General features: G+C 65.2%; 39 protein-coding genes, 1 tRNA gene, 1 rRNA gene, 1 other RNA gene and 1 pseudogene. 30 read left to right on the top strand and 13 right to left on the bottom strand.

The genetic code is table 11. From position 1 onward, the window contains the following. A 5S ribosomal RNA gene (rrf, locus tag HDR50_RS08305) occupies positions 1–113 on the top strand; the annotation flags it as partial. A gap of 712 nt (positions 114–825) precedes the next feature. On the opposite strand, the gene HDR50_RS08300 is transcribed toward rrf, so the two are convergent. Next, entirely contained in the window at positions 826–2,553 is a 1,728-nt protein-coding gene (locus tag HDR50_RS08300; RefSeq protein WP_291357667.1) for an AIPR family protein, read from the bottom strand. A 357-nt stretch (positions 2,554–2,910) separates the two neighbouring features. Here HDR50_RS08300 and trmFO point away from each other — a divergent pair, with 357 nt between their 5' ends. The 3 genes from trmFO (at position 2,911) to HDR50_RS08285 (ending at position 5,717) form a co-directional block, all read left to right on the top strand. Next, the gene (gene trmFO, locus HDR50_RS08295) at positions 2,911–4,269 is read left to right on the top strand and encodes a methylenetetrahydrofolate--tRNA-(uracil(54)-C(5))-methyltransferase (FADH(2)-oxidizing) TrmFO (RefSeq protein WP_291357666.1); all 1,359 of its coding nucleotides are present in this window, start codon (positions 2,911–2,913) and stop codon (positions 4,267–4,269) included. Positions 4,270–4,287: 18 nt separating this feature from the next. Beyond that, a complete protein-coding gene (locus HDR50_RS08290; RefSeq protein ID WP_291357665.1) occupies positions 4,288–5,031 on the top strand; it encodes a class I SAM-dependent methyltransferase in 744 nt (247 codons plus the stop codon). 224 nt (positions 5,032–5,255) lie between these two features. Beyond that, positions 5,256–5,717 (top strand): DUF5655 domain-containing protein, encoded by a 462-nt coding sequence (locus HDR50_RS08285; protein ID WP_365817274.1) that lies wholly within the window; start codon positions 5,256–5,258, stop codon positions 5,715–5,717. Positions 5,718–5,805: 88 nt separating this feature from the next. Here HDR50_RS08285 and rpoC read toward each other — a convergent pair whose 3' ends face one another. From rpoC to HDR50_RS08270, 3 genes are all read right to left on the bottom strand, one after another. Continuing rightward, entirely contained in the window at positions 5,806–9,978 is a 4,173-nt protein-coding gene (rpoC, locus tag HDR50_RS08280; RefSeq protein ID WP_291357663.1) for a DNA-directed RNA polymerase subunit beta', read from the bottom strand. Positions 9,979–10,094: 116 nt separating this feature from the next. After that, positions 10,095–14,231 carry a DNA-directed RNA polymerase subunit beta gene (gene rpoB, locus HDR50_RS08275; RefSeq protein WP_291357662.1) on the bottom strand — a complete coding sequence of 1,379 codons (4,137 nt, stop codon included), beginning with the start codon at positions 14,229–14,231 and terminating at the stop codon, positions 10,095–10,097. Positions 14,232–14,701: 470 nt separating this feature from the next. Then, positions 14,702–16,171: a diguanylate cyclase gene (locus tag HDR50_RS08270; RefSeq protein ID WP_291357661.1), complete on the bottom strand. Its 1,470-nt coding sequence runs from the start codon at positions 16,169–16,171 to the stop codon at positions 14,702–14,704. Between the two features lie 206 nt (positions 16,172–16,377). Here HDR50_RS08270 and HDR50_RS08265 point away from each other — a divergent pair, with 206 nt between their 5' ends. Both HDR50_RS08265 and HDR50_RS08260 read left to right on the top strand, forming a co-directional pair. Continuing rightward, on the top strand, positions 16,378–17,271 hold the full coding sequence (locus tag HDR50_RS08265) for a radical SAM protein (protein ID WP_291357660.1): 894 nt from the start codon (positions 16,378–16,380) through the stop codon (positions 17,269–17,271). 12 nt (positions 17,272–17,283) lie between these two features. Then, positions 17,284–18,009, top strand: coding sequence for a flavodoxin family protein (locus HDR50_RS08260; protein ID WP_291357659.1), 726 nt, complete (start codon positions 17,284–17,286; stop codon positions 18,007–18,009). Positions 18,010–18,017: 8 nt separating this feature from the next. Here HDR50_RS08260 and HDR50_RS08255 read toward each other — a convergent pair whose 3' ends face one another. Both HDR50_RS08255 and HDR50_RS08250 read right to left on the bottom strand, forming a co-directional pair. Further along, positions 18,018–18,419 carry a secondary thiamine-phosphate synthase enzyme YjbQ gene (locus HDR50_RS08255; RefSeq protein ID WP_291357658.1) on the bottom strand — a complete coding sequence of 134 codons (402 nt, stop codon included), beginning with the start codon at positions 18,417–18,419 and terminating at the stop codon, positions 18,018–18,020. A 14-nt stretch (positions 18,420–18,433) separates the two neighbouring features. Continuing rightward, on the bottom strand, positions 18,434–19,486 hold the full coding sequence (locus HDR50_RS08250; RefSeq protein WP_291357657.1) for a GNAT family N-acetyltransferase: 1,053 nt from the start codon (positions 19,484–19,486) through the stop codon (positions 18,434–18,436). 171 nt (positions 19,487–19,657) lie between these two features. Here HDR50_RS08250 and HDR50_RS08245 point away from each other — a divergent pair, with 171 nt between their 5' ends. The 16 genes from HDR50_RS08245 (at position 19,658) to HDR50_RS08170 (ending at position 37,461) form a co-directional block, all read left to right on the top strand. Further along, on the top strand, positions 19,658–19,981 hold the full coding sequence (locus tag HDR50_RS08245) for an IscA/HesB family protein (RefSeq protein ID WP_291357656.1): 324 nt from the start codon (positions 19,658–19,660) through the stop codon (positions 19,979–19,981). Positions 19,982–20,146: 165 nt separating this feature from the next. Further along, positions 20,147–23,662, top strand: coding sequence for a transcription-repair coupling factor (gene mfd / locus HDR50_RS08240; RefSeq protein WP_291357655.1), 3,516 nt, complete (start codon positions 20,147–20,149; stop codon positions 23,660–23,662). Beyond that, complete coding sequence (locus HDR50_RS08235) at positions 23,659–24,852, top strand: peptidylprolyl isomerase (protein WP_291357654.1); 1,194 nt, start codon at positions 23,659–23,661, stop codon at positions 24,850–24,852. The genes mfd and HDR50_RS08235 overlap by 4 nt, the downstream gene beginning before the upstream one ends. A 147-nt stretch (positions 24,853–24,999) precedes the next feature. Further along, positions 25,000–25,953, top strand: coding sequence for a SurA N-terminal domain-containing protein (locus tag HDR50_RS08230; protein WP_291357669.1), 954 nt, complete (start codon positions 25,000–25,002; stop codon positions 25,951–25,953). 39 nt (positions 25,954–25,992) lie between these two features. Beyond that, positions 25,993–27,027 (top strand): RodZ domain-containing protein, encoded by a 1,035-nt coding sequence (locus HDR50_RS08225; protein ID WP_291357653.1) that lies wholly within the window; start codon positions 25,993–25,995, stop codon positions 27,025–27,027. After that, a complete protein-coding gene (recO, locus tag HDR50_RS08220) occupies positions 27,024–27,782 on the top strand; it encodes a DNA repair protein RecO (RefSeq protein WP_291357652.1) in 759 nt (252 codons plus the stop codon). The genes HDR50_RS08225 and recO overlap by 4 nt, the downstream gene beginning before the upstream one ends. 57 nt (positions 27,783–27,839) lie before the next feature. Further along, positions 27,840–28,721 (top strand): glycine--tRNA ligase subunit alpha, encoded by an 882-nt coding sequence (glyQ, locus tag HDR50_RS08215; protein WP_291357651.1) that lies wholly within the window; start codon positions 27,840–27,842, stop codon positions 28,719–28,721. A 1-nt stretch (position 28,722) separates the two neighbouring features. After that, positions 28,723–30,807, top strand: a complete 2,085-nt coding sequence (gene glyS, locus HDR50_RS08210) for a glycine--tRNA ligase subunit beta (RefSeq protein ID WP_291357650.1) — start codon at positions 28,723–28,725, stop codon at positions 30,805–30,807. Positions 30,808–30,965: 158 nt separating this feature from the next. Further along, positions 30,966–31,235 carry a 30S ribosomal protein S20 gene (gene rpsT, locus HDR50_RS08205; protein ID WP_291357649.1) on the top strand — a complete coding sequence of 90 codons (270 nt, stop codon included), beginning with the start codon at positions 30,966–30,968 and terminating at the stop codon, positions 31,233–31,235. Between the two features lie 60 nt (positions 31,236–31,295). After that, a tRNA-Arg gene (locus tag HDR50_RS08200) sits at positions 31,296–31,372 on the top strand. Between the two features lie 137 nt (positions 31,373–31,509). Further along, a complete protein-coding gene (locus tag HDR50_RS08195) occupies positions 31,510–32,322 on the top strand; it encodes a phosphoribosylformylglycinamidine synthase subunit PurQ (protein WP_291357648.1) in 813 nt (270 codons plus the stop codon). A 21-nt stretch (positions 32,323–32,343) separates the two neighbouring features. Further along, entirely contained in the window at positions 32,344–33,162 is an 819-nt protein-coding gene (locus tag HDR50_RS08190; protein ID WP_291357647.1) for a Nif3-like dinuclear metal center hexameric protein, read from the top strand. A 16-nt stretch (positions 33,163–33,178) separates the two neighbouring features. Then, on the top strand, positions 33,179–34,006 hold the full coding sequence (locus HDR50_RS08185) for a C4-type zinc ribbon domain-containing protein (protein ID WP_291357646.1): 828 nt from the start codon (positions 33,179–33,181) through the stop codon (positions 34,004–34,006). Positions 34,007–34,049: 43 nt separating this feature from the next. Then, an RNA gene (rnpB, locus tag HDR50_RS08180) (RNase P RNA component class A) lies at positions 34,050–34,428 on the top strand. A 69-nt stretch (positions 34,429–34,497) separates the two neighbouring features. Further along, on the top strand, positions 34,498–35,676 hold the full coding sequence (ispD, locus tag HDR50_RS08175; RefSeq protein ID WP_291357645.1) for a 2-C-methyl-D-erythritol 4-phosphate cytidylyltransferase: 1,179 nt from the start codon (positions 34,498–34,500) through the stop codon (positions 35,674–35,676). A gap of 3 nt (positions 35,677–35,679) precedes the next feature. Continuing rightward, positions 35,680–37,461, top strand: a complete 1,782-nt coding sequence (locus HDR50_RS08170) for a long-chain fatty acid--CoA ligase (RefSeq protein WP_291357644.1) — start codon at positions 35,680–35,682, stop codon at positions 37,459–37,461. Positions 37,462–37,620: 159 nt separating this feature from the next. On the opposite strand, the gene HDR50_RS08165 is transcribed toward HDR50_RS08170, so the two are convergent. The 3 genes and pseudogenes from HDR50_RS08165 to acpS all read right to left on the bottom strand — a co-directional run bounded on the left by HDR50_RS08165 (position 37,621) and on the right by acpS (position 41,414). Then, entirely contained in the window at positions 37,621–38,844 is a 1,224-nt protein-coding gene (locus HDR50_RS08165; protein ID WP_291357643.1) for an aspartate kinase, read from the bottom strand. Positions 38,845–38,907: 63 nt separating this feature from the next. Continuing rightward, positions 38,908–40,929 (bottom strand): annotated as a pseudogene (locus tag HDR50_RS08160) (NAD(P)H-hydrate dehydratase). A 110-nt stretch (positions 40,930–41,039) separates the two neighbouring features. Then, a complete protein-coding gene (gene acpS, locus HDR50_RS08155) occupies positions 41,040–41,414 on the bottom strand; it encodes a holo-ACP synthase (protein ID WP_291357668.1) in 375 nt (124 codons plus the stop codon). A gap of 164 nt (positions 41,415–41,578) precedes the next feature. Between acpS and HDR50_RS08150 the strand changes: the two genes are divergently transcribed. Continuing rightward, positions 41,579–42,916 carry a UDP-glucose/GDP-mannose dehydrogenase family protein gene (locus tag HDR50_RS08150; RefSeq protein ID WP_291357642.1) on the top strand — a complete coding sequence of 446 codons (1,338 nt, stop codon included), beginning with the start codon at positions 41,579–41,581 and terminating at the stop codon, positions 42,914–42,916. A gap of 6 nt (positions 42,917–42,922) precedes the next feature. Here the strand turns inward: HDR50_RS08150 and HDR50_RS08145 are convergent, their stop codons facing one another. Together HDR50_RS08145 and rpmB are read right to left on the bottom strand one after the other, a co-directional pair. Continuing rightward, positions 42,923–43,897 (bottom strand): rhomboid family intramembrane serine protease, encoded by a 975-nt coding sequence (locus HDR50_RS08145; RefSeq protein ID WP_291357641.1) that lies wholly within the window; start codon positions 43,895–43,897, stop codon positions 42,923–42,925. A gap of 68 nt (positions 43,898–43,965) precedes the next feature. Beyond that, positions 43,966–44,175, bottom strand: coding sequence for a 50S ribosomal protein L28 (rpmB, locus tag HDR50_RS08140; protein WP_165078983.1), 210 nt, complete (start codon positions 44,173–44,175; stop codon positions 43,966–43,968). A 325-nt stretch (positions 44,176–44,500) separates the two neighbouring features. Between rpmB and HDR50_RS08135 the strand changes: the two genes are divergently transcribed. From HDR50_RS08135 to HDR50_RS08125, 3 genes are all read left to right on the top strand, one after another. After that, positions 44,501–44,704, top strand: a complete 204-nt coding sequence (locus tag HDR50_RS08135; RefSeq protein WP_291357640.1) for a hypothetical protein — start codon at positions 44,501–44,503, stop codon at positions 44,702–44,704. Positions 44,705–44,899: 195 nt separating this feature from the next. Continuing rightward, positions 44,900–46,765 (top strand): 3-phosphoshikimate 1-carboxyvinyltransferase, encoded by a 1,866-nt coding sequence (locus HDR50_RS08130; protein ID WP_291357639.1) that lies wholly within the window; start codon positions 44,900–44,902, stop codon positions 46,763–46,765. Then, a complete protein-coding gene (locus tag HDR50_RS08125) occupies positions 46,759–47,655 on the top strand; it encodes a VIT1/CCC1 transporter family protein (protein WP_291357638.1) in 897 nt (298 codons plus the stop codon). Before HDR50_RS08130 ends, HDR50_RS08125 begins: the two co-directional genes overlap by 7 nt. A gap of 87 nt (positions 47,656–47,742) precedes the next feature. On the opposite strand, the gene HDR50_RS08120 is transcribed toward HDR50_RS08125, so the two are convergent. Both HDR50_RS08120 and HDR50_RS08115 read right to left on the bottom strand, forming a co-directional pair. Continuing rightward, complete coding sequence (locus tag HDR50_RS08120) at positions 47,743–49,317, bottom strand: ammonia-forming cytochrome c nitrite reductase subunit c552 (RefSeq protein WP_291357637.1); 1,575 nt, start codon at positions 49,315–49,317, stop codon at positions 47,743–47,745. Continuing rightward, positions 49,310–49,741 (bottom strand): NapC/NirT family cytochrome c, encoded by a 432-nt coding sequence (locus tag HDR50_RS08115; RefSeq protein WP_291357636.1) that lies wholly within the window; start codon positions 49,739–49,741, stop codon positions 49,310–49,312. The genes HDR50_RS08120 and HDR50_RS08115 overlap by 8 nt, the downstream gene beginning before the upstream one ends. A 209-nt stretch (positions 49,742–49,950) precedes the next feature. Between HDR50_RS08115 and HDR50_RS08110 the strand changes: the two genes are divergently transcribed. The 4 genes from HDR50_RS08110 to fliS all read left to right on the top strand — a co-directional run. Next, positions 49,951–50,883, top strand: coding sequence for a DMT family transporter (locus HDR50_RS08110; RefSeq protein ID WP_291357635.1), 933 nt, complete (start codon positions 49,951–49,953; stop codon positions 50,881–50,883). Beyond that, positions 50,867–51,514 carry an RdgB/HAM1 family non-canonical purine NTP pyrophosphatase gene (gene rdgB / locus HDR50_RS08105; protein WP_291357634.1) on the top strand — a complete coding sequence of 216 codons (648 nt, stop codon included), beginning with the start codon at positions 50,867–50,869 and terminating at the stop codon, positions 51,512–51,514. The genes HDR50_RS08110 and rdgB overlap by 17 nt, the downstream gene beginning before the upstream one ends. A gap of 279 nt (positions 51,515–51,793) precedes the next feature. Further along, positions 51,794–54,985: a flagellar filament capping protein FliD gene (gene fliD / locus HDR50_RS08100; RefSeq protein WP_291357633.1), complete on the top strand. Its 3,192-nt coding sequence runs from the start codon at positions 51,794–51,796 to the stop codon at positions 54,983–54,985. A gap of 135 nt (positions 54,986–55,120) precedes the next feature. After that, positions 55,121–55,750 (top strand): flagellar export chaperone FliS (fliS, locus tag HDR50_RS08095; RefSeq protein WP_291357632.1); only part of this gene is annotated, 630 nt, incomplete at its 3' end.

Raw genomic sequence — 55,750 nt, 5'->3', positions numbered from 1 at the left:
TGGCAGCCACGGAGTAGAGGGTACACCCGATCCCATTCCGAACTCGGCAGTTAAGCTCTTCCTCGCCGATGATACTGCGCATCTTCGCGCGGGAAAGTAGGAAGCTGCCAAATTCTTCCGCCGCCCCCGAAAGGCACACTCCCTTCCGGGGGCGGGTGCGTTTAAGGGGCGTGGTGAGGGACGGAGCGAAGTTACGTTAGGGGCTTACAGCCCGGCCGGCCCGCGCGCCACTTCACCCGCATCGAACCTCAAAAATATACCCGAACTGCCTTATTCAGGCTCACTGAAATCATCTCACAAGAAAACCCGGAATGTACTGGGCTTTCGCATTAGGGGGCTGAGACAGTGATGGGCAGGCAAAGGTGACTTTCTCATCACCCGCTTTTGGAATAGCTTTTCCCCTGGTTCCCGTAGAGGAGAAGGAAATGCAGAAAAAGCTCTTCGTTGCGGCGATGCTTGCCCTGCTGTGCCTCGGCTGCGCCGCCGGGATCAGGATGGGCAGGGGAAGAAGATAGACCCCGGGCTTGGAGCGGTGGCGGGTGCCGGCACCCTTGTTGCCGTGGGTACGGAATACTTTGGTAAGCTAAAACACATGATTATCAACTCTGAACGTACCCCGGGCACTATGTCAAGAGTACTGAACTAACTCACCAAGGCAGGAGATATTGAAGTTGAAGGGCCGTGCAAACCCTCCTTGACGGGAAAAGGCTCTAGGATGAAGTGGTCGGACTGCAAAATTAATCGGATAGAGAGACCCCTCAAAACCGAGCTAACGGTCAAACTAAGTCTGCCCCACTACTTCTAACTACTCCCAACTACGCAAAATCATCTAAATTTTTGCATGATTTTATCCAGTAAACTTTCTGTTATTTGGCGAGTTCTCGCAATGTTCTTTTTCTCAACTCCAGATTTTTTGGCAACCTCCTCATATGCGGTTATTCCTTCAACACAAAGTTTTAAAAATTTTGGTCTATCATCTAAAATAGGTAGAAGTTCTTCAGTAATTCTTTTGGCTAGTTTGGGAGAATTTAATTGAGTCTTTTCGCCTTTAGTTAAAATTTTCCAAATATACATTAGTGCATAGTAACGAGCATAAGAATATTGTTTTGAACTAGCATTCATTCTAACTTCTTTGGTTATTTTCATATAGGCATAGGCAGCAAAGTAGTATGGTTCCATTCGGTGAGTAGATAAAAATAACTTTTCTTTATTTACTTTTAGTAGCTCTCCATAGTAGCGATGTGTACTGTGAGGTTCCTCTAAAAACATAGCAACACTACTTGCCAATAAATTGGATAAGGTTATTATTTCTATTGGTTTAATTGTTTCATCAGTTGCGTACTGTCTTGAACGTCTTTCATAATATATATTATCTTTAACATTTCTATTTTGAGCTTGGCAGAACAATTCAAACTTCCTATGGAATTCTGAGAGTGCTTCAAATGCTTCGATTTCAACTTTATTTTGACGATTTGTAGAACGTATTATGTCATTTATAATTTCTTGATTTTCTGTTGATATAATTTTTATAGGCAAAAACATGTCATCTTTAATATCATTTTTATTTCGATAGATGACATTACTTGTTTGACAGCCATTCACAATTTGGATATTTTCTATTAAGAGGTTGTTTTTAATTCGCTGAATTTTTTTGGCTACCGCTGTTACTCCATTGTTAAGAATAATAAAATAATCTTTTTTTCTAGAGTCTTTTATTGTATTTGAAATTTCTTCATTTACATTACTTGTTCCGAGGTAATCACGAATATTATCCGAAAAAATGTTTTGATCTATATTTCCTTCTTCATCGCATATAAGTTTTAGAAATTCCTTGCAGCTAATTCTACCTAAAAGGGCTTCTTCAATCCCTGCAGCTTGCGGAAGTACAATATAATGGTCCATCTGAATCGTTTTTTCAGAACCGCGGATTATATTTTGATACATCTTATATAATTTATTGACATCCACATACTCAACATTAATCTCTGATAAACATTGCATTGATGATAGACTTTCAATAATATCTTTTCTTGCAGCATTTAAATGGTCACTAATGTTTAAATATCCAGTTGTTACATAATATAATGAACATGACGGATTGTTAGGATAAAATTTTCGTGCATTTTTGTAAATTAAATCCTTCATAGCTCTATAATTTTGAATTTCAGGATTTGCAGGAAGCCGAGGGATTTCTCTAAAGAAATCCTTTACCCCCCGTCCAAAATTGGATATTTCGGTACAGTCAAATTTAGGAGAGGTCTTAGCTTGTACAAATACAAAGTGAACATCAATCTTATTATTTGCAGAAATAAAATCTTCAAGCTCTAATAAATCATGACAAATTTTGCCATTTATAAGAATCGCGATTGCATCAATCCCAGTATCATTGCCCCCATCAACTATAGATTTCTCTACATCGAACTTATCAGAAAAATTATGGCATACCACACAATATGATGAAAATAATCCAAACAAATCTTCATTTTTTTTACTCCTATAGCCAAAATCATCAGAAAATCCTGACAAGTACGAAGTAAGAATTGCGTTTTGCATAGCACCTCCAGATATATTGCTCTTCATTGTATTCAATTTACTTGTCAGGCGATTGTAATTTATAACTGCTTTTATTTCAGCAGTGTCGCCTAGGCAAAAGAAATTTCCACCACCGATGAATAGCGGGAGTTCCCTTTATGTATAACTCCAGACTTGAGAAGAAACTTCCACTTGTTTATATAAATATAGCGATATTCTTGATAAAAGTCAAGAATATATTTAATATAAGAATCCAAGGGTTTGCAGTCATTTGATAGGCATCCACATCTCGAAGCCGCTGATGTGTGAGAATGCCGTTGGCTTGCCATCCCGCGGCTTTTCCTCCATGCTGCGGGCACCCGAATAGCAGGAGTATCCATGCCTTCATCTTCCTTTGCCGTGGTGGGCGCAGGCGTTGCCGGCTGTGAGTGCGCCCTGCAACTGGCGCGCGCCGGCCATAGCGTGACGCTCTTTGAACAGAAGCCGCACTTCCGTTCGCCGGCCCATGTGAGCGACGATTTTGCGGAGCTCGTATGCTCCAATTCGTTGCGTTCGGGCGAGCGTACTTCCGGCGTGGGGCTGCTCAAGGCCGAGATGCGTGCCCTTGGCAGCGCTTTCATGGCAGCCGCTGATGCCTGCCGCGTTCCAGCCGGGAAGGCGCTGGCCGTGGACCGCGAGGCGTTCGCGCGCGCCATGACCGGGGCCGTGGCCGCGGAGCCTGGCATCACTGTGCGGCATGCGCGTATCGACTCCCTGGATGACGCGGAGCTGGCCGAGACAGGGAGTGCCGGCATCATCATCGCGGCCGGCCCGCTTGCTTCCGACGGCCTTTCCGCTTCCCTTGCCGACATCATCGGCGGGGAGCACTGCTATTTTTACGATGCCATCGCGCCCATCGTCTGGACGCATTCGCTGGACATGTCGGTGGTGTTCCGCGCCTCGCGCTACGGGGCAGAAAATGGTGAGCCGGAGGGGGAGGGGGATTACCTCAACTGCCCCATGAACCGGGAGGAGTATGAGACTTTTTTTGCCGCGCTCAGCGAGGGGCGCGTCATGGAGGCGCGGGACTTTGAGAAGGAAGTGCATTTTGAAGGCTGCATGCCGCTGGAGGCGTTGGCGCAGCGCGGCTCGCGCACACTGACCTTTGGGCCGCTCAAGCCCGTGGGCTTTGTGGACCCGCGCACCGGGCGCCGCCCCTGGGCGGTGCTCCAGCTCAGGGCCGAGAACGCCAATGCCGAGACCTGCAACCTTGTAGGTTGCCAGACCAAGCTGCTCCAGGGGGAGCAGGAGCGCATCTTCCGGCTCGTGCCCGGCATGGAGCGGGCCGAATTTGCGCGCTTCGGCAGCATGCACCGCAATACCTATGTCAACGCCCCGGTCGCGCTCACGCCGGATATGGAATTGAAAAACAGGCCCGGCGTCTATCTTGCCGGCCAGATCTCCGGCGTGGAGGGATATGTGGAGTCCGCGGCCAGCGGCCTGTGGCTCGGGCTTGCACTGGCGGCGCGCGCCCACGGGCGCGAGCTCGCGCCACCGCCGAGGGAAACGGCGCTCGGCGCCCTGCTCGGACATCTCCAGCGGCCGGAAAAGCGCTTCCAGCCGTCCAACGTGCATTTCGGCCTCATGCCGGAGCTGGACGAACGCGCGCGCAAAAAGGAGCGCAAGGCACTCTACGCCGCCCGCGCCGAAATGGCCTTTGCCGACTGGCTGGCGGCGAGCGGCCTTGGGGTACGATGAATCCGCCGGGAGAGGGTCATGGAATGGAACGCGAAGCTCTATGAGAACAGCCACGGCTTTGTGGCGGAATATGGCAAGGGGCTTCTGGAATTTGTCACGCCTGACCCGCAGCAGGCCATACTCGATCTCGGTTGCGGCACAGGCACGCTGACCGGCGAGCTCGCCCTGCGCGCCGGCCGCGTAATCGGCATCGACGCCTCGCCGGAAATGATCACCGCGGCAAGGCGGTCTTTCCCGCAGCTTGAATTTCTGGTGGCGGATGCGCTGGAGCTTCCCTTTGAGAATCAATTTGATGTGGTCTTTTCCAATGCGGTCTTCCACTGGCTGCCTGACCATGACCGCTTGCTGAAAAACATCCGTCGCGCCCTTACGCCGGGCGGCCGGCTTGTCTGCGAGTTTGGCGCCAGGGGCAATGTGGGCGCCATTGAAGACGCCTTTGCCCGCGCCTGCGAGGAACAGGGTCTGCGTTATGCAAGCCGGTTCACCTTCCCGGAGGCCGGGGCCTTTGCACAGTTGCTTGAGGCTAACGGGTTCACCCCCGAAGTCGTTATGGCCTATGACAGGCCCACGATTTTGAAAGAAGGGGAGCATGGCCTCGCCCACTGGATGCGCCAGTTTTTTGCCGGCCCCTTGGCGACCATGAGTGCAAGGGAGCAGGAAGCCGTCCTCAGCCGGACGGAAGAACTCGCGCGGTCGAAGCTCTGGGACGGGAGCGCCTGGGTGGCCGATTACCGGCGCTTGCGGGTAGTGGCGCATATCTGAGGCAGGAAAGGCCGCCGGTACATTCCTGCATTGCTCTTAACTTGCAGTATTGCTGCGCGACATCATAATGTGACCTTCAGAAAATGGAGGCCTCCTCATGAGCGACATCAAGCTGTTCCGCTTTTCCAAAAATGGTGCGCAGGAACTCCGTTTGACCTGCATGCTGTGGCGCAGATTGGCAGGAACATTGAACTCATCCGTTACCGTTTTTTTCTGATGACCTTATTCTTTTTGAGCTTCTGACGGCGCAGCCGACCCAACAGGAGGGGAGCAAGAAAGCCAAGAGCCCGCAGGCAGCTCCACCTGCCCCAGCACCGGCGAAAAAACTTCAAGCCAAGGGGACGCTCGCCTCGCAAATCAACACCATGGCGCCGGACATCGCCAAACTTTGGGAAGGAACTCTGGATTTTATCCGTGGTCTTGGCGAAGATGTGACTATCCGTTTTCTCCGCCATTATGTCGCGTGCGGACGTTTGAAAAATTTTGTCTGTCTGGCACCGCACAAGACGGACATTACTCTTTGGCTTAAACTGGCCCCGGCTTCCGTCACACTGGAAAAGGGTTTCACGCGTGACGTAAGCGACATCGGACACCATGGTACGGGAAATCTGGAAGTCCGTATCAGCAATGAGGCGACTCTCGCCAAGGCGCTGCCCCTCATTGAACGCGACTATGAGGAGAGCTGAAAACCCGGGGCCACCAAGTTCCAGTCATCCAAAACAGAAAGCCCGGCCATTGCTGGCCGGGCTTTTCTATCTTCCGCCCTGACGGGCATCAGTTCAGCGTCAGATCCACCATGATGGGATTTTCTTCCAGCTCCTCGAGGAACTTGTCCGGGCGTTCCTTCTGCTCGGGCACCTCGATCTCGCCGTTGACGTATTCGCGGTAGCCCGTGCCCGCCGGGATGAGCCGGCCGACAATGACGTTCTCCTTGAGGCCGCGCAGGTGATCCATCTTGCCCTTGAGCGACGCTTCGGTGAGCACCTTGGTGGTCTCCTGGAAGGAGGCCGCGGAGATGAAGGACGAGGTGGTGAGCGAGGCCTGGGTGATGCCGAGCACCAGCGGCTCGGCCGTGGCCGGGGCGCGGCCCTCGGCGATGGCCTTCTGGTTCTCCTGCTTGAACTCGGCCTTGTCCACCTGCTCGCCCACGAGGAAGCTCGTGCCGCCCGCGTCGAGGATGGTCACCTTCTTGAGCATCTGGCGCACGATGACCTCGATGTGCTTGTCATCGATGCCCACGCCCTGGAAGCGGTAGACCTCCTGGATCTCGTCCACGAGGTAGCGCGCGAGATACTTCTCGCCGCGGGTGCGCAGGATGTCGTGCAGCTCGGGATAGCCCTCGGTGAGCGCGTCGCCGGCTTCCACGAAGTCGCCGTCGGCCACGGTGATGTGCTTGCCCTTGGGCACGAGGTATTCCTTGGCCTCGCCGATCTCCGGCGTGACCACGAGCTTGCGCTTGCCCTTGGATTCGCCCTCATAGGTGACGGTGCCGGCGATTTCCGAGATCTCGGCCTTGTCCTTGGGCTTGCGCACCTCGAAGAGCTCGGCCACGCGCGGGAGGCCGCCGACGATATCCTTGGTCTTGGAGGTCTCGCGCGGTTTGCGGGCGAGGATGTCGCCGGCCTGGATGGCCTGGCCGTCCTTGACCATGATGATGGAGCCCACGGGCAGCGTGTAGACAGCGGGCGCGGAGCCGTGGGCGCGCTTCTTCACCGTGCCGTCCTCGTTGCAGATGGAGATGGCCGGCCGGAAGTTGGTGGTGCGGTATTCCATGATGGTCAGGGAGGCCTGGCGCGTCACGTCGTCCACCTTTTCCTGCACGGTCTTGCCGTCGATGATGTCGGCAAAGCGGACGATGCCNTCCTCCTCGGCNACGAAGGGCTCGTTGAAGGGGTCCCATTCGGCGAGCACNGCGCCCTTGGCCACTTCCTCGCCGTCNTNNACCATGAGGCGCGCGCCGTTGGGCAGGATGTACTTCTCGCGCTCGCGGCCCTGCGGGTCCACGATGGTGAGCTGGCCGCTCTTGCCGAGCACGAGCTGCGCGCCCTCGCGGTTGGTGACCGCGCGCACGCGGTTGAGGATGACGCGGCCCGCGTTCTGGGCCTCGAACTTGTTTTTCTCGATGGTGCTCGAGGCCGTGCCGCCGATGTGGAAGGTGCGCATGGTGAGCTGGGTGCCCGGCTCGCCGATGGACTGCGCCGCGATGATGCCCACGGTCTCGCCCGTGTTGACGAGGTGGCCGCGCGCNAGGTCGCGCCCGTAGCAGAGCGCGCAGATGCCGCGCTCCGACTGGCAGGTGAGCGGCGAGCGCACCGTCACCGAGGAGATGCCCTTCTTGTCGATGATCTTGGCCTCGGTCTCGGTGATGAGCGTGTTCTCGGGCAGCAGCACCTTGTCCGGGTCGTCCGGGTCCATGACCGGGTAGAGCAGCACGCGGCCCACCACGCGCTCGGAGAGCGGGGTCTTGATGTCGCCGCCTTCCTTCAGGTGGGTGAGCTCGATGCCGTCCACGGTGCCGCAGTCATGCTCGGAGACGATGACATCCTGCACCACGTCCACGAGGCGGCGGGTGAGGTAGCCGGAGTTGGCCGTCTTGAGGGCCGTGTCCGCGAGGCCCTTGCGCGCGCCGTGGGTGGAGGTGAAGTATTGCAGCACCGAGAGCCCCTCGCGGAAGGACGAGGTGATGGGCGTCTCGATGATCTCGCCCGAGGGCTTGGCCATGAGGCCGCGCATGCCGGCGAGCTGGCGCATCTGGTCCTGGTTGCCGCGCGCGCCCGAGTTGGACATCATGAAGATGGGGTTGAAGCTCTGGTTCTCCACGGTTTCGCCCGTCACCGGGTNGGTGACGAGCTCGTGGGAGATCTCCTTGGTCATCTCGGTGGAGACATCCTGGGTGGCCTTGGTCCAGACATCNACCACCTTGTTGTATTTCTCGGTGCGGGTGATGATGCCGTCGCGGTACTGGCGCTCGATGTCGTCCACCTCGGCCTGCGACTGGGCGAGGATGGCCTTCTTGCTCTCCGGGATGGTGAGGTCCTTGACGCCGATGGTCACGCCCGCGCGCGTGGCGAACTCATAGCCCAGGTCCTTCAGCCTGTCGCAGAGGATGACCGTGGACTTGATGCCGCAGGTGCGGTAGGCCGCGCCCACGAGCTTGGCGATGGCCTTCTTGGTGAGCACGGTGTTGACCGTCTCGAAGGGCAGCTCGGGCGGCAGGATGTCGCTCACGAGCACGCGGCCCGGCGTGGTGTCGTAGATCTTGCCGTCGGGCATGCGCACCTTGATGCGCGCGTGCAGCGAGACCTGCCCGGCGTCATAGGCGCTTTCCACCTCCCACGGGGCGCAGAAGGTCATGCCCTCGCCCTTCTCGAAGCTGCGCTCCACGGTCATGTAGTAGAGGCCGAGCACGATGTCCTGCGAGGGCACGATGACCGGGCCGCCNTTGGCCGGGGAGAGGATGTTGTTGGTGCTCATCATGAGCACGCGGCACTCGATCTGCGCCTCCACGGAGAGCGGGATGTGCACGGCCATCTGGTCGCCGTCGAAGTCCGCGTTGTAGGCGGTGCAGACGAGCGGGTGCAGCCGGATGGCCTTGCCCTCCACGAGCAGCGGCTCGAAGGCCTGGATGCCNAGGCGGTGCAGGGTGGGCGCGCGGTTGAGCAGGATGGGATACTCGCGCACGACCTCCGANAGGATGTCCCACACCACGAGNTCCTCGCGCTCCACCATCTTTTTCGCGCTCTTGATGGTGGAGGCGTAGCCGCGTTTCTCAAGCTCCGNGTAGATGAAGGGCTTGAAGAGCTCGAGGGCCATCTTCTTGGGCAGGCCGCACTGGTGCAGCTTGAGGTAGGGGCCCACGGTGATGACCGAGCGGCCGGAATAGTCCACGCGCTTGCCCAGAAGGTTCTGGCGGAAGCGGCCCTGCTTGCCCTTGATCATGTCGGAGAGCGACTTNANNGGGCGNCCGTTGGTGCCGGTGATGGCGCGGCCGCGNCGGCCGTTGTCNAAGAGCGCGTCCACGGCCTCCTGGAGCATNCGCTTTTCGTTGCGGATGATGATTTCCGGCGCGCCCAGCTCCATGAGGCGCTTGAGGCGGTTGTTGCGGTTGATGACGCGGCGGTAGAGGTCGTTCAGGTCCGACGTGGCGAAGCGGCCGCCGTCCAGCGGCACNAGGGGCCGNAGCTCCGGCGGGATGACCGGGATGACCTCCATGATCATCCATTCCGGCTTGTTCTGCGACTCGAGGAAGGCCTCCACGATCTTGAGGCGCTTGGTGATCTTCTTCTTGCGGGTCTGGCTCTTGGTGGCCTCGCCCTCCTCGCGCAGCTCCGCGCGCAGCTTCTCGAGGTCGAGCTCTTCCAGNAGGGTGCGCACGGCCTCGGCGCCCATGCCCACGGTGAGGGCGTCCTCGCCGTAGCGCTCGATGATCTGGAGGTACTGGTCCTCGGAGATGACCTGCTGCTTCTGGATGCCCGGCACCTGCCCGGGGTCGAGCACGATGTAGGAGTCGAAATAGAGCACCTTCTCGAGGTCGGCCATGGTCATGTCGAGCAGGGTGCCGATCTTGGAGGGCAGGGTCTTGAGGAACCAGATATGCGCCACCGGCGCGGCCAGCTCGATGTGGCCCATGCGCTCGCGGCGCACCTTGGAGGCGATGACCTCCACGCCGCACTTTTCGCACACGATGCCGCGGTGCTTCATGCGCTTGTACTTGCCGCAGTTGCACTCATAGTCCTTCACGGGGCCGAAGATCTTGGCGCAGAANAGGCCGTCGCGCTCCGGCTTGAAGGTGCGGTAGTTGATGGTCTCCGGCTTTTTCACCTCGCCGTAGGACCATTCGCGGATGGCCTCAGGCGACGCGATGGAAATCTGGATGGCCTTGAGGTTGCGGATATTGGCCGCATTGGTGGAGGAGCCGCGTGCGGTGAACAGATCGTCCAGACTCATATATCTCTACCCTGCCTTGTGAAAGGCCCGTTGAGGGTGGTTCGACCGTTGTATTCNTGTATTCCGGCGGCCGCGCGAAGGTGTNNCCCCCGCGCGGCCCGNAACTTGCGGANTATCTATTCGGCGTCGTTGCCGGCCTCGTGCATCCAGCCCACGCGCTTGGGCTTCTTGCCCTCTTCCTGGTGCAGGTTCACGTCAAGGCCGAGGCTCATGAGCTCTTTNACGAGCACGTTGAAGGATTCGGGCAGGCCCGCCTCGAGGAAGTTGTCGCCCTTGACGATCTTCTCGTACATCTTCACGCGCCCGGCCACGTCGTCGGACTTGACNGTGAGGAATTCCTGCAGCAGGTAGGCCGCGCCATAGGCCTCCAGCGCCCAGACTTCCATTTCGCCGAGCCGCTGGCCGCCGAACTGCGCCTTGCCGCCGAGGGGCTGCTGCGTGACGAGGGAGTAGGGGCCCGTGGAGCGGGCGTGGATCTTCTCGTCCACGAGGTGGTGGAGCTTGAGGATATACATNACGCCCGTGGTGACGCGGTTCTTGAAGGGCTCGCCGGTGCGGCCGTCGTAGAGCACGGTCTTGCCGTCGCTNGCGAGGCCCGCCTTTTCGAGCCAGCCCCAGATTTCGTCTTCCGTGGCGCTGTCNAAGACCGGGGTGCGCGTGACGATGCCGTTGCGCAGCTTCTTCACCGAGGCCACGAATTCCTCGTCGTCCATGCCGTCGATGAGGGCGTCGATCTCGGGCGACTTGAAGACCGCCTTGACCTCCTTGCGCACGGAATCGAGCATGGCGCCCGAATCCACGAGCTCCGCGAGCTGGCGGCCCAGCTCCTTGGCGCCCCAGCCGAGGTGCGTCTCCATGATCTGGCCGATGTTCATGCGCGAGGGCACGCCNAGCGGGTTGAGCACGATGTCCACCGGGCGGCCGTCGGCGAAGAAGGGCATGTCCTCCTCGGGCAGGATGCACGAGACCACGCCCTTGTTGCCGTGGCGGCCGGCCATCTTGTCGCCCACGGAGAGCTTGCGCTTGATGGCCACATAGACCTTGACCATCTTGATGACGCCGGGCGCGAGGTCGTCGCCCTCGGAGACCTTTTCGCGCTTGGAATCNTAGATGTGGTGGAGGTAGTCCACCTCGCGGTCATAGTCCTTGAGCAGGGCCGCGACCTCGTCGTTGACTTCCTTGCTCTTGAAGAGCCCGGCCAGCTTCTTGACCGGGAGCTCGGCGAGCTGCTCGGCCGTGAGGGCCGCGCCGGCCTCCACCAGGGTCTCGCCCTTCTTCTTGCCGGCCACGGAGGCCGCGGTCTGCTTGCCGATGACGATGGGCGCGAGCTTGGCGCGGGTGCGCTCGCCGAGGGCGCGCATGTGGTCGGCTTCCTTCTGGTCGAGCACGGCGGTGTCGTGCGCCTCGATGGCCAGGGTGCGCTCGTCCTTCTCGCCGGAGCGGCGGTTGAACACCTTGACGTCGATGATGGTGCCCTCCACTCCCGGCGGGACCTTGAGGGAGGTGTTCTTCACGTCGCGCGCCTTCTCGCCGAAGATGGCCCGGAGCAGCTTCTCTTCCGGGGTGAGCTGGGTCTCGCCCTTGGGCGTGATCTTGCCCACGAGGATGTCGTCCGGCTTCACGGGCGCGCCGATGCGGATGATGCCGCTCTCGTCGAGGTTGCGCAGCATGTCCTCGCTGACATTGGGGATGTCGCGGGTGATTTCCTCGGGCCCGAGCTTGGTGTCGCGCGCCACGACCTCGAATTCCTCGATGTGGATGGAGGTGAAGGTGTCGTCGCGCACCGTGCGCTCGGAAATGAGGATGGAGTCCTCATAGTTGTAGCCGCACCAGGGCATGAAGGCGACCACGAGGTTCTTGCCGAGCGCGAGCTGGCCCTCGTCGATGCCCGGGCCGTCCGCGAGGATCTGGCCCTTTTTCACGATGTCGCCGGGCTTGCAGGTGGGCTTTTGCCCGAAGCACGANTTCTGGTTGGACTTGTGGAACTTGAGCAGGTCATAGGCGCGCACGCCGCCCTGCTCCTTGTAGATGTCGCCCTCNTAGGCCACCACGATGCGGTCGGCGTCCGCGTATTCCACGCGGCCGTCGGCCGGGGCCACGATGCAGGCGCCGGAGTCGCGCGCGACGTCCGTCTCCATGCCCGTGCCCACGAGGGGCTTTTCGGAGCGCAGCAGCGGCACGGCCTGGCGCTGCATGTTGGAGCCCATGAGCGCGCGGTTGGCGTCGTCATGCTCGAGGAAGGGGATGAGCGCGGCCGAGATGGAGACCATCTGGCTCGGCGAGATGTCCATGAGCGTCACCTCGTCGCGGTGGCGCATTTCCACCTCGCCCTTGACGCGCACGGTGACGTATTCGTCCAGCAGGCGACCGTCNGCGTCCATGCGCGCGTCGGCCTGGGCCACCACCTCGTCGCCCTCGCGCGAGGCGTCAAGATGCACCACCTCGTCCGTGACCTGGGCATTGCGCACCACGCGGTAGGGCGTTTCGATGAAGCCGTAGTCGTTCACCTTGGCATAGGTGGTCAGCGACACGATGAGGCCGATGTTCGGGCCTTCGGGCGTCTCGATGGGGCAGATGCGGCCATAGTGCGAGGTGTGCACGTCGCGCACCTCGAAGCCCGCGCGCTCGCGCGTGAGGCCGCCGGGCCCGAGGGCCGAGAGGCGGCGCTTGTGCGTGACCTCGGAAAGCGAGTTGGTCTGGTCCATGAACTGCGAGAGCTGGGAGGTGCCGAAAAACTCCTTGAGCACCGCGGCCACGGGCTTGGGATTGATGAGGTCATGCGGCATGAGCGTGGAAATTTCCTGCAGGCTCATGCGCTCCTTGATGGCGCGCTCCATGCGCACAAGGCCGATGCGGTACTGGTTTTCCACGAGCTCGCCCACGAGGCGCACGCGGCGGTTGCCCAGGTGGTCGATGTCGTCGGCCGGGCCGTGGCTGTCCTTGAGCTGGACCAGCACCTTGATGGCCGTGAGGATGTCCTCGTCGCTCAAAACGCGCAGGTCCGCNGGCTCGTGCAGGCCGAGGCGCTGGTTGAGCTTGTAGCGGCCCACGGGCGAAAGGTCATAGTAGTCCGGGTTGCGGAACAGGTTGTCGAAGAAGCTGGCCGCGATTTCGGGCGTGGGCGGGGAGGACGGGCGAAGCCTGCGGTAGATTTCCTCCTGGGCCTTCTGCTTGTCCGGGATGCGGTCCTGCACGAGGGTGTCGCGGATGGAGGAGGAGGTGTCCGTGCCCTTGGTGTGCAGCACGGAGAGCCGGCGGATGTTCGCCTCGCGGCAGCGCTCGAGGAGGCCCGCCGTGATTTCGTCGGCGGCCTCGGCGAGCACCTCGTGCGTCTCGGGGTTGACCACGTCCTCGGCGAGGAACATGCCCTCGATGAAGTCCGGGCGCACCTCGATGGCCTTGATGCCGCCCTCGCAAATCTGCCGCCAGGCGCGCTTGGTGATGGGCTTGCCGGCCTTGACGAGCACCGTGCCGTCCTCGGCCGTGATGTCGGCGTAGGCCGTGTCCTTGCGGTAGAGGTCTTTCTCCACCTCCCACATCACCTTGCCGCCNGGCTCGAGCAGGTAGTGCTCGCGGGTGTAGAANTAGTCGAGNATCTGCTCCTTGCTCATGCCCATGGCCTTGAACAGGATGGTGGCGGGCATCTTGCGGCGGCGGTCGATGCGGACATAGAGGATGTCCTTGTGGTCGAAGTCGAAATCGAGCCACGAGCCGCGCATGGGGATGATGCGGCAGGAATAGAGCACCTTGCGGCTGGTGTGNGTCTTGCCGCCGTCNTGCTCGAAGATGATGCCGGGCGAGCGCTGGAGCTGGTTGACGATGACGCGCTCNGTGCCGTTGATGATGAAGGTGCCCTTCTCGGTCATGAGCGGNAGNGTGCCGAAATAGATGTCCTGCTCCTTGATGTCGCGGATGGTGCGGTTGCCCGAGGCCTCGTCCGCGTCATANACGACGAGGCGCACGCGGATGCGCACCGGNGCCTCGTAGGTCAGGCCCTTGGAGATGCACTCGGCCTGGTCGTACTTGGGCTCCTGGATCTCGTAGGAGACGAACTCGAGGCTCGCGGTCTTGTTGAAGTCCTCGATGGGAAAGACCGTGTGGAAGACGCCCTCAAGGCCTTCCTCGTGGCTGCGCTCGTTCTCGGGCACGCCTTCCTGGAGAAATTTCCGGTAGGAGTCTATCTGGAGGTTCAGCAGATGGGGGATGGGCAGGGAAGTCTTGATCTTGCCGAACTGTTTGCTGAGCTGGCTCATGGGTACCTCAAGAAGGTCTGGCAGTTGCGTTTGCAACGNAAAANNGGGCCCGCGCCATTGCNGCGCCAGNAAAGCGCACTNGGGGAAACAAAATTTNNGNTGCTGCCTGCCGCNCACGGCAAAGACGACAAAAACCCATCCCCTGCCGTCNCGCAGGGCCTGGGNCATTGCGCCGTGTTTTTAGAAAATAGTTTCNTTTACAGCAGGTTACAGAAAACAGCAATTAACCCTCCCTCTTANTTCGTGAACGCAATCAAATATCCANATTTCTTTCGTTTGGCAAGTGNCNAGGGCGCAAAAATTTTTTNNCGCNGCAAAGGCCCGGCGNGGGCGCNTTTGCNGGNAGANGNNGCANGNNGGAGGGGCGTGCGNTNTTTTGCNGGNAANNNTCCCGNACANCACGACTCCCGGCAGAGGNNCTGCCGGGAGNNNCANTCATGCAAAAATCAGCGGNNCNGANGCGNNNCGGCCTANGGCTCCCAGACCTTGGCCTGGGCCTTGCCGTTGCGCTTGGCCGCNTACATGGCCTGGTCGGCCTCNTGGATNAGCTGCTCCAGCGGNTATTCCGGGNCGCAGGCCGGNCGGATGCCGATGGANAGGCTCACGTCCGAGAGCTTGTCGAGCGAGCNGAACCANNNGGANAGNTTGGNCTGCACCTTGGCCGCCAGGGCCGCGAGCTCGTCGTCCTCAACATCCCGCGCAATGCAGACGAGGAATTCGTCGCCGCCGAGGCGCGCGAGAAAATCGTTGGGGAAGGTCTCGCGCATGACCGAGGCGATCTTGCGCAGGGCCATGTCGCCGGTCTCGTGGCCCCAGCGGTCGTTGACGGCCTTGAAGTTGTCAAGGTCGAGGTAGAGGAGGTGGAAGACCTCCTTGTCCATCTTCTGGAAATATTCGGTGAGCGCATGGCGGTTGGCGAGGCCGGTGAGGTGATCTTCGCTGGCGTTGCGCCGGATGGTGATCTCGAGGTTCTTTTCCGCCGTGATGTCGCTGAATACGGCGAGGCCCCCGAACACGTTGCCGAAGATGTCCCGAAGTTCCGTCTCGCGCACGCTCACGAACTTCTGCTCGCCGTCGTCCATGAAGCCGAGGCTCCCGGCCTCGTGGGTGAAGAACCAGCTCTTCCAGTCCCAGTAGTTGACGCCGATGATGTCGCTCTTGCGCTCGTGGAAGAAGTCGGCGAACTTCTGGTTCATGTGGGTGATGATGCCCTTCTCGTTGTGCATGATGATGGGGAAGGGCATGGCCTCGATGAAGATCTCGATCTCCATGCTCAGGTTGAGGATATTGGTGATGTCGTGCGCCACGCCCACGGTGCCGATGATCTTGCCGTGGCGGTCATGGATGGGCGTCTTGTAGGTGAGCAGGTGGCGCTTCTGGTCGCCGATCTTGAGCGTTTCGTTGAAGGTGCAGGTCTTGTTGGCCTTGATGACCTCGGCCTCGCTGTTGACGCAGGTCTCGTCGTGGTCGGCGCTTGTGGGGTCCACGTTCCAGATGAAGTAGTGGTCGCGCCCCTCGATCATCTTGCGCGTCTTGCCCGCGGCCTTGCAGAAGGCCTGATTGACCTTCATGTGCAGCCCGTCGAGGGACTTGAACCAGATCATGTCCGGCATGGAGTCGATGAGCGTCTCGAGCCAGGATTTTTCGATCTGCGCGGTGTTGAGCTCCGACACCCATTCCACGAGCTTGTCGAGGCGCGCCTGCCAGAGCGGGGGGATGACCGGCAAGAGCCAGATGTCATGATAGGCCGCGATCTCGGCCTTATCCATGTGCTTCACGGCATCCTGGTTGCGGCAGGCGATGACGTGGCCCTTGCACTCCGCCGGGGCCTTGCCCGGGGTGAGCAGGATCTCGGCCAGGGCCGGGGCGTCCGTCCATTCGGCGTTTTTGGGCAGTTTCGGCTGGAAATCGAGGTCAGGGTCTATGTAGATCTTGATCATGCAGGCGCTCCCATTTCCGCTTTTGTGCCCATACTACTAAAATAGCCAGCTTTGTAAATGCCGACGCCGGCCAACATTTCCGGCGCCCCGGGAGGCTCCCGCGCCTTGACACTTTTTTAGCGTGTATTAAAAATATGAATCTGGAGCGCATCCCCGTTCACGCGGCGCAACTTCCGGCACAACTCCAACCGGCTTTCGGGGGGATTATGAGAGCATTCACCGAACCGGCCATGCGGCCGCCGCAGGAGGCCCATTCGCTGCTCCTGCGGGCGACCCAGGGCTGCACCTATAATGACTGCCATTTCTGCTATGTTTCACGGGGCTACCCCTTCATGGCGGTGACGCCCGAGGAACTGGAGAAAGAAGTCCTGGCGCACAAGCCCTTTTTCCCTGAAAATACGGCTATCTACATGACAGGCTCCAATCCGCTGGCGCTGCCCGTGCGCAAGCTGAGGGAATATCTCGAGGTGCTGCGCAGGCATTTTCCGCGCTTTTCGCGCGTGAGCCTTCAGGGCCGCATCGACGACATCACGGCCAAGAGCGACGCCGAGCTTGCGGAACTGTGCGGCCTGGGCTTGAAGCATATCTATATCGGCACGGAAAACGGCCATGACGATGTGCTCAGGCTCATGAACAAGGGCCATGACTCCGCCGAGACGGTGGAACAACTGCTGCGCCTCGACGCTGCCGGCATGACCTATACCAACTTCTACATTCTCGGCATGGGCGGCAAGGGCATGGGCAAGGCCAGCGGCGAGGCCACGGCGCGCATGTTCAACAAGGTGCACCCCAGGCGCATCACCACCACGGGCATGACCCTCTTCGCGGGCACCCCGGTGGCGGAGATGGCAAGGCGCGGCGAGTTCAACGAGGCGTCGGAGCGGGAAAAGATCGAGGAATTGCGCACCTTTCTGCAAAATCTTGAGATCGACACCATTTATGACGGCGTCCACTACCTGAACCCGCTCAATTACCGCTTCGCCAACCGCGACGCCGCGGCCAAGGCCGAAGTGCTGGCCGACATCGACGAAACGCTGGCCTCCTGCTCCGACGAGGAGCTGGAGCGCATGGTGGACCGCCCGCGCATGCGGTCGCTTTAGGGGAGGGGAATGATGGCTGAAGAGAAACAGGCACCCGCCCGGGGCGGCGGGAAGTTCTCGCGCCGCAAGCTGTTCACCGTGGCCGGCGCGGCCACCGCGCTGGCCGTGGGCGGCGGCGCGCTCTACCGGCATTTTTCATCCACGTCGCCCATCCACGTGGAGTCGTTTACCACAGAGGGCTCGGGCGAAAAGAAGAACATCCTCGTGGTCACGGGCAGCTCCCGCGAGGGCGGCAACAGCCTGCTTCTGGCTGACGCCTTCATGAAGGGCGCCCGGGAGGCCGGGCATACGGTGGACGCGTTCCACTCCGGCCTTACGCCCGTGGGCGCCTGCCGGCATTGCGACGGCTGCTGGAGCACGGGCGAGCCCTGCGTGGTGGAGGACGGCTTCGCGGAGTTCTGGCCCAAGCTCGAGCAGGCCGACATGCTGGTCTTTTGCAGCCCGCTCTACTGGTACAATTTCAGCGGCCACATCAAGGCTGCCATGGACAGGATGTATCCGTATTCGCGCAAGCATCGCCCGAGGGACATGAAGGTGCGGGAGGCCATGCTGCTCATGTGCGGCGAGAGCCTGTTCCCGCGTTCCTTCGCCGGGCCGGCCGAGGCCTATAGGCAGATGCTGGGCCTCAAGCGCTGGAAGGACCGCGGGCGCCTCTTCGTCACCGGCGTGCATGAATTCGGCGCCATGCAGGGCCACAAGGCGCTGGCCGTGGCCGAGCAGATGGGCAGGGACGCCTGAGGGGCGGTTCAGTCTCTCGTCAGGAGCCTTTGCGCGAGCAAGGTGCGCGTCCTCGGGCCGTCGCCTTCATAGAGGTAGATGCTCTGCCAGCGGCCGAGGCAGAGCGCGCCCCCCGCGAGGGGCACGAGGAGCGACGCGCCGAGCAGGCTTGCGCGGATGTGGGCGTCCGTGTTGCCCTCGGCGTGGCTCCAGCCGTGGGTGTGCGGGGCGATCTCGGTGAAGAAGCGGATGAGGTCGCGCCTAACGTCCGGGTCGGCCCCCTCGTTGATGGTGAGCCCGCAGGTGGTGTGGGTGCAAAACAGCATGAGGGCGCCGTCGGCCCAGCCCTGCCGGCGCACGAGCTCCGCCACGGCCCCAGTGATGTTGAGCATTTCCTCGCGGCGCGTGGTGCGCACTTCCAGTTGTTGCATGCCCATCTCCGCGTTCAGGGTTTTTTGACCATGAGCCAGGTCTGGATCTCGTGGTTTTCTTCCGTCCAGTGGCGCTTGTATTCCATGCGCGGGCCCGTGACCGGCCCCATGTCGTAGCGGAACGCGCCCTCTTCGCACAGCCATTTCAGCGTCTCGAGCTGGAGCAGGTTGCCGAGCGAGAGCTTCTGCTCCTCGGCGGCATAGCTGAACTGCTGGCCGCGGTAGGTGGCGCCGCATATCCCGCCCCCGCACAGGCCCCCGAAGATGAAGCCGATGTCCCGGCCGTCGCGTTGCGCCATGATGGCGCGCAGCTTGCCCTCCTGGGCCAGTCGCTGCACGAGCAGCGCATAAAATTCGCGCGCCGGGGCCTCGCCCATGCCGCATTGCGCAAGGCCCTTCCAGCTGCGCGCCTCCACGGCCTGCATGCGCGCATACAAGGCTTCTGCCTCGCCGGGCGTGGCCGGGTGCTCGCGCGTAAAGCTGACGCCCGCGGCTTCTGCCTTGCGCGCGGCCTTTTTGAGCTTGGCGCGGTGGTTGGCGGAACGCCGCGAGAGGTAGCCGTCCAGCCCGCCGGCGAGCGAGGCGGCGCACTGGACGGAACTGCCGTGACGGAAAAAGGCGTACGCCTCGCCGAAGCGGTGCAGGAGCATGGCCGCGAGCGGTCCCCGCGGCCGGATGCCGCTTATGATGAGATGGGGCACCGCATGCGGGTAGGCCGCGTCAAATGCCGCAAGGGACGCGGCGAGCGCATCCCCGGCGGCCGGCCCGAGCAGCGGGCAGCCGAAGAGCCAGCCGTTTTCCGGCGGCGCCAGGAAGACGCGCTGCCCCTCCGCCAGGACTTCCGTAAACACGGCAAGGCCCCCCGGCTCCGTGTGGAAGAAGAGCTTTTTGCCTGGGGTGACGGTGTCGCGGAAGGTGAGCTGCCACGCCGGGGCGCAGCAGAAGGGGTCGGCCTGGCCGGTGGTGGCGGCAAGCTGCTCCCACAGGGGGAGCACGTCCGCCAGTGCCTGCGCCTCGGCCGTCCGGCCCGCACCAGAAGGGCCGTCCGTCAGCGGAAGAAAGGGCATGGAGCCTCCGGGGCGGGGAAAGGGCGGGCGCACATGGCGGAAAAGTCCCATGGATGGGCCGCCCGGTCAAGGGCAGGCGCCGGGGGAAGTTGGCGGCCCGCATTGACAGGGCGGCGCGCAGGTCTTAACTAAGGGATGTCCGCATTTTGCGGCCAAAACCTGGAGGACATGATGCTCGAACTCACCGAAAGCGCCCGCAACGAGCTTGAGGCGTATTTCAAGGATAAGGACAAGGAAACCATCCGCATCTACCTGGCGCCCGGCGGCTGCTCCGGCCCGCGCCTCGCCCTCGGGCTCGACCCGGCCGGCGATGACGATGTGAGCGAGGAGACCGGCGGCTTCACCTTCTGCATCAACAAGGAACTGCTCGACCAGATCAAGGGCGCCAAGATCGACCTGACGCCCATGGGCTTCCTGGTCGATCCCACCGTGCCCCTGCCCGAAAGCGCGGGCGGCGGTTGCGGCGGCTGCTGCGGCGGCTGCGGCTCGCACTAGCCATCAACCGTTTGCGGCTTCGGCCTTCGGGCCGGGGCCGCAGGCTTTTTTGATCAGGCCGGGGGCGTCTTGGCGCGCTCCCGGTCTTGTGCGCGTTTCCGCAGGGCGGCCAAGGCGCCGGCCGCGGCCTCCACTCCCTATTCGTTTCCTCCCTCGCAGGCTCCCATGCAGGATTTTGACGCCATCCTCGCCAGCGCCGAAAACAGGATCTACCTTGAGCGCAGCGGCATGGCGACGCGCTGCCGCCTGGCCGCCCAGGCGCTGGCTTCCGGGCGCACGGCCGTGCTGCTCGCCCGCGGCCGCGAAGAGCTGCACACGGCCTCGGCGCTGGCCCGCCTCTTCCTCCCCGAGCTTTCCGTGGGTGACGGCGACGTGGCCGCCGCGGTCTGGGAGCGCCCGCTGCTGGTCATGCCGCGCCTGCGCGACTGGGCCGACCGCGACGGCTGGAGCGGGCGCGTTGCCGCGCTCTATGCGCTCGCCCAGGGGAGGCCGCGCTGCGTGGTGGCCTCCGTGGCGAGCCTCATCCCGCGCTATATGCCCACGGACTTCTTCAGCGGCCGCAGCCTCGATCTTGCGCTGGGCATGGACTTCTCGCCGGAGCTCATCATCGAGCAGGCCGTGGAATGGGGCTACGAGCGCGTGAGCATGGTGACGCGCCCCGGCGAGCTCGCCCGCCGCGGCGACATCCTCGATATTTACGCCCCCGGCTATGGGCGCCCGGTGCGCCTGGAATTTTTCGGCGACTCCATCGAGGAGATGCGGCTTTTTGATGCCGAGAGCCAGCGTTCCCTGCGCAATGTGGAGGAGCTGACCCTGTTGCCAGCGAGCCCGCTGCCGCTGGACCCCAAGGGGCGTGACGCCGCCCGCGCGCGCTGTGAGACCCTGGTGCGCGAGGGCCGCATCAGCGAGAACGATGCCTACACCTACCGCAAGGCGCTGGAGGAGGGCGGCGCCGGCCTCTTGCCCGGCCTCCTGTGGGAAAAGGCGAGCCTGTTCGAGAACTGGCTCCCCCCCGAGAGCCTGTGGCTCCTCCCCGGCGAGGCCGACAGCGCCGAGGCCCTGCACGCCGTGCGCCAGAGCCTCAAGGAAGAGCTCGAGAAAGAGGACGCGGCCCTGCCGCAGCCCGCGAGCCTGGTGTTCCGCCGCTCCTCCCAGCCCGCGCCGTGGAACGGCTTTCAGTGCGTCTTCGACGAGCCGCTGGTGGTGGGCGTGGAGGCGCGGGGCGTCTCCCTGCAGGAGCGGCCGCTGCACCAGTTCGCCGAGCTCTTTCCCGCGCCCGGCGCGCAGGACAGGCCCTGGCAGCACCTGGCCGCCGGACTCAAGGCCTGGCAGCGCGAGCGGCGCCAGGTCATCCTCAGCTTTTCTTCCGAGCGCGGCCGCAACAAGTTCCTCAAGCTGGCGGAGCAGGACGGCATCGTCCCGGCCCTGCGCTACGCCCCGGGGCAGGCGGGTCTGTTCGCGCTCATCTCGCCCTTTCGCGGCGGCGCGGAACTCGTCTGGGACGATAGCCTCGTCCTCGGCGAGGACATCCTCTATCCGCGCGCCGAAAAAACGCACCGCGCGGCGACCCGCGCCTTCAAGGGGCTGGACAGCTTCGAGAGCCTGAAAGAGGGCGACCTGCTCGTCCACCGCGATTACGGCATCGGCCGCTTCGCCGGGCTGCACCACCTTGATGTCAATGCCGCGGCCAATGACTTTCTCCTGCTGGAATACGCGGGCCACGACAAGCTCTATGTGCCGGCCGACCGTCTCGGCCTTATCCAGCGCTTCAAGGGCGCCGAGGGCGCGGAGCCGCCCCTCGACAAGCTGGGCGGCCCCTCCTGGGCGGCCGGCAAGGAAAAGGCCCGCAAGGCCATCGAAAAGATCGCGGCCGACCTCGTGGAGATGTACGCCTACCGCAAGGTCGCCAAGGGCTTCCGCTATGACCCGCCGGGCGAGCTCTTCCGCGAGTTCGAGGCCACCTTCGGCTATGAGGAGACGCCCGACCAGGCCCGCGCCATCCAGGACGTGCTCGATGACATGGACGGCGAGCGCCCCATGGACCGCCTCGTCTGCGGCGACGTGGGCTTCGGCAAGACCGAGGTGGCCCTGCGCGCGGCCTTCCGCGCCGCCTCCGAGGGGCGGCAGGTGGCCTTGCTCTGCCCGACCACGGTGCTCGCCGAGCAGCATTACCAGACTTTCCGGGCGCGTCTCGCGGGCTTCCCCATCAATGTGGGGCTCCTCAGCCGTTTCGTGCCCCGCGCCAAGCAGAAAGAGACCCTCAAGGCCGCCGAGGCCGGGCAGATCGACATCCTCATCGGCACGCACCGCCTGCTCTCCAACGACGTGAAGCTCCCGAACCTCGCCCTGCTCATCCTCGACGAGGAGCAGCGCTTCGGCGTGCGCCACAAGGAAAAGCTCAAGGCCCTGAAAAAGAATGTGGACGTGCTCACGCTCACGGCCACGCCCATCCCGCGCACGCTCCAGCTCTCCATGTCCGGCATCCGCGAGCTCTCCATCATCGAGACCGCTCCGCAGGACCGCAAGCCCGTGGCCTCGGCGGTGCTCGGGCGCGACGACGCCACCCTGCGCAAGGTGCTCCAGCGCGAGCTCGACCGCGAGGGCCAGGTGTTCTGGGTGTACAACCGTGTGCAGGGGCTGGAGCGCGTGGCCGAATATGTGCACAAGCTCGCGCCCAACGCGCGCGTGGGCATGGCGCACGGCCAGATGGCCGAGGCCGAGCTCGAGGCCACCATGCGCAAGTTCTGGCACGGCGAGCTCGATGTGCTCGTCTGCACCTCCATCGTGGAGTCCGGGCTGGACTTTCCCCGCGCCAACACGCTCGTCGTGGACCAGGCGCAGATGTTCGGCCTTGGGCAGCTCTACCAGCTGCGGGGCCGCGTGGGCCGCAGCGACCGGCAGGCCTACGCCTTCTTCGTGGTGCCCGACGCCTCGCGCCTCACGGAAACGGCGGAGGAGCGCCTGCGCGTCATCCTCGACATGGACTATCTTGGCGCCGGCTTCCAGGTGGCCATGGAAGATTTGCGCCTGCGCGGCGCGGGCAACATCCTCGGTGAGGTGCAGTCCGGCCACATGACGCGCGTGGGCCTTGACCTGTACCTCGAAATGCTGGAGGAGGCGGTGGCGCGCCTTAAGGGCACGCCCGCGGCCCTCGCCGCCGAGACCGAGCTCAACCTCGGGCTCCCGGCGCACATTCCGGCCACATATATTGATGACGGCCGCGAGCGCCTGCGCTGCTACAAGTCCCTGACATCGGCCGTGGGGGGCGCGGCCCGCGAGGAAGTGGCCCTCGGCATCCGCGACCGCTTCGGCGCCTTCCCCGAGGAGTTCCGCAACTTCCTCGCCGTGCTGGACTTCAAGGAATTCCTCACCGAGCTTCAGGTGCAGAAGGCCGACATCCACCGCAACAGCGTGCGTCTCGTCTGGGCTCAGGGGCAGACCGCCGTTTCGCCCGAACGCATCGTAGAGCTCGCCGCCAGCGAGCCCGGGGTCAAGCTGCATCCGCCGGCCGGGCTCTCCCTCCCGGTCTCAGAGGATGTGCCCTTCAGCGAAGGTCTCGCCGCCGTGCGCGCCCTGCTCGAAAAGGTGCGCGCCCCGAGGCTGGCGCCCCCGGCCGTCTCTGAAGCCATCCCCGATGAGTCTTCGGAAGCTGCCGCGGCCGCCGCAGGAGGTGCCGCATGACGGGGCGTGCCTTCCGCGGCCTTGCGCTCGTCTGCGTGCTGGCGTGTGCGCTGGCGCTCGCCGGCTGCTTTGAAAGCCGGCTGCCCGACGGGGTGGTGGCGAGCATCAACGGCGAGCCCATCCGGCTTTCCGCCGTGCAGGCGCTCATGGACAGCCGCTCCTCCTCGCTGGGCATCCCGCACCGGCCTTCGCTCGAAGCCATGAAGAGCCGCTACGGCGGCGCCCTGGGCACCCTCATCGTCCATACCCTCGTGCGCCAGGATCTCGAGCGCCGGGGCATGGCCGTCACCGATGCGGCCCTCGAGCACGCGGTGGACCAGGTGCGCGAGGATTTCGGGCCCGGCGGCCTCGAGCAGTTCCTCACGGCCTCCTCCCTGCGCGAAGCCGACTGGAAGGCGCTCATGCGCGACCACCTCGCCATGGAGGTCTTCAGGAAGCGGGTGCTCCTGCCGGCCATCCAGGTCTCCATGGCCGAGGCGCGCGCGTATTATGAGGCGCACAAGGGGGACTTCGTGCTGCCCGGCTATCTGGATGTCTGCTTCGCCGCCGCCCCGGAGAAAGAAGCGCTCGCCGCCTATTGCCAGTCCTTCACGGCGCGCTTCCGCGAGCGGCCCGAGGCGGACGCCGAGGCCGATTTCGCGGTGCTTTCGGGCGCGGCGGCCAGCGATTCCGGCGCGCTCGCGCAATGCCTCGAGGTGCAGCCCGATGAAGTGCCCCCGGCCTGGCGCAAGGAGGCCGCATCGCTCAAGCCCGGCACCTGCGGGCAACCCCGCCAGCAGGACGGCGAATGGCGGGCCATCGCGCTCGCCGGGCGCCAGAAGGGCCACGCGCTGGAACTCACTGAGGCCTATCCCCTCATCGAGGCCATCCTGCTGGAGGAAAAAAAATCCGCGGCCTTCGGGGAGTGGCTGGAGGCGAACCTCGGCCGCTCCGAGATACTGGTCGCGCCGGAGCTTAAAGAATCGCTACTCACCCCGGGCCTGCCGGGATTCGTCACCGAGGAGCCGGAAGAGGGCGACGAGCTCGACCGTCCCGAGAGCCAGCAGGGCAGAGAGGATGATGCCGCCGCTACTGCCGACGAAGCCGCAGCCGCTGTGCAGGAAGACGTGCCGGACGGCAGGGACGGCGCGCACAGGGGCGCCCGGCACAGGGGGGCCGCCCGTCCGGCGCCCCGATCCGCCGGCCGCTAGCGGAGATTTTCCCGGTGATTGCCACCGGGCGCCTTTTGCAGTAGGCATGGAAGCCGACATCCCATTGCGCCCCGGTGGCGCCCGCCTGACCCGTTGCGCGCGAAGGGCCATTCCTTCGCGTGCGGAGCAAGGAGAGCTCTGGTGAAAATGCGTCTTCTCTTCCCGGCGTTCCTGATCGCCCTTCTCTGCATCCTTTGCTGCGGCGCCTTTGAGGGCGCTTCCGCGGCCCAGTTGAACAAGGTGGCGGCCGTGGTCAACGGCCAGGTCATCACCATGTTCGACCTCCAGAAAGAGGCCCTTCCCGAACTCGCCCGCGCGCGGCTCAACCCCAATGACCCGGCGCAGGCCAAGGCCGTGGACGCGGTCTTCCGCAAGGTGCTCGACCTCATGATCATGGACATCCTCATCGCGCAGGAGGCCAAGCGCCTCAAGGTCACGGTGAGCGAGGCCGAGGTGGACAACGAGCTCAAGCGCATGATGCTCGCGCGCAAGCTCACAAAGGAGCAGTTCGAGGCCCAGCTCAAGCAGCAGAAGATCCCGCTCGCGGGCATCCGGGCCAATATCGAGAAGAGCCTTTTGCGGCAGAAGGTCATGGGCATGGAGGTCGGCCGGCGCGTGGTGGTCACGCCGGACGAGATCAAGGCCTATTACGAGGCCCACAAGGACACCATGTTCGACCGCAACGGCCTGCGCATGGGGCTGCTCGTCTACCATCCCAAGGCCAACCCCGCCGCCGTGGCCGCGCAGATCAAGGCCGGCAAGCTGAGCTTCGAGGAGGCGGCCGCCAAGTACTCCATCGCGCCCAACAAGGACAAGGGCGGCGACATGGGCCCGGTGGAGTGGGACAGGCTCAACCCCGAGTGGGAAGGGCGGCTCTCCCAAATGAGGCCCGGGGACGTGACCGAACTTTTCGAGATCCAGGGCCACAAGGCGCAGGTGCATCTCTTCCGGCCCGGCGGCGGCGCGGAAACGCCGCTGACGCTGGAGCAAGCCACCCCGCAGATCGACGCCATCCTGCGCCAGCCCAAGGCCAAGGGCCGCTTTGAAGACTATTCCCGCCAGTTGCGGGAAAAGGCCGTTATCGACATCAGGCTCAACTAGCCCGCGCGGGCGAAAGCCGCCCCGCGGCAAGGGACTGTGATGAACTTTGACGAACTGGGCGCGGCCCTGCGCGCCGAACGCGAGCGGCGCGGCCTGCGCATCGAGGATGCCGCCGACCATCTCAAGATCAGCGCGCGCCACCTGCGCGCCCTGGAGGAGGGCGATGCCGCGTCCCTGCCGCACCCCGCCTATGCGCGGGGCTTCATCCGCTCCTATGCGGCCTATCTCGGCATGTCGCCCGAGGAGATCCACAACGCGCTCAACGGCGTGAGCGCCCCCGAAGCGGCGGCGCCCAAGGCGCCCCTCCACATGGCCGAACCGGCCCCGGCCACCCGACACAGCGGGGGGGGCAGCGGCGGCAAGGGGGCGCTCGTTATCCTCGTCCTCTTGCTGGTGGCCGCGGGCGCCTATGCCGGCTGGCGCTGGGGCCTGCCCCTGCTCTCCGGGCTGGAGCAACAGCGCCTGGCGCAGCCTTCGCCGCCGCTCAGCTCCGCACAGCCAGCGCCCGTGGTGGAGCCGGTGAAAAAGGCGGAAAGCGCGCGGCCGCAGAGCCCCCGCAGCGCCCAGCCCGCCCCGGCGGCGCCGGTGCAGCAGGTCCAGCCACAGGCGCAGCGCGACGAAACGGCGCCACCGGCCCCGCAAGCCGGCCAGCAGGCCGCCCCCGCGCGCACCGAGCCCGCCCGGCCCGCAGCTGTGACATCCCGACAGGAAGAGCAGGGCGCGCCAGCGGCCACTCCCGCGGCTTCCACGGCTGGCGCCTCTTCCGTTCCCGGGCAGGAGACAGCCGCCGCTCCGGCCCAGGCCGGCGACGAAGCGGCAGCCCCGGGCCAGCACAAGGTCATCATCACGGCCACGGAAGAATGCTGGATCCACTCCAACGCGGACAAGACGGACACGCGCCAGTTCTCCCTGCGCAAGGGCGACACCTTCGCGCTCACCTTCGCCCGGAGCCTCGAGCTCAAGCTCGGCAATGCCGGCGGCGTGCGCATTCGCTATGACGGGCAGAGCATGCCGCCGGCCGGGCAGTCGGGCCAGGTGAGGACGCTTACCTTCCCGCCGCAAGACGGCCAGTGAACGAGTGGCAGGACGAGGCGGTGGTGCTGCGCATGGGGCACTTCCGCGAATCTGACCTCTGGCTCCGGCTCCTTTGCCGCGGCCGGGGGGCGCTGACGCTCTTCGCCTTCGGGGCGAGCCGCAGCCGCCGGCGTTTCTGCGGCTGCCTCGATGTGTTCAACACCCTGCAATGCCGGGTCAAGGTGTCAGGCCGCGGGGACTTCCTCAACCTCGAGGAGGCCGCTCTTTTGCGCGGCCCGCGCGGCCTGCGCGCCGACTGGCGGCGCATGGGCCTTGCCGCCAACTGCCTGCGCTTTCTCGAGGCCCTGGGCGTGGACGGCGAAGCCGCCCCCGAGAGCTTCGCCCTTCTCGAAGACCTGCGCGAACTGCTGGAAGACGGGCGCCCGGTGCCGGTGCTGCTGCCGCTGTTTTTCCGGCTGCGGCTCGCCGGCGCCCTGGGTTTTGCGCCCAATCTCGGCCAGTGCGGCCTCTGCGGCGCGGACGTGGAAGAGAGGGCGAGCTTCGTGGTGGACGAGGGCCTGTTGCTCTGCCCGCGCTGCCGTGCGGAGCGCCCGCTCGCCGAAACGCGCTATTGTGTGGAGGTCTCGCGGGCCGGGCTTGACGTTTTGCGCGCCGTGCAGCAAACTTTCCCGTCCGCATGGCCGGCGGAGGCGCTTTCCGCGCCCGAGCGGCGCGCCTGTGCGCGGCTCATCGACGGCTTTGTGCAGTACCATCTCGGCCTCGCCTGGGAGAACGGCCGTTTCCGCCGCGTGTGACGCGTTAGTTGCGGCGGCGCGGGCCTTCCCCGGCTGGGGGCCGCAAGAGGGAGAATCATGTATTTTCAGGATGTCATCCTTACGCTTCAGCGATACTGGGCGGCGCAGGGCTGCGTCATCGAGCAGCCCTCCGGCGTGGAATGCGGCGCCGGCACCTTCAACCCGAGCACCTTTTTGCGCGTGCTCGGGCCCGAGCCGTGGAAGGTGGCCTATGTGGAGCCCTCCCGCCGCCCCACGGACGGCCGCTACGGCGAGAACCCCAACCGTCTCCAGCGCTATTTCCAGTTCCAGGTCATCCTCAAGCCCTCGCCGGACAATGTGCAGGAGCTCTACCTGCAAAGCCTGGCGGCGCTCGGCATCGACCCGGCGGCCCACGACATCCGCTTCGTGGAGGACGACTGGGAGTCGCCCACGCTGGGCGCCTGGGGCCTCGGCTGGGAGGTGTGGCTCAACGGCATGGAGGTGAGCCAGTTCACCTATTTCCAGCAGGTGGGCGGCATCGACCTTTCGCCGGTGAGCGTGGAGCTCACCTACGGCCTCGAGCGGCTTGCCATGTACCTGCAGGGCGTGGAATCCGTCTATGACCTCGCCTGGAACAAGGATGTCACGTACGGCCACATCTACCACCAGAACGAGGTGGAACAGTCGCACCACAATTTCGAGGCCAGCAATGCGGAGATGCTGCTTCGGCAGTTCAACGATTTCGAGGGCGAATGCAAGGCCATGCTCGAGCTCGACCTGCCCTGGCCGGCCTATGACTATTGCCTGAAGTGCTCCCACACCTTCAACCTCCTTGATGCCCGTGGGGCCATTTCCATCACCGAGCGCACCGGCTATATCGGCCGGGTGCGCGCGCTTGCCGCCGGCGTGGCCGCCCGCTACGCGGCGCAGCGCGAGCAGCAGGGCTATCCCCTGCTCACCGAAAAGGCCGGGAGGTAACATGGCGACCTTTGTGCTGGAGATCGGCAGCGAGGAGCTGCCCGCCCGTTTCCTGCCCGGCGAGGAGGCCGAACTCGCCGCCCGCATGTCGGCCGCACTCGACAAGGCCGGCCTCGCGTACGGGAATGTGCGCGTCATGAGCACGCCCCGGCGCGCCGTGGTCATGGTGGAAGAGCTCGACCCGGTGCAGCGGGAGCGGGAGGAAGTCATCGTCGGGCCGCCCGCGCGCGTGGCCTACGGGCCGGACGGCGCGCCCACCAGGGCGCTTGAGAGCTTCGCCCGCGGCAACGGCGTGGATGTGGCCGATGTCTTCCGCACAAAAACCGAAAAGGGCGAATACGTGGCGGTGAAGAAGCGCAGCGGCGGCGCCGCTGCAAGCGCGCTGCTTGCCGAGATCTGCCCGGAGCTCATCCAGGGGCTGCCCTTTGCCAAGCGCATGCGCTGGGGCGCCCATTCGCTCGCCTATGCCCGGCCCCTGCGCTGGGTGCTCGCCCTGCTCGACGGCGAGGTGGTGCCCTTCAAGGTGGGCCATCTCGAGTCGGGGCGGGAGACCTGGGGCCACCGCGTCCACGGCGAGGGCCCGCACAAGGTGCCCTCGGCGGCCGACTATCTGGCCGTGGCCGAACAGGCCGGCGGCATCGTGGTCGACCCGGCGAAGCGGCGGCAAACCATCATCGAAGGCGGCAATGCCCAGGCGGCGGCCATGGGTGGCACCGTGGTCTGGAAGGAGGGCCTGCTCGACGAGGTGCAGGGCCTTGTGGAGCATCCTGTGCCGCTTCTCGCCGATTTTGACCCCGCGTATCTCGAAGTGCCGGCCGAGGTGCTCCTGACGAGCATGGAGAGCCACCAGAAGAGCTTTGGCATCCGGGGGGCGGACGACGCGCTTTTGCCGCATTTCCTCACCGTGCTCAACCTGACCCCGCGCGACATGGCGACGGTCAAGCGCGGCTGGGAGCGGGTGCTGCGCGCCCGCCTTGAGGACGCGCGCTTCTTCTGGCGCGCGGATTCGCGCGAGAGCTTCGACACCTGGCTAGCCAAGCTTGACCATGTCATCTTCATCGGCCCCCTGGGCAGCATGGGCGACAAGACGCGCCGCCTCGAGGCGCTGTGCCGCTGGCTCGCCGAGCGCGTTCCCGGCGCCGACCCCGCCCTTGCCGCCAGGGCCGGGCGCCTCTCCAAGGCCGACCTCGTGAGCGGCATGGTGGGCGAGTTCGACACCCTGCAGGGCATCATGGGCGGCATCTACGCGGCCAACAAGGGCGAGGCGCCGGAAGTGGCGGAAGCCCTGAAGGAGCAGTATCTCCCTGCCGGTCCGGAGACGCCCGTGCCGCAAAGCCTCACCGGGGCGCTCCTCTCCATCGCCGACAAGGCGGACACGCTGGCCGGCTGCTTCGGGTTGAACATGATCCCCACCGGCGCGGCCGACCCTAACGGGCTCAGGCGTTGCGCGCTGGGCATCATCCGCATCCTTCTGGCCTTTGACCTCCACCTCGATGTGCGCGCGCTCTTCGCCGAGGCGCGGAAGCTCTACGGCGAGCGCCGCTGGAAGCTCGCGCCCGAGGTGGCGCTGGACAAGCTCATGGAGTTCTTCCGCGGGCGCCTGCGGCAATATTTCGTGAGCCAGGGCGACGACACCATCCTCGTGGATGCGGCTCTCGGCGCCGGCGTGGACGACGTGCCGGCCTGCGCCGCGCGCCTCGCCGCGCTCTCGGCCTTCGTGCGCGGGGCGGAAAATGAGGGCGCGCTCCTGGCCTTCAAGCGGGTGGACAATATCCTCCGCAAGCAGGCCGGCAAGGAGGACATCCCCGCCGAGTGGGACGCGGCCCTGTTGCAGGAACCGGCGGAACAGGCCCTTGCCGGGGCGCTCGCGCAGGCGCTTCCGAAGGCTGACGCCCTGCTCGCCGCAGGCGACATGGCGGCGGCGCTCTCGGAGCTTGCGGCCCTCCGGCCCGCGGTGGACGCCTTTTTTGACGGCGTCATGGTCATGGCCGACGACGCGGCCCTGCGCCGCAACCGGCTCGCCCTGTTGCGGGCGCTGGGGGCGCGCGTGGCGCGCGTGGCCGACATTTCGGCCCTTCAGATATGAGCGGCCCCGGGCTGAAAGGGCTTGACAAGCCCCGGGGATGCGGATAAGAACCCTGATTCGTATTTCTGGCAACACTATCGCGGCGTAGGCCGCGTGCGGAACGACAGATTGCGCGGGCTTGTCCCCGGCGGCGGCAGCGCAAGGAGTGGAGGAAGAACGTGGCCAATCATAAATCCGCCATCAAGCGGCACAAGCAGAGCCTCAAGCGGGCCGCCCGCAACCGCGCCCAGCGCACCCGCGTCAAGAACGCCGTCAAGGATGTGCGCGCCGCCATTCAGGGCAATGACAAGAGCCTCGCGCAAAAGCAGCTGAGCGAAGCCTCCTCCGTGCTCGCCAAGGCGGCCGGCAAGGGCGCCGTGCACTGGAAGAAGGCCGCCCGCAAGATTTCCCGCCTCGCCAGGGCCGTCAACGCGCTCGAGGCGGACTAGGGCCGAGCCCGCAGATTTTTCTTGACAGCCCGCGCCGTCAGGAATAAAAGGTTCACTTACGCGCCCGTAGCTCAGCTGGATAGAGCACCAGGCTACGAACCTGTAGGTCAGGAGTTCGAATCTCTTCGGGCGCGCCATTTTTGAGACGCCTGCGGGAAAAACCGCAGGCGTCTTTGCGTAAGGAAGCACGGGGATGGCTCACCGCATCCGCAGGGCGCCCCCGCCGGGGCGGCTGTGTTTCCGTCCAGCGCATAGCAGCGGCAAGGAGAACTTCATGGCGCCCGTCAATACCCTGGTCATCACCGGCTACGGCACCAATTCCCATCTGGAGACCGCGCACACCGCGCGGCTTGCCGGCTCTGACCGGGCGGACGTGGTGCATTTTTCCGACCTCATTTCCGGGGAGTGCCGCCTCTCGGACTATAATTTCCTCATTTTTCCCGGCGGCTTCCTGGACGGGGACGACCTGGGCGCGGCCCAGACGGCGGCCATGCGCTGGCGCTCGTTGAGCGACGCCGCGGGCAAGCCCCTGCTCAGGAGCCTTGAGGAATTCTTGGATGCCGGCGGCCTCGTGCTCGGCATCTGCAACGGCTTCCAGCTGCTCGTCAAGCTCGGCGTTTTGCCCGCGCTGGACGGCGCGCGCTTCGAGCGTCAGGCCTCGCTCGGGCACAATGATTCCGCGCGTTTTGAAGACCGCTGGGTGCGCCTTTTGCCCAACCCCGAAAGCCCCTGCGTGTTCACGCGCGGCCTTTCGCTGCTCGCCATGCCCGTGCGCCACGGCGAGGGCAAGCTCGTCTGCCGCGACGAGGCCACCCTCGCGCGTCTTGCGGCAGAAAACCTCATCGCCCTGCAATATGCCGACCCCGAAGGGCGGCCCACGCAGGAATACCCCTGGAACCCCAACGGTTCGCCGCTCGCCATCGCGGGCCTCACCGATCCCACGGGCCATGTGCTCGGGCTCATGCCGCATCCCGAAGCCTTCCACCACGTCACCAACCATCCCGGCTGGACGCGCGGCGAGCTCGCCCCGCCGGGAACCCTGCTTTTCGCCAATGCTGTGCGCTATTTGCGGGCGCAAGAGGCCTGAGCGCCGTTTTTCAGGAGCCGCATGCAACTCACCGAACTTATCGCAGGCATAGAGCGCATCGCCAGGCCAGAGTTCGCCGCCTCGTGGGACAAATCGGGCCTGCAGGTGGCCTCCGCCCGCACCGAGGTCGCGAGGCTCGCCGTCTGCCTCGATGCCACGCCGGATTGCGTGCGCCGCGCGCTCGCGGCCCGCGCGGACTGCATCCTGAGCCACCATCCGCTCTCGCTCTCGCCCGATTTGCCGCGGCACCATGACGCCTATTGGGAGGTCTTGCGCCTTCTCCTTGGGGCAGATGTGCCGCTCTATGCCGCGCACACCACCCTTGATGTCAACGCCGCAGGGCCGGCGGCGTGGCTGGCGGACGAGCTCGACCTCCGCAATCGGGCCGTCCTCGAGCCGGTGGCCCCCGCGCCGGAGCCCGGCAGGCTCCCCTTCGGCTACGGGCTTGCCGGCGATTTGCCCAAGCCCATGGCCTTTGAGGAGTTCAACGCGCTGCTCTCGCGTCACCTGGAATTCCAGGGCGGCACGGCGTGCGGCCCGGTGCCTGCGCGCGTGGAGCGCGTGGCCTATTGCACGGGCTCGGGCTCGTCGCTCTGGCGCGAGGCACGGGACGCCGGCGCCCGGCTTTTCATTACCGGCGACGTCAAGTACCATACCGCGCTGGAGACCCGCATCGGCATCCTCGATGTGGGCCACCACAGCCTTGAAGAAGAAATGATGCGCCGCATGGGCCTTTTGGTCGCGGCCATGTTTGCCGGGCTGGAGGTCATCTTCGTGGCCTCGGCCTCCCCCCTGCGCCCGCGCTGCGCCGCGGGGGACGCCGGCGCCCCGGCTTTGTGAGACGAGGAGGAACGCCATGAGCGATGCCGTGTATCTGGACCAGATCCAACAACTTGTCGAACTCCAGAAGGTGGACGATGAAATCTTTGCCGTGCGCCAAGAGCTCGACGCCGCGCCCCGGCAACTGGAAGAGCTGGAGAAGCGCTTTTCCGCTGTGGAGGCGCGCCGGGCGCGTATCCTGGACAAGCTCTCCCACCTGCAGGAGCAGAAGAAGCGTCTCTCCCTCGAGATCGACGACGATTCCGCCCGCATCAAGAAGAGCAAGAACAAGCTCATGCAGGTGGAAAATACGCGCGAATACCATGCCATGATGCGCGAAATGGACAGCATGGAGAAGATCAACCGCACCCGCGAGGAGGAAAAGCTTACCCTCCTCGAGGAATTGCAGATCCAGGAAGGCGCCCTCGCGGATTGCGACCAGGAGCACGGCGCCCTGAAGGCCGAGCTCGACGCCGCGCGCGCCGGGCTGGATGCGCGCCTTGCTCAGGCCCGGGAGCAGCTCGAGAAGCTCAGCAAGAAGCGCGAGACCGTGGGCAAGGCCATCCCGCGGCCGGTATTCATGCGCTACGAGTTCATCCGCAAGCGTCTGGAGCACCCGGTCATCGTGGCCGTGCGCGAGGGTGTGTGCTCGGGCTGCAATATCGCGGTGCCGCCGCAGGCCTTCATCGACCTTCAGCGCGGCCAGCAGATCCAGAGTTGCCCCAACTGCCAGCGTCTCATCTTCTGGTGCGAGCATTTTGAGGAGGCCAAGCCCAAGGAAGCCGCACCGGCCGAGGCCAGCACCGCTGAGGCTGCCGAGCCTGCGGCGCCTGCGGAGGCGCCGGAAGAGGCCCCGGCCGAATAACAGTTGTGGCGCAGCGGCCGCGCCTCCGACAAGGCCGCGCACGGGAGGCGGACAGACCGTCGCTGCGGGCCGGGCATTTGCCCGGGCCCGGGGAGGAAAGTCCGGGCTCCGCAGGGCAGGACGCTGGGCAACACCCAGGAGGGGCGACCCTCGGACAGCGCCACAGAAAGCAAACCGCCACGCCATGCGTGGTAAGGGTGAAACGGTGGGGCAAGAGCCCACCAGATGCCGCGGCGACGCGGCATGCTCGGCATACCCCGTCCGGAGCAAGACCAAGTAGGGAAGGAGGCCGGCCCGGCCCATGCCTTCCGGGTAGGTTGCTTGAGGGCGCGGGCAACCGCGCTCCTAGAGGAATGACGGTCACTGCGCCAGGCCTTGCGCCCGGCGCGGGACAGAACCCGGCTTATCGTCCGGCTCCCGTGCGTTTTATGGTTTCGACCCCGCCTTCCTCTCCGCCGCCCCGTAACTGCGGGGAGGGTCTCCCCTGGGCCGTGCTGCTCGCCGCCGGCAGCGGCAGCCGCCTCGCGGCGGCGCTGGAAGGGCGGCCCAAGCAGTTCCTCCTCTTTGAGGGCGCGCCCCTCTACTGGCGTTCGGCGCAGGTGTTCGCCCACAGCGGGGCCGTGGGCGGCATCGTCCTCGTTTTTCCCGAGGCCGCTCTGGAGGCCGAAGCGCAGCGCGTGGGCGCCCTCAGCGCCGGCGATGACCTCGGCATCCCGTGCCTTGCCGTGGCCGGGGGGCCGCAAAGGCAGGATTCCGTGCGCCTCGGGCTCGCCGCGGTGCCGCGGCATGTGCCACAGGTGCTCGTCCATGACGCCGCCCGCCCCTTCATGAGCGCCGCCCTCGTGCGCCGCATTTGCACCGCGCTTGCCGAAGGCGCCCCGGCCGTCATCCCCGGCCTCCCTGTCACCGATACCATCAAGCTGGTGGATGCCGATGCCCCGGACCTCGCCGCGGGCACGCCGCCGCGCGCCCTCCTGCGGGCCGTGCAGACGCCGCAGGGCTTTGACGCCGCGCTCCTGCGCGAAGCGCACGAACGCGCCCGGGCCGACGCGCCGGCCACCGATGACGCGGCCCTCATGGAAGCCCTGGGCGTGCCCGTGCGCATCATCCCCGGAGAGGCGGAAAACGTGAAGATCACCAACCCCGAAGACCTGGGCCTGCTGCGCAGGGAGGCGCCCGCGCTCCTCCCCTCCAACGGCCTGGGCTACGATGTCCACCGCTATGGCGGCGAGCGGCCGCTCAGGCTGGGCGGCGTGGAGATACCCGGGGCGCCCGCCGTGTTCGCCCATTCGGACGGCGACGTGCTCCTGCATGCGCTCATGGACGCCATCCTCGGCTGTGCGGCCCTCGGCGACATCGGCCAGCATTTCCCGGACAGCGCCCCGGCCCTTGACGGCATTTCCTCGTCCATCCTGCTCGACCGCGTGCTGGAGCTCGCCGCCGGCGCCGGCATACGCCTCTGCCATGTGGATCTCACCGTGGTGGCGCAAAAGCCGCGCCTTTCCCCCTGGCGGGAGGAGATACGCAACAACGTGGCCGCCCTGCTCGGGCTCGCGCGCGACGAGGTCAACCTCAAGGCCACCACCGAGGAGGGGTTGGGCTTCACCGGCCGCGTCGAAGGCATCAAGGCCTGGGCCCTCGTGAGCGCCCTGCGCCCCGCGAAGGATTGAAGCATGGATACTGATGTGCTGCGGCCGTGGCTCGCCCATTATGAGGATTTCGTGCCCCATGAGGTCAAGCTCTGGGACAGGCCCCTCTATGCCATGCTCGACGACGCGGCCGAGGCCTATCCCAAAAGGCTCGCCGTCATCTTCCAGAACACGCGCATCACCTACCGGGCTCTGCGCGAAAGGGCGGAGCGCTTCGCCGGCGCACTCAGGCGCATGGGCGTGCGCCCGGGCGAGCGCGTGGCCATCATGCTGCCCAACCTGCCGCAGACCATCATCGCCTTCTGGGGCGCGCTCAAGGCCGGGGCCGTGGCCGTGATGACCAACCCGCTCTACATGGAGAAGGAGCTGGTCCAGAACCTCACGGATGCCGGCGCCAGCCACATGATCCTGCTCGACCTGCTCTGGCCGCGCGTGGCGGCCCTGCGCGATCGGCTCCCCGTCCGCAACTTCATCGTCACCGGCATCGCGGACGCGCTCTCCTTTCCTCTCAATCTGCTTTACCGCCTGAAGGAGCGGCGCAACCGGCCTGACGTGCCCCGCAACGACAGCGCGGTGCATTTCTGGGGGGCTTTCACGCGGGGGGCGGAGCGCCATTCCGAGCCCGTGGCCTCGCCGAAGGACGACCTTGTGCTGCTCCAGTACACAGGGGGCACCACGGGCATCTCCAAGGGCGTGGAACTTACGCATTCCAATATCGGCACCAATTGCCGCCAGGTGCTGGACATCATCAATATCAAGGCGAGCGAGCACCAGACCTTCATCTCGCTCCTGCCTTTCTTCCATGTCTACGGGCTCACCATTTCGCTCATCATCCCGGTCTATATCGCGGCCACGGTGCTGCCGCTGCCCCGTTATGTGCCGCAGGACGTGCTCAAGCTCATCGCGAAATACCGGCCCTCGGTCTTCCCGGGCGCGCCCTCCATCTACATGTCCCTGCTGCAGCAGAAGGATCTCGCCCGCTACAACCTGCACAGCATCAGGATCTGCGTTTCCGGCTCGGCGCCCTTGCCGCGCGATGTGTTCCTGCGTTTCCAGGAGGTCACGGGCGCGTCCATCCTCGAGGGCTACGGGCTCACCGAGGCCTCGCCCATCACCCACTGCAACCCGTTCGGGAAGGAGGGGCAGCGTGCCAATTCCATCGGCATGCCCATCCCCGGCACGGACGCGCGCATCGTGGACATGGAGGCCGGGGGCCTTTCGCTGCCGCCCGGCAAGCTCGGCGAGATGGTGGTGCGCGGCCCGCAGGTGATGAAGGGCTACTGGAAAAGGCCCGATGAAACGGCCAACGCGCTGCGCAACGGCTGGCTCTATACCGGCGACCTCGCCACCATGGACGAGGACGGCTACTTCTATATCGTGGACCGCAAGAAAGACATGGTCATCGTGGGCGGCTACAATGTCTACCCGCGCGAGGTGGACGAGGTGCTGCTGGCGAACCCGAAGATCGCCGACGCCGTGACCGTGGGCATCAGCGACAGCATGCGCGGCGAAACCCTCAAGGCCTATGTGGTGCCGGAGCCCGGGGAGGCGCTCACCAAGGCCGATGTGGTCTCGTGGTGCCGCGCGCGGCTCGCGTCCTACAAGGTGCCGCGCCTCGTGGAATTCCGGGAGGAGCTGCCCAAGACCATCGTGGGCAAGGTGCTCAGGCGCGCGTTGCGCGAGGAGGAAGAGGCCAAGCGCGCGAGGGGCCGCAACGGCGCGGCCGGCGCCCCGGTGGTCAGTGGCGCGCCCGCGCAAGCTGACGCCCCGGCGCAGCAGGACGGCGCGCTGGAAAGCCAGGACTGAAGCGGCTCAGAAGGCCGACGGGTCCACGATGGAGAGCAGGCGTGAACAGCCGCCCAGAAGCAGCAGCGCGAGCAGGGCACCGAGTCCGCGCCATGCCCCCACGGGGCGCCCGGCTCTTTGCGGGGCGCTTCCCCGTCTCTTGAAACTGTCCATGCGGGCCTAGCCGAGGTCCCAGTCCAGGCCGAAGGTGTCGTGGAGGATGCGCACGGCGAGCTCCACATACTTCTCCTGGATGAGGATGGTGATCTTGATTTCCGACGTGCTGATCATGAGGATATTGATGCCCTCCTGGGTCAGCGCGGCGAAGGCGCGGGCGGCCACGCCCGAATGGTTGCGCATGCCCACGCCGATGGCCGACACCTTGGCCACGCTCACGTCGTGCAGCACTTCCGAGGCGCCGATCTTCCGGGCCACCTCNTCCATGATCTCCAGCGTCTGGGGNAGNTCCTTGCGGGTGATGGTGAAGGTCATGTCCGTGTGGCCGTCNAGGCTCGTGTTCTGGACGATCATGTCCACGAGCACGCCNCGTTCCGANAGCGGGCCGAAAACGGCGGCCGCCATGCCGGGCACGTCGGGCACGTCGCGCAGGGTCACGCGGGCCTGATCCTTGTCATATGCGATGCCGGAAACAAGAACCGCTTCCATGCTGGAATCCTCCTGGGTGACGAGAGTGCCGGGGTCGTCGGTGAATGTGGAGCGCACATGCACGGGCACCTTGTACTTCTTGGCAAACTCCACGGAACGGATGTGGAGCACCTTGGCGCCCATGCTCGCCATTTCCAGCATTTCGTCATAGGCCACGCGCTCCATCTTGCGNGCGGCCGAGCAGATATTGGGGTCGGTGGTNTAGACGCCGTCAACGTCGGTATAGATCTCGCAGTCCGCGGAATCCAGCGCCGCGGCGAGCGCCACGGCCGAAGTGTCCGAGCCGCCGCGNCCGAGGGTGGTGATGCGGCCGTCGGCGGTCACGCCCTGGAAGCCGGCCACCACCAGCACGTCNTAATGCTCGAAAAGGCGCCGCANNTCCTCGCTGTTGATGGCGATGATGCGCGCGCGCCCGAAATCGTCNTCCGTGGTGATGGGNANNTGCCAGCCNANNAGCGAACGGGCGCTTANGCCCGCATCCTTGAGCAGCATGGTGAAGAGGCTGATGGAGACCTGCTCGCCGGTGGAGACGAGCACATCGCATTCCGCCCTGTCCGGCGCGGGCGACCACTCGTCGGCCAGCGCCAGNAGGCGGTTGGTCTCGCCGGCGCGCGCCGANAGCACGGCGATGACCTTGTTGCCGCGCGCNAGGCCGTCCANNACCTTGCCGCGCACCATCTTCATGCTCTCCAGCGTCGCCACCGAAGTGCCGCCGAACTTTTGCACCAGAATCTTCATGCCCAACCCCGGTTAGCCATTGCGCGGCATGCCGCCGCCTGCGGGAGCCTGTGGCCGTGCTCCTCAGTGGCCGGTGNCCGGGGCGCCGTCAGGCNATGCCCNGGNCAGCGCGNCGGCAAGGGCTTCGCCGCGGGGGCCGNCACCTTTGAGGAGCAGGAGCCTCGCATCATCCTCCATCTTGAAGGAGATGTCCAGAAAATCCTCGGGNAGNAGGNNGGNNTCNAGGCTNTCGGNCCATTCCACCACCGCNAGNGNNTCNNCGNCGTCNAGNGCGTCCNNNAGCTCCTCNGGCGCNTGNCCGGGCGAGCGGTANAGGTCGCAGTGCACNAGGGNGGGCGTGGTGGGGTAGATATTGCAGAGCGTGAAGGAGGGGCTTGAGACCTCGGCNTCGTCCCCGCCCGGGAGCGCGCGNACGAGCGCNGCCGTGAGNGTGGTCTTGCCGCTGCCGAGGCCGCCGCGCAGGAGGAGCGCGCGCACGCCGGAGGCCGGCAAAAGNTCCCCGAGCAGGNGCCCNAAGCGCTNTGTATCCTCAAGGTTCTTTAANCTCACGCGGGCCATGGCATGCGCCGCTCCCANNCGNCGNNGGATTGCGGGCGCAAGCCCNGCNCGCACATGCGGCAGNGCGTCNGCCAGCTCCGAGGCGCGGCAGCCGCGNGNCGGGAAGGCCCGGCCGAGCTCGCGCCCGGCGAGNGCATGCAGGGCAACGCCAACGGCCGCCNCGCGCAGGGCCGNGNCCCCCTGNCGGCTGCCTTGGGCGAGCAGGGCCGCNATNCAGCCCGCNAGCACNTCGCCNGAACCGCCCATGGCGAGNGCNGGCACCGCATAGGGCGAAAGGAAGANCGGCGCCCCGGCNTGNCCCACCAANGTGCCGGCNCCCTTGAGGACGACAGCGGCCGGGGAGAGCCCGCACAGGGCGGCGAGGGNCGCGGGGCGGTCCNCCTGGATANNGGCNGTGTCGGTGGCGAGNAGCGCNGCCGCCTCGCCGGGATGCGGNGTGAGGANNTCNGCGCNNGTNAGGCGGGAGNAAAGCGCAGGCTCGCGNGAAAGCAGGATGAGCGCGTCCGCGTCGATGACNGNNGGNGGGCGNNCAGGGAGCGCNANNAGCGCCGCGAGAAAGGCNGCGGCATCCTCGCCTCGGCCCATGCCCGGCCCCACGGCGAGCGCNGTGGCNCGGCCCAGCGCGGNGAGCAGGTTTTCCGGCAGCTCCCGGGGCCAGCGTTCGGCGTNCTCCGGGCCGAGGNCCACNGTCATGATCTCGGGCCAGCCGCTCNTGATGGCNGCAAGGGCGCTTGCCGGCGCGGCNGCGCTCACNAGGCCCGCGCCCGNGCGCAGGGCCGANGCCGCCGCCANNTGCCCGGCGCCGGAAAGGCCNGGGGCGCCNCCAATGACGAGCACATGCCCGAAGCTGTTTTTATAGTTTTCCGGCGCNGGCTNCGGGAGCGCGCCAAGGGCNTGCCCGTCNAGCAGNTANTGGCGCACNGGCCGGCGCNCCGGCGCCGGCATGCCGATGTCGCCCANGTGGAGCGCGCCCACCCAGGGNGCGGCATGCGGCAGCACGAGGCCNGGCTTGGCNGCGGCNAGGCTCACNGTGGCGTGGGCNCGCACGGCNACNGGNGAGGGGCGCCCGCTCACCGCNTCNAGCCCGGAGGGGATGTCCACGGCGAGCACGAAACAGCCGGNAAGNCGCGCGGAAAGGGCGTTCANCTGCTCGATGGCGGCCTGCATGNCNGGCCTGAGCGTGCCGGAAAAGCCNGTGCCGAGCAGNCCGTCCACNAGGATGCGCGGCGGCGNGCCACCGGNGGCGAGNNCGCCCGCGATGGCGGCGTCAAGTTCCGCAAGGGGCGCCGTGCGTACCCCGTTGGCNCGCGCGAGCGAGAGATGGAGGGCGCTCGCGNCGCCCACATCCGNNAGCGGCCGCGCGTGGAAGAGCAGGGGCTGCGCGCCGCGGTCGGCCAAAAGGCGNNCGATNCAGGCGGCGTCGCCGCCATTGTTGCCGCTGCCCATGAAGAGCCACACGGGCGCGCCCGCCACGTCCGGGCANTGGCNGAGCAGNACNTCCAGGGCCACATGGCCNGCATTTTCCATGAGCATGGCCGGGGAAAGGCCNAGCGCCGCCGCGTCCGCGTCCCATTGCCGCATCTCTTCCGGGAGCGGCAGGGGAGGGAGCAGGGCGCAAAAGTCCGCAAGNGTGTCCATTAGGCCTCCAGCACCACCACGGCGATAGCGTGGGAGCGTTCATGGCTGATGGAAAGATGGGCCGCGCGCACGCCCAGTTGCCCGGCCCTTTGCCGGGCGTGCCCGTGAAAGACGAGGCCGGGCGCGCCCGTGGAGGCTGCCGTCACCTCTATCTCACAGGGGCCGATACCGCCGGAAAAGCCCGTGCCGAGGGCTTTCACCGCCGCCTCCTTGGCGGCGAAACGACCCGCCAGCAGGGAGAGGTGGGGCACCTCGGAGAGCGCGGCCAGTTCGCCGGGCGCGAGGAATTTTTCGAGGAAGCGACGCCCGAAGCGCGCATGCGCCCGTCGGATGCGTTCCAGCGCCGTCATGTCGATGCCCAGGCCCACGATCACCGGCCTCACCTCCCGTCCGCTTGCCCGCCGTGGAAAAATCGTCTATGAATGCCGGGTGTGGGAACGCATTTTGGCGTTATCCCGGCCGCGGCGTCAAGTCGGCCGGGCGCCCATGCGCAAGCCGCACGCCAGCAAGAACGCCAAGCGCGGGGAGAGCGAAAAATATGAAGTTGTGCATCGTCGGCACGGGTTATGTGGGCCTTGTGAGTGCCGCCTGCTTTGCGGAAATGGGCAATACCGTCACCTGCGTGGACGTGAACCCCGCGGTCGTGGACAAACTCAATTCCGGCTCCGTCCATATCTACGAGCCCGGGCTGGAGCCCATGGTGCGCCGCAGCCGCGCCGACGGCCGCCTCACCTTCACCACGAGCCTCGCGCAGGGCATCGCCGACGCCGATTGCGTCTTCATCTGCGTGGGCACGCCGCCGCTGCCCGACGGCTCCTGCGACCTGAGCTATGTGCGCCAGGTGGCGCGCGAGATCGGCGAGACCATGCGGAAAGACCTCGTGGTGGTGGACAAGTCCACGGTGCCCGTGGGCACGGCCGACATGGTGCGCGGCATCATCGAGGCGGAACTGAAGGCCCGCGGCGCCGACCTCAAGGTGGAGGTGGTCTCCAACCCCGAATTTTTGAAGGAAGGCGACGCCATCTCCGACTTCATGAAGCCCGACCGCGTGGTCATCGGCACGGAATCGCCCAAGGCGGCCGCGCTCATGCGCGAGCTCTACGCGCCCTTCGCGCGCACCCGCGACAAGATCATCGTCATGGCCGTGCGCAGCGCCGAGATGACCAAGTATGCCGCCAACTGCATGCTGGCGACCAAGATCTCCTTCATCAACGAGATCGCCACCATCTGCGAGCATGTGGGCGCGGACGTGCGCGACGTGCGCGTGGGCATCGGCTCCGACTCGCGCATCGGCTACCAGTTCATCTATCCGGGTGTGGGCTACGGCGGCTCGTGCTTTCCCAAGGATGTGAAGGCGCTCATCCAGACCGCCGAGGATTCCGGCGTGGACCCCATGCTCCTCAACGCGGTGGAGGCGGTGAACGCCCGCCAGAAGGGGCACATGGCGCATCGCATCATGGAATATTTCGCGCCGCAGGGGGGTGTGGCCGGCAAGACGCTGGCCCTCTGGGGCCTCGCCTTCAAAGCCAATACGGACGACATGCGCGAGGCCGCGGCCATCAGCATCGTGAACGCCCTCACCGACGCCGGCATGAAGGTGCGGGCCTTTGACCCGGTGGCCGCCGACAACGCGCGCCGCATCTTCGCCGACAACCCGCTGGTTGAGATCGTGGACGACCAGTACGCCGCCTGCGACGGCGCCCAGGCGCTGCTCGTGGTGACGGAGTGGAACCAGTTCCGTAACCCGGATTTTGCGCGCATCAAGTCGCTTCTGAGCGCGCCCATCCTCTTTGACGGCCGCAACCTCTATTCGCCGCAGGCCATGGCCGACCGGGGCTTCGCCTATTTCTGCATCGGCCGCGCGCCCGAGGCCTAAGCCCTGTCAGAGGCGGGCGAAGGCCCGCCACCAGGCGAGCACAGGCAGCAAAATGGCCAGCGTTGCCCACAGCCACTGGGGCGGCGCTGGCCATTGCCGTTTCTGGGAGAGGCCCTCCCCCATCCCCAGCACGAGCCCGGCGCAGAGGCCCGCCACATGCGCGAGATAGTCGGTGCGTTCGCCCTCGGTGCCCAGCATGGCGAGCAGAGCCGCGCCGGCGGCCACAGGCAGCAGCATCTCGCGCCGGCCCGCGCCGCGCAGGGCCATGAGCCCCGAGAGCGCGCCGATACAGGCGAAGAGCGCGGTGGAAAAGCCGATGCTTTCCACGGGCTGCCGCCTGAGGAGCACGGCCAGGCAATTGCCCGCGATACCTCCGGCCATGGTGAGCCACAGGGCGCGCCCTGGTCCGGCCCCACGCGCGAGCAGCGCCAGGAACAGCGCCCCGAAGGCGAGATTGCCGCAGAGGTGGGCGGCGTCCGTATGAAGGGTGAGGGCCGTGGCCGTGCGGTACCATTCGCCGTGCAGCCGCACTTGGAGGGTGTCCAGCGCGCCGGCCGAGAGCCACAGCCGCGGCGGCGGGAGCGCTTCCGGCGCCGGCCACCATCCCACGCGCATGCCGTGCCAGACGAGCAGCGGCAACAGAAAGCAGCCCGCGAGTTTCCAGCCCTGGTGGACGGGGGGCGGCGGCGCCGGGGGGCGGCGGCGCTCGGCGTCAAAATCCGTGAGTTCCCGCAGGGCCGCGCCTTCCAGAAGCGGCGGCACATAGAGATATTCCCTGCCGCCGAACTGGGAAAGCCGGTGCGCGATGCCGCAGGCGCTGAGCACGAGGCGCCAGTCGCGCCGCTGGCGATAGCTCGTGAAGCCGTGGGCGCCCGTGATATTGCGCCAAAAAGGGGGAATGAAGGCCGGCCTGACGCGCCAGTGGCAGCCGTGGGCGCGGGGCAGGCCGGGCGCGGCGGCGCGGGGGTGGGTTTGCGGCATGGGGGAAAGAGGAAAAGAGCCCCGGCATCTGCTGCCGGGGCTCCCGGGATCGTTCGGAGGGCTTCTGCCTAGTCCGCCTTGCGGACAGCGGGCTTGGACACAAGGCCGGAGCGCAGGCAACGGGTGCAGACCGTGAGCGTCCGCACGCTGCCGTCGGGGAACTGGTGGCGCACGCGCTGCAGGTTGGGGTTGAAGCGGCGCTTGGTCTTGATGTTGGAGTGGCTCACCAGGTTGCCCACCTGGGGCTTTTTGCCGCAGAAATCACATTCCTTGCTCATGTGTTCCTCCATATATGCGCTGAAAACTGTCCCACATGGGAGGCACTCCCGGCGGGGAACTCATTACCGTCAGGCGCTTACCGCGTGAACGGCGAACATAGTCCCTTCCTGAAGAAAATTCAAGTATTTTCCCGCGGGCGGCGGCGAGGGCGCACGGGGCAGGCGCGAGGCCTGCGACCGGAGGCCAACCTTCTCCGCTTGACAAGCGTGCGCGCCGGCCTTAAGTACCCCGTCTTCTCCGGCGCGGGTCGCGCCGGGAAGTCGCCGGGAATTCCCCTGTGCGAGAAGCGGCGGCCCTGTGCCGCCACAGAGGAGTCATGCTGAAATGTTGAGTTTTGCAAGAAACGAGCGCGGCATCCGTCTTGCTTCCGCTGCCATCGTTCTCCTGCCCGTCGTTGCCCTGATCGTCTCCACCAGCCGGTCGGCGCTGCTTGACCTCGCGGTGGCCCTCGTCTACTGCGCCTTCGCGGCCGTGGCCTTCATGGGCCTCTTGCTGGAGCGCGCCGAGGAAGAGGAAGGCAAGGAATAGCCCTAAAGCGGGGCCGGCCCCGCGCCGCCTTTCGGCGGATGTGTTCCCCAAGGATGAGCCCGGTCTTTATAAAAGGCCGGGCTTTTCTCTGGCCGGCCGAGGCTCGTGCGCGCCGGCAGCCGCAGCTTGCAAGGCCGGGCTTTTCCGGCTAGTTTGCTCCTTTATTCTCAGTCATTTCGCCAGTGCGGAGACAGTATGAGCGACTTTTCCGAAGAGCGGGGGCGCCCCCGCCAATCAGGCGCGCCGGCTGAACGGCGCCGGCACCCGGGCCCGGGCGTGGCCCGGAAGGTCCCCCGGGATACGGGCCAGGGCCGGGAGCGGCGCACCGAAAAGAGGGCGCCGGGCGCGCCTTCGCTGAAAGACGCTGTGGTCGACATCGACCGCGACATCCTCCGCCTGCTGCTCAAGCGCCACAACCTGCTGGAGCGCATGCGCGGCGGCAAGCCCCGGCTCGACCCGGCCGAGGAGAAATTTCTGCGCGAGGCGTGGCAGAAGGCGGTGGCCCGCGTGAGCCGCGATGCCGACCTCTCCGGCCGTTTTTTCGCCCTGATGCAGGATGCGGCCTTTCTGCCGCGCCCTGCCGCCGCTGAAAGCGAGGGCGCGGCGGCCCAGCAGCCCCCCGCCGGGGCTGAGCGCCGGGAAGCATTCAACCTGGCGCCGCCGCACAAGCCGGTGGAGATTTCCCTCACCGCCCCGCTTTCCTGCCGTGAAACGCGGGCCTGGCTCTTTCTCGCCGCGGCCTCGGGGCAGCCCGTGCAGCTCACGCCCTGCCTGATGAACGACCCCCTCGTGGACCTGATCAAGGCACTGAACCAGCTCGGGGCATCGGTCACGCGCGAGCAGGACGCGGTCGTGGGCCGGCCGGCGGAGCCCATGGGCCGGCCCGACAAGGTCGTCTATGTGGGCGACAGCCTCTGGAACCTCTTTCTCCTGCTCGCCTTCTATGTGGGGCGCCCCTCCCGGGTGAAATTCCTCGGCGAGACGGAGCTCAAGCTCGTTGACCTCTCCTCCACGCGGCGCTTTTTGCCGCAGCTCGGCGCGCGCTTCACCCATGTCATCCCCCGCAGTTCCGGGTTGCCCGCGCGGCTGGAGTGCTCCGGCATCGTGCCGGGCCGGGCCGATCTGCCGCCGGATGTGCCGGCCGCCCTCGGCGCCGCGCTGCTTCTGGCCGCGCCCTTCTTTGAGCGCGAGTTCACGCTCGGGCTTTCCGGCCATCCCGGCTGCGACGAAGTGCTCGCCTTCGCCCTGCCGCTGCTCAGGAGCGCCGGCATCGCGGTGACTGAGCAGGACAGCGCCGTCACCGTGCAGCCCGGCATGCCCAGGCTGCCGCAGGCGCCGGCGCTCCCCATGGATGCCGGGCTGGCAGCCTTTTTGCTGGCTCTCGCCATGCCCCTGGGCGGGGAGGTGCGCCTGACGGGCGCGTGGCCTGACGGCCCGGAAGCGGCTGCCGCCCGGCAGATTCTGGAGGCCCTGGGGCTGCCGCTGGCGGCCGGGCCTGGCGCCCTTGGCGTAAAGCTGGAGGCGCCCCGCGCCGCTGCCCGCCTTTCAACACTGCCGCCGGCGGCGCTGGCGGCCCTTCCCGAAGGGCTCGCGCCCCTGCCGCTGGCCCTCGCGGCCTGCGCGACCCTCGCCGGCGCCACGGCGGATGCGCCCGAGGCCGCGCTCGCGGCCCTGCGCTGCCCGCCGGCCCTGGCCGCGGACTTTTTTGCCGCCGCGGGGCTGGAGCTCGTTGACGGCGCCCTGCGCCTGAGCCCGGAGCTTCAGCGCGACGCCGGCAAGGAGTTTTCCGCACCCGTGTGGAACGCCCCGGCCCCGGCCTGGGCGCTGGCGCTGGCGCTCGCGGCCTGTGCGCGCCCCGAGCGCTGCCACGGCTTCCGGCTCGGGAATCCGGGTGTGCTGACGGCGGTCTATCCCGGCTTCTGGGCGCTGTATAATAGCCTGCCCAAGCCGTCGCCAAGAAAGCGGGAGGAGCCCGAAGCCGCGCCCCCGGCCCGCGGGCGGCGTATCCGCACAAGCATGGCAGCGGTGCTGCCGCCCGAGCCGGAGGGCGACGAATGGTAAACAAGGACGAAGCCCAGGCGCATCACCCTGCGCGCGAGCGCATGCTCCGGCGCCTCTATGCCGTTGACCGCGCCAATGGCCGGCTCCTCCGCATGCTTGCGCGCCGGGCATCTGCCAAGGGTCCGCATGTGCTGCTGGACAGGCTCGCCTTCCATTGTGACCAGCGCCTCACCGTCATCGGGCAGCACATGGAGGGGCCGCTTCCCCCCAAGCGCCTTTCGGTGCTGTTGGCGCTGTGCCTCTTGCGCGTGCTCTTCTGGGGGCTCGCCCTGCGCATCATGGAGCGGCGCCTCCAGCGCCAGTCGCGCCGCTACAGCCGCCTCGAGCGGCATTATCCCCTCATGCCCGGCGCGGTGGAGGCCGTGGACGCCGACGCCGAAAAACTCGGGGCCTATCTCGGCGACAGCGACGCCGACACCTTCATGAGCGCCGTGGTATTGGGCCTCAACGACGCGCTGGTGGAAATGACCGGCGCGCTCGCCGGCTTCACCATGGTGCTCCAGGACAACCGGCTCATCACGCTGGCCGGCTTCACCACGGGCATCGCGGCCACTCTCTCCATGGCGGCCTCGGAGTTTTTCTCGCAAAAGGCGGCGGCGGACGGCGGCCAGCCGCGCCTCGCGGCCATGTATACCGGCCTCGCCTATCTCGTCACCGTCCTTTTGCTTCTCCTGCCCTTCATGCTCGTGCCCAACGCGCTCACGGCCCTGGCCATCTGCATGGTCATCGCCTGCCTCATCATCCTGGTCTTCACCTGGGTGGATGCGCTCCTGCGCGGGATGAGCTTCTGGCGCGGCTTTCTCCAGATGGCGGGCATCAGCTTCGGCGTGGCGCTGGCCATCTTTCTCCTGAGCTGGCTCGTGCGGGCGTGGCTCGGGATCGAAATCTGACCGCCCCCTCCAGAAATCAGCCATGAAAAAAAGGAGCCCGCAAATTTTACGGGCTCCCTTCATTGTATCGGACTTTTTGGCTCGTCCCTACTTGGCGGCGGCTTCCTGCTGCGTCACCGGCCGGTAGTCCTGGCCGAACCACACCTGCGGCGCCTCGGGGAAGGTGGGCAGGATCTTGGTCCACGGGTTCTGCTGCAGGAACTCATGGTCCTGCTGGAGCTTGCGGCTCATCTTGAGCATGGGCGGCACCAGCTTCTTGATGTCCTGGGCCATGATGGGCGCGATGCCCCAGTTGGTGGCCTGTTCGGCCAGCTCCACGGCCTTCTGGCTGCACTCCATGGAGGTCATGAGCGTGTCCAGCGACTTGGAGGGATTGTGGAAGCCCACGCCGTTCTCGGCGGAGACATAATCCCAGAACATCTGGCCCTTGCGGTTGATCTCCCGTGCTTCGGCCATGAGCCTGTCATAGTCGGGCGACTTGGGGCCGTCCCAAATCATGGCCTGGCGGATGGCCTCGTGCGCGCGCACGGAGGCCTCTTCGGCCTTGAGGAGCTGGTTGTACGTCTTGGACTGGACATAGAGCACCCGGCCCTTGAGGTATTCGGGCGTCTTGTCATAGTGGCACTGGCGGCAGGCGCGCAGTTCCGGGTCCTTCAGGGGCGAGGTCATCCAGTGGCTGGAGAACTTGGCGCCGCCCTGGCGCATGTAGGGCATGTGGCAGTCCGCGCAGGAGACGCCGGCCGAGCCGTGGGGGCCGTTGCTCCACATCTCGTAGTCCGGGTGCTGCATCTTGATGCACGGGGTCTTGGAGGCGGCGTGCACGAAGTCCACGAACTGGGTTTCCTTGCCCTCGGCATTCTTGGGGCCGTGAGACTTATAGTATTGATACATGTCCTCCGGGTCGAGGCCGTTGTCCCACGGGAAGACCGGCTTGGCCGTGGGGCCGTTGCCCTTGGCCGTGAAATAGTATTCCACATGGCACTGGGCGCACACGAGGCTGCGCTTTTCGTTGCGCGAGATCTTGCTCCAGTCGCGGCCCGAGCGCTTGAGCCAGTCCTGCAGGGGCACGGAATAGAGCCGAAGCTCCATGGTGGCCGGGTCATGACAGGTGGCGCAGGAGATGGAATTCTGGATCTCGTTGATCTTATCCGGCGCGCGGAAGCTGTTCACGTCCTTGGCCCAGAATTCGTCGCCATATTCCTTGATCCAGTTCATCATCTTGGGCGTCTTGCAGTTCCAGCAGGTCGCCGGCAGGCCGCCCTTTTCCGCATAGCGGTTGATGCGGTCGATGTTGACGAAATCCTCGATGGCGCGGGTGTGGCCCCTGGTCTCGTTGTATTCGTACATGAAGGGGTAGCCGAGCCACAGGTTCTTGAGGTAGGGCTGCGCGTACTTGTAGCCCACGGGCAGCGGGTCCACGTTGTCGTTCTTGTGATAGGGGATGGAGCCTTTGTAGACCGTCATCTCCTTGTCACGGTTGTTCCACATGTAGGTTTCGTACTGGTTGGGGAACTGCTGCTTGAAGGCGTCCATGGAGATGTTGTCCGGGTTGATGCCCGTCTTGTAGGTGGGCGCCTTCAATTCGGTATTGACATCGTTGCAGCCGCACGCGAGCAGCGCCGCAAGGGCGATGCAGCTGAGAGAAAAGCCTTTCTTAATCATAGCCCACCGTCCTTTCGCTTATGGGAGTGAGACGCCTGTGCGCGACGCTTCTGTGGCAATCCGTGCAATAGGGCTTGACGGCCATGCTGGCCACCGTGGCATTGACCGGCGCGTGGCAGTTGATGCAGTTCTGGTTGACCACATCGCGGTGCCTTTTGGAGGCCGGGATGGGAATGCTCTTGCCCTGGAAGTTGCCGATGATGTCTTCCGCACCGGCCTGGGCCTTGAAGGGGATCTTGGCGAGCAGGGCATGCGGCGCGTGGCACTCGTTACAGGAAAGATTCGCGTGCATGCCCATTTTCTGCGTCACCGCCGCCTCGTGCATGATATGGCAGGTGGCGCAGAACTGCCGCTGGTCGGTTGCGTTCAGCGCCCAGGCGAACACCGCGGAAAGCACGACGCCGATGACAAGGCCGCTGAACAAAAATCTCCACACATGGGACGCAGGCTTTTTGCCCGGCCCGTTCCTGGCACCATCCATGAGACCCCCCTTGATCAGGCAGTTCAGGTTGCGTGGGCCTTTTCCCGAGGTGTAGCTGCTTTGAAAAATTTTTGCAAGAGCCAGTCAACATTGACAGCAAGGCGTCCGCGGGCCAAGGTGCCCCTTGTTGCATTTTTGAGACAGGGAATTCCATGAAGCAGGGCTTTCTCGGCTATGGCAGCGCGTTGCTCGCCACCATCATCTGGTCGGGCAACTTCGTGGCCGCGCGCGCCGTGGCGGCGCTCATACCGCCGTGGCAGTGCAATTTCTGGCGCTGGCTCGTGGCGCTCATTGTTATCCTGCCCTTCGCATGGAAGGGCCTTGGCAAGGACTGGTCCGCCATCCGCCGGGAGTGGCGCTACCTCTCGTTCATGGCGATCCTGGGCGTCACGCTCATGAACACGCTCATCTACAAGGCCGGGCAGACCACGGCAAGCCTCAACATGGCGCTCCTCGTGCCCACGGCGCCCATCGTCATCCTCGTGTTTTCGCGCGTGCTCTACGGCGAGCCCATCACGGCGCGCCGCCTCGCCGGTGTGCTGCTCGTGCTGGCCGGGGTGGGCCTTCTGGTGAGCCGGGGCGACCTCGCCACGCTCACAGGGCTGCATTTCGCCAGCGGCGATGTCTGGGCGCTTGGCGGCGCCATCTGTTTCGGCCTCTATTCGCTCTTCATGCGCCGGCGCCCGCGGGAGCTCTCGGCCCTGGGTTTCAATGTGGCTACCTTCGCCCTGGGGCTCCTGTTTTCGCTGCCCTTCACCGCGGCCGAGGCCTGCCTTTTGCCGTTGCCAAAACTGGAGCCGGCGGTCATCATCAGTATCATCTATACTGGCGTGGGCTGCTCCTTCGTGTCGTTCTGGCTCTGGACACTGGCCGTGGACAGGATAGGGCCGGTGAAGGCCGGCATCGTGTATTACAGCCTGCCGGTCTTCGCGGCCGTGGGCTCCTTCCTCATATTGGGCGAGCGTGTGACCGGGGCGCAGCTCGCGGGCGGCTCGCTCGTCATCGGCGGCATCCTCGCGGCCACCTGGCCGCACAGGGGCGCAACAGCAGAACAAGGAGAAAAGGAACATGGGGACGAAACCTGAGGCGCAAGGCGCCCGTCCGCGCGTGGTACTCGCCACGCGCAATGCCGGCAAGATCGCCGAGCTCTCAGGCCCGCTCGCGGCCTTCGGCGTGGAGCTCGTGGGGCTCGACGCCTTCCCCGAGATCGGCGAGATCGAGGAAAATGGCGCGACCTTTGAGGAAAACGCGCTCATCAAGGCCCGCGCCGTGGCCAAGGCCACGGGCCTCACCGCCATCGCCGACGATTCGGGCCTCATGGTGGAGGCGCTCGCGGGCGCGCCCGGCGTGCATTCGGCGCGCTATTCAGATGACCTCGAGATGCTGCCTGGCGAAAACCGCGACGGGCGCAACATCCGCAAGCTGCTCGCCGCCATGGCCGACATGCCCGAAGGGGAACGCGGCTGCCGCTTCGTGACGGCCATGGCCGCAGTGCGCCCGGACGGCCGCGAGCTCACCGTGCGCGGCGAGTGGCCCGGCACCCTCCTTGCAAGACCCCGCGGGAGCAACGGCTTCGGCTATGACCCCGTATTCTATGACGCGGACGTAGGCCGCACGGCGGCGGAGCTCACCCGGGAGGAAAAAACTGCCCGCAGCCACCGGGGCAGGGCGGCCGCGGCCCTGCTGGCGCGCTGGGCGGACTTCATGGGCGCCTGAGGGGCGGCGTCCCGGCCACTCCCGGTGCCGGCATTCCGTCGCCGGCGCCAAATGTTTGAAAGGCTCTAAACTTTTTCTCGCAAACGCCGATTGCTCTGAAAGAGGCGCCCGTGCTTGTTCCGCGGCAGCGGGGTGGCCGGCGCGCCCCCCGGCCCGGGCCGGATGCGGCGAACATGTTTGCACACATCTTGCAAAGCATTGGGCGCAAGAACAGGCAAGCAAAGTTTTCCGTATACCGGCCCCGGAGCGGGGCAGAATATTTCACGGCAAGAGGCGACCATGGGCATCAGTATTTCCGGTTCCAACGCCATTTCCGGTCTCGGCGGCAACGATACCGATTTTGACAAGGTATTGACGCAGCTCAAGCAGATCGAGAAGACCCAGCTGAACCGCCTGGAAGCCTGGAAGAGCGACTGGAAACTGCGCTATGACGGCTTCACCCAGATCATTGAGCAGATCCAGGCCGCCAGCAGCATGCTCTCGCAGCTGAGCGACAGGAACAACTTTGTCTCCAAGCTCGTCAATTCGAGCAATGACAATATCCTCACCGCCGTGGCCAATGCCTCGGCCCAGGACGTGCAGCACACCGTCAAGGTGAACCAGGTGGCGAGCAACGCCATCTGGGCCAATACCGGCCATGTCTTCGAGTCCAAGACGGACATCATCAACACCACCGGCGAGAACCAGTATTTCAGCTACACCTACGCCGGCAAGCGCCACGACTTCAAGGTGCCGCCCAACACCACGCTCGATTCCTTCGTCAGCATGGTGAACAATTCCTCGGAAAATCCGGGCATCAAGGTGAGCCTCATCCAGACGGGCTCGGGCTATGTCTTCCAGGTGGCCGGCAAGGACACCGGCGCAGCCAACGACCTTATCATCCACGACAGCAAGCTCGTGGGCATGGACGCCTCGGGCTCCACCTCCACCTGGCAGACCAACGCGGCCCTCGACCTTGACCAGTCCATGACCGCGCCCACCAAGTATGTCTTTGACCTCGTGCTCGCCAACGGCACGAAGAAGACCGTCACCGTGAGCGGCGACAAGTCGCCCGAAGACCTGTGCGTGGCCCTGGAGAACGCCGCCGGCAAGGGCGTCATCAAGGCGTCAGTCGATGAAAACGGCACCCTCACCGTGTCGGGCGTGCAGTCCATCAGCCGGCGCACCAACAAGGACGAGGCCTATGTGCCCGCCTCCACCCAGGTGACGCTTTCTGGCGAGCTCAAGAACAACAAGGGCGAATACGTCAAGCTCAATGAGGCGGGCGGCCTCGCCGAGGGCCTCGGCGACGACGACCTCATCTCCTTCACCATGGAGATGGAGGACGGCACCACCCGCACCTTCGAGATCAAGGCCGGCGCCACCAAGCGCGACCTGCTCGTGCAGATGGCGCAGGCCACGCAGGAGGGCTCGAGCCTCGATATCGGCCTCATGGGCGCGAGCTGGGGCACCAATCTTTCCGGCGTCACGGGCCTGACCTTCGCGGCGCAGAACGGCGGCCCGCTCAACGAATCCGCCCTCAAGACCAAGACCACTGAAGCCACGGGCGTCAAGGACACCCTGGGCGGCAGCCTTTCCTCCACCACCACCTTGACCTTCAAGAGCGACAAGCTCTCTGACCGTATCGACGGCAAGAAGGCCGGGGAGGATGCCGATACCCTCGTCTATACCCTCGTCAAGGACGACGGCGAGGCGGTCTATCTCACCATTTCGAGTGGCGCGACCAACCAGGATTTGCGGGACGCCATCGCCGGCCTGGGGATCGATGTGGAGGCGGATGACGACGCCGGCACTCTCGACCTCAAGGGCATCAAGAGTTTCAGGCTCACCACGGGCGCGGTCTCCAATCCGGCCTACAGCACGAGCCTTTCGGCCACCACCACCATCCCGGCCACCAGCGGCGACCCCTCCTCGGGCGACCTCTTTTTCCAGCCGGCGGAGGGCGGCTTCCAGCTCGAGNAGACGCCGGACCTCGTCTANTCCATCACCACCAACAGCGGNGNCAAGGGCACCCTGACCCTCGCCTCCGGCACGTCCATGAAGGATGTGCTTTCGGCCCTCAAGGACCCCACNAACGCNGGCTGGNCCTGGACGGACGAAGCGGGCGACCCNGCNNCCGCCCCGGCGGACTTCGGCGTGANGTTCACGGATGCCAANGGCAACGAATATCTGGACGCCAGCGGCAACCCGCTCTCNCTCGACGNNATCGACGGNCCGGTCTACCTGANNTTCNNCAATGTGCAGGCNGCNTCNGGCCCGGGCGTCACCGGCCAGGTGGCNACGAGCTCCAACTGGAATATCCAGCGCGCGGCCAATGCCCGCTACCAGGTGGACAACTGGCCCATCGAGATGGAGTCGGCNANCAACAAGATCACCGATGTCATNGAGGGCGTGGTCTTCACCATCCAGGATACCGGCGAGGCGCGCCTTGCCGTGAGCACGGACATCACCTCGGTGGANCAGTCCATCCAGAACTTCCTGGANGCGGTCAACTCCGTNCTGCTCACGGTCAACGANCTCATGAAGTACGACGAGACCAAGGANGTCACGTCCAACGACCCCAACGACATCGGGANNGACAACTACAGCCCCTCGGGCCTCACCAACCAGAAGGGCGGCATCCTNATGGGCAACTACGGCGTGCAGCTCTTCAAGTCGCGCTTCTCGAGCGTGCTTTCTTCCTCGCCGCCAGGCTTCAAGAGCCGCCAGTCCGCCACNGACATGCTTTCCGGCGACGTGCTCGCGAGCCTCGCCAACCTCGGTATCAAGACCGATACGGACGAGAACAGCGACACCTACGGCCTCCTTGTCATNGCTCCCAATTCCACCCTTGCGGAGCTNCAGTCCATCGACAAGGAAAACTACAGCAACATGATCACCAACAACCTGGAAGCCGTGGTGGATTTCTTCTGCGCGAGCGGCACAGGTTCCTCCACCAGNACNGATTTCCGCTACGGCAGCCATGTCGAGGGCATCACCAAGGGCGGCAATTACGAAGTNTCGTACACGGTGGACGNGGNCGGCAACATCACCAAGGTGATGGTGGGNGGCGTNGAGGCCAAGCGCGANGANAGCCAGNCCGGCTATTANTACAGCGTTGCNTCCGGCGATGCGCGCGGCCTNTCNNTNCTCATNGACGACCTCACCCCNGGCGANCATCCNCCGGCCGGCGNNGANCCCATGTATGTNCGCATCAAGCAGGGCCTCGTGCAGACCACGCAGAGCTTNCTCAAGAGCGGAGCTGGTCTTCAACGATGTGANCATCTCGGCCAATTCCACGCCGAAGCAGATCGAGGACGCCATGGCNCTCAAGGCCCAGAACGGCGCCCTCATGTCCCTGCGCGACAATTACATGAACGTCATGAANAACATCGACGTCAAGATCGAGCGCGAACAGNGNCGCCTNGAGACCTGGGAGGCGCGNCAGAAGGCCATCTTCGCCAATCTGGAGACACTGCTCAAGCAGTATGACGAAAAGCAGACATCCCTGGAAGCGCAGCTCAAGCAACTGAGNGGCAACAGCTAGGGCAGTCGGATAGATGAGGGCCGCTCCGGCTGGCGGGCCGGCGCGGGCACCACAACGGGAAACGAGAAGAGGAACGGCACATGAACAAAGCGGCAAATGCCTATTTTCAAACCAAGGTCAGCACCACNGATCAGGGGCAGCTNCTCCTCATGCTCTATGACGGNGCGCTNCGCTATCTCCAGCAGGCGCGGGACAAGATGCTCGCCAAGGATTTCGCGGGCAAGGGCATCCTCATTTCCAAGGTCATCGACATCGTCAACGAGCTTNCCNCNTCGCTGAACATGGAGAAGGGCGGCAGCCTCGCCACCAACCTCAACAACCTGTACNTNCTNTGCACGGCNNGGCTGCTCCAGGCCAACCTCAAGATGAACNTCGAGTCGCTGGACAGNGTGGTGCAGATNTTGTCGGGCCTGCGCGGCGCCTATGCCCAGATCATCGAGACGCCCGAGGCCCGCAAGGCCGCGGCCGAGATCGCCGGGCGCATGCAGCCCGTGGGCTCGGTGAGCAAGAAGGCCCAGCCCCTCATGCAGGGCACCACGGCCGCNGTGCCGCGCACNCACGCGCAGGCCGTCTATGGCCGCAANGCCATGCGCNCNCAGNCTNCCGCNGCTCCNGCNGNCGCCCCGGCGGCTCCGGCTGCCCCTGCGGCAACTCCTGCCGCCGCGGCAGCCCCGACGCAAGCCGCCGCGCAGGCCGCCGCCGCGCCGGTG

The sequence above is a fragment of the Desulfovibrio sp. genome (assembly GCF_014803725.1).
Lineage (GTDB): Bacteria > Desulfobacterota > Desulfovibrionia > Desulfovibrionales > Desulfovibrionaceae > Desulfovibrio.
The sequence above is the reverse complement of the archived record's forward strand: the minus strand, read 5'-3'. Positions and strand labels throughout refer to the sequence as shown.

Coding starts and splice junctions, on each gene's coding strand:
- HDR50_RS08300 (WP_291357667.1), bottom strand. CDS start 2,553: ATGCAAAACGCAATTCTTACTTCGTACTTGTCAGGATTTTCTGATGAT.
- trmFO (WP_291357666.1), top strand. CDS start 2,911: ATGCCTTCATCTTCCTTTGCCGTGGTGGGCGCAGGCGTTGCCGGCTGT.
- HDR50_RS08290 (WP_291357665.1), top strand. CDS start 4,288: ATGGAATGGAACGCGAAGCTCTATGAGAACAGCCACGGCTTTGTGGCG.
- HDR50_RS08265 (WP_291357660.1), top strand. CDS start 16,378: ATGAGAGCATTCACCGAACCGGCCATGCGGCCGCCGCAGGAGGCCCAT.
- HDR50_RS08260 (WP_291357659.1), top strand. CDS start 17,284: ATGGCTGAAGAGAAACAGGCACCCGCCCGGGGCGGCGGGAAGTTCTCG.
- HDR50_RS08255 (WP_291357658.1), bottom strand. CDS start 18,419: ATGCAACAACTGGAAGTGCGCACCACGCGCCGCGAGGAAATGCTCAAC.
- HDR50_RS08250 (WP_291357657.1), bottom strand. CDS start 19,486: ATGCCCTTTCTTCCGCTGACGGACGGCCCTTCTGGTGCGGGCCGGACG.
- HDR50_RS08245 (WP_291357656.1), top strand. CDS start 19,658: ATGCTCGAACTCACCGAAAGCGCCCGCAACGAGCTTGAGGCGTATTTC.
- mfd (WP_291357655.1), top strand. CDS start 20,147: ATGCAGGATTTTGACGCCATCCTCGCCAGCGCCGAAAACAGGATCTAC.
- HDR50_RS08235 (WP_291357654.1), top strand. CDS start 23,659: ATGACGGGGCGTGCCTTCCGCGGCCTTGCGCTCGTCTGCGTGCTGGCG.
- HDR50_RS08230 (WP_291357669.1), top strand. CDS start 25,000: ATGCGTCTTCTCTTCCCGGCGTTCCTGATCGCCCTTCTCTGCATCCTT.
- HDR50_RS08225 (WP_291357653.1), top strand. CDS start 25,993: ATGAACTTTGACGAACTGGGCGCGGCCCTGCGCGCCGAACGCGAGCGG.
- glyQ (WP_291357651.1), top strand. CDS start 27,840: ATGTATTTTCAGGATGTCATCCTTACGCTTCAGCGATACTGGGCGGCG.
- glyS (WP_291357650.1), top strand. CDS start 28,723: ATGGCGACCTTTGTGCTGGAGATCGGCAGCGAGGAGCTGCCCGCCCGT.
- HDR50_RS08195 (WP_291357648.1), top strand. CDS start 31,510: ATGGCGCCCGTCAATACCCTGGTCATCACCGGCTACGGCACCAATTCC.
- HDR50_RS08190 (WP_291357647.1), top strand. CDS start 32,344: ATGCAACTCACCGAACTTATCGCAGGCATAGAGCGCATCGCCAGGCCA.
- HDR50_RS08185 (WP_291357646.1), top strand. CDS start 33,179: ATGAGCGATGCCGTGTATCTGGACCAGATCCAACAACTTGTCGAACTC.
- HDR50_RS08170 (WP_291357644.1), top strand. CDS start 35,680: ATGGATACTGATGTGCTGCGGCCGTGGCTCGCCCATTATGAGGATTTC.
- HDR50_RS08150 (WP_291357642.1), top strand. CDS start 41,579: ATGAAGTTGTGCATCGTCGGCACGGGTTATGTGGGCCTTGTGAGTGCC.
- HDR50_RS08145 (WP_291357641.1), bottom strand. CDS start 43,897: ATGCCGCAAACCCACCCCCGCGCCGCCGCGCCCGGCCTGCCCCGCGCC.
- rpmB (WP_165078983.1), bottom strand. CDS start 44,175: ATGAGCAAGGAATGTGATTTCTGCGGCAAAAAGCCCCAGGTGGGCAAC.
- HDR50_RS08135 (WP_291357640.1), top strand. CDS start 44,501: ATGTTGAGTTTTGCAAGAAACGAGCGCGGCATCCGTCTTGCTTCCGCT.
- HDR50_RS08130 (WP_291357639.1), top strand. CDS start 44,900: ATGAGCGACTTTTCCGAAGAGCGGGGGCGCCCCCGCCAATCAGGCGCG.
- HDR50_RS08125 (WP_291357638.1), top strand. CDS start 46,759: ATGGTAAACAAGGACGAAGCCCAGGCGCATCACCCTGCGCGCGAGCGC.
- HDR50_RS08120 (WP_291357637.1), bottom strand. CDS start 49,317: ATGATTAAGAAAGGCTTTTCTCTCAGCTGCATCGCCCTTGCGGCGCTG.
- HDR50_RS08110 (WP_291357635.1), top strand. CDS start 49,951: ATGAAGCAGGGCTTTCTCGGCTATGGCAGCGCGTTGCTCGCCACCATC.
- rdgB (WP_291357634.1), top strand. CDS start 50,867: ATGGGGACGAAACCTGAGGCGCAAGGCGCCCGTCCGCGCGTGGTACTC.